We start from the raw sequence: 55,807 nt of genomic DNA on the forward strand, positions 1-55,807 counted from the left end.
GCACGTAGTGTTCATGGATTTCTAGGAGGGATTTACGCGTCCTTGTGTGCATATCAACTGATCCATAAAAATAAGCCAACAATTCAAATTATGAAGTCATCGGCTTAAGCAGGATTCGGGTTAATTAAGCGACATCCATGTCATCAAATATTAAGTAAATTAATATTATTAAATCCTTTAAATACTACTTTTAAACTCAAACCTTCTGAATAAACAGCTCACGATCAAAACGATACTGCGGGAAGAACACGCCATCTTTGGCACGTTCACCAGCACCAATCACCATCACCGGATATTGCTGATCATTCAGGTCCAGAATTTCACGAACCATTGGTTCATCAAAGCCTTCCATCATACAGCTATCAAAACCATAAGCACGTAAAGCCAGTACCAGGTTTTCACAGGCTAATGCTGTGGTTTTACTTGCCCAAAGTTTCGCATCAGCAGGGCTAAATGCAGACACTGGCATTTGTTTATCGAGTGTACGTGCTACTTTGAAAGCAACTTTCTTAAAGTTACCAAAGGCATTTAAATAACCGGTTTTGTAGTTGTATGGAATGTACTTATAGTACTTTTTAATGGCTGGTGGAGCCTCAGGAAATGGAAACTCGCTGATATTCAGTTTTGCCATTTCATCTACACGGTCAGTACGTGCCACACAGACAATCAGTTCTGAAGCTGTTTTAGCAGCAAGCTGGCTCATACATGCTTTAACCAGACGTTTTTTCTTGGATGGGTTCTGCACCACATAAAATGTCCACGGCTGCAGGTTTGAAGAGTTTGGTGCCAGCAAGGCCAAATCCAGACAGGCATCGAGGACCTCGGCAGGAATTGGCTTTTTAGTGAATTTACGTACAGAACGTCGGCTTTCGATGACCTTTCGGAAATTGTCTACATCAATATCCTGAGGTGCAGGTTCGTAGTAACGTTTCTTTTCAGGATTTGAACTATCGGTTGTTTGAGAAGTCGTTTGGGAGTTTTCATTAGTCATAAGCTAGATTCTTTCAAAAAAATAAAAGATTGAGGCAGTCTAAACTGCCTCAATTAAAAGATAAGTTTCAGAATTAGTTGAATTGTGTGAAATCAGGTTTCCGTTTTTGCATAAACGCCTGAATGGCTTCCGTCATTTCAGGTGAACCCACACGTTTCATAAAGATCTCCGCTTCATCATCAATACACTCGATAATTTCAGCCAGATTATGCTTCATCAGTGCTTTGGTCTGCTTAATGGAAGCAAGTGGTAAAGCAGCCAAAGTTTGTGCCTGTTTTTCAGCAGCAGCATAGACATCTTCCTCAATGCTATTTACCAGACCTGCGCCCAATGCTTTTTCACTATTAAACCGTTGTGCCGTAAGCAATAGCTCAGCCGCTTTATGATAGCCAGCTTGTTGTACTAACAGCTTACTTGAAGCACCTTCAGGAGACAGGCCAAGACTAACAAATGGAATCTGGAACAGGGCAGTATTGTCACTATAAACCAGATCAGCATGCAGCAGAATCGTTACCCCGATACCAATCGCAACGCCACGAACGGCTGCAATTAAAGGCTTGGAAAATTTTGCAGCAGACTTCAACAGGACAAAAGGAGGGGTATCGCCAGCCTTAGCTTGCAGAGGTGTCTGAATAAACTTCATGAAGTCCTGCATGTCATTGCCGGCACTAAAGTCTGCATCCTGACCACGTAGAATCACGACACGCACACTACTATCCTGATCTGCTTCATCCAGCGCCTGTGCGATCCATAGATATAGTTCGCCGTAAAGCGCATTTTTTGCCTCAGGGCGGTGAATGGCTAAGGTCAATACGCCATGGTCTAAATTCGCATTTAAATGCTGATGCGGTTGTTGAATACAGCTCAGTGTCATCGTACTATCCTTGCTTTATTAATATGAATTTATTGGCGCTTATTATGTCGCAAAAAATTCCCTGCGGCATAACTGATGCGTTCATAAAAGTAAGATGTGCTATGAAGTATAAATTTGATTACCTGGTGTTTATTGGTCGTTTTCAACCTTTCCATCTGGCCCATATGCAAACGATTAAAATTGCCTTGCAGCAGAGCCAGCAGGTGATTCTGGCATTAGGCTCAGCACAGCAAGAACGCAATATTAAAAATCCATTTCTGGCCACTGAACGTGAAGAAATGATCCTGTCGAATTTTTCTGAAGCAGATCAGAAGCGCATTAAATTTGTCCATGTCATTGATGTCTATAATGATGAAAAATGGCAAAAACTGGTGAAATCGTTGGTGTCTGAAGTAGTTGAAGCAGAAGCAAAAGTTGGTCTAATTGGACACTTTAAAGATGAATCTTCTTATTATTTAAGTTTGTTCCCGGAATGGGAAATGGTGGAACTCGATAGCTTGGTCGGCGCTATATCCGCCACTCCTTTACGTGAAGCGTATTATCGCGGTGAAGTGGTGGAATCGGCTTTTCCTTTAGGCACCAGTGAGTTTTTACATAAATTTAAAAATAATGAGATTTATCAACAATTGGTCAACAAGTTTGAACTAAATGATAAAACAAATCTGGGCTAAAACCGTTTTAAGGTAGTGAGTTCATTTGATTGTTAAGGATGAACACAATGAATCTATTCCTGAAAAATATAGCTTATGCGGGTGCTCTATCTGCTATGTGTATATCGGCTGCGTATGCTAAAAGCTGGACATTGACGCCTCAAAGTAGTGTCGGCTTTAGCATTAACTCCTTGGGTTTGAATGTGGTAAAGGGAAATTTTCAAGAGTTCAAGGCAACCATGCAGTTTGATCCTGATCAGCCACAACAGTCATCTACTGAGTTCACTATGCAGGTGGATAGCCTGGAGGTTTCCAAACCTAGCCTTAAAAATATGATTATGGGTGAGGACCTGTTTCATGCATCGCGCTATAAAACGGTCAATTTCAAAAGTACCCAGTTTAAGCCAAATGGTACGAATCGCTATCAGGTCATGGGTCAACTCACTCTAAGAGGGGCTACTCGACCAGTGGTATTCGATACCACGCTGACACCGAACAAGGGTAATCCTAATCTACTCGATGTGAAATCAACCACGGTAATTAATCGCTCAGATTTTGGGATGAAGAAAGCCACTGCAGGCGTGGGTGAAAAAGTTAATATTCACCTAATGGGACAGTGGAAAACCCAATAATCTGATATTCAATTTCTGTGAATTCGGCAGGACATCATAGAACTGCTTATTGAATTGGATTATTCATACATTGTTCTGCCTGTTCCAGAATGACTTTGGTTAACTGTTTTAGAGCGGGAGACTGCTGTTTCCAGTGATGCCAATATAAAGGTACATCACAACAGCATTCAGGCAGTATTTCGATCAGTGTCCCATTTTGAATCCGGTCCGCAATTTGATAATCCGGCACCAAACCATATCCTAATCCAGAAAAAATAGCGTCCGCAAAGGCGGTCGAGGAGGGAATATAGTGAAAAGGAAAACATTGCTGGTTTAAGCCAAATTGAGCTAACAGTAGATGGCTATGTAAATGATCCTGATCATTATAAATCACAGCGGGTGCCTTACGCAGTGATTCCCGGTGAATGCCTTGTTTAAACCAGGAATGCACAAAAGCAGGTGTTGCGACCATTCTATAATGCATCTGCCCGATAAAATAAGCCTTACAGCCCGGCATGGCTTCACTCTCACTGCTAATACAGGCATTGACTTGACCCTGCTCTAGAAGCTTATGAGTTTCACTTTGAACAGCAACCTGAAGATTCAAAGTGATTTTCTCTGCAAGCAGGGTAGTGTTCAGACAGGGAAATAACCAGGTTGCGAGTGAATCTGCATTTACCGCAATATGAATCGAGCTAAATTCTGCTTTATTTTGACCATTTAATTGCTGGATCAATTGCTGCTGCAACAGGCGTTGATGCTGCAAATAATTCAGTAAGGTTTGACCGGCATTAGTCACTTTACAAGGACGCTCACGTAGTACCAGAACTTGCCCCAGATCTCTTTCCAGATTTTGCACTCTTAAAGTGACTGCCGAAGCCGTTATATTTAATACTTTTGCGGCAGCATCAAAACTTTGGGTTTCTGCAACAGCCAGAAAAGCATCACAGTTTTTAGAATTAAGTGGCATAGCTTACCTAAATAAAATTTAGTCTGAATGATATTTTCTTAATTATATTTAATTGAAAAGAATAACATAGATAATGATCCCCATCTTTATAATTCCATGATATTCCAATGTTAAATGCATATATACAAGGTCTTGCAGTAGGCTTTAGCCTGATTATTGCCATTGGTGCACAAAATGCTTTTGTATTAAAACAGGGCTTGAAACAGCAGTATGTCTTTGCAATCTGTATGTGTTGTGCATTGTCTGATGCAATATTGATTTTTGCCGGTGTTCTGGGATTTTCACAATTAATGCTGGTTAATCCACACTGGATCAATATGGCGAAATATCTGGGTGCAACTTTTCTGGCGATCTATGGCGCTCAGCATTTTTATCAGGCCTGGAAGAATGAGCAGCGTCTGGACACAGATCAAAAAGATGTGCCTTCTTTATATAAGGTTTTGCTGATCTGTTTGATGCTGACCTGGCTCAATCCGCATGTCTATCTGGATGCTTTGGTCTTGATTGGTTCCATCTCCACCCAATATTCCAATGCACAGATACAATTTGCCTTAGGAGCGATTAGTGCGTCCTTTGTATTCTTTTTTGGACTGGGCTATGCAGCACGTTATTTGCAACCTATTTTTCAGCGTCCAAAAGCCTGGAAAATACTGGATGTACTCATTGGCTGTGTAATGTGGTCAATTGCAGTTTCTTTAGTGAACTGAATTATTCTTTGTAGTACCTCTAAAGAAAAAGGCATGATATTTCTATTCATGCCTTTTTTTGATTTTATGAAAGATCTTAAGCAGCTTGTAATGCTTTCAAATCTTCTAAAACCTGTTCAGCATGGCCAGCAGCTTTTACCTTGCGGTATTCTTTGACCAGCTTGCCATTATGGAAAATGAAGGTAGAGCGTTCAATGCCCATGACTTTCTTGCCATACATATTCTTTTCTTTAATGACATCAAAGTGTTTGCATAACACTTCCTCTTTATCACTGATCAGATTGATAGTCAGATTCTGTTTTTCAGTAAAGTTCTGGTGCGCTTTAACCGAATCACGTGATACGCCCAGAATAGTCGTATTGAGTGCATCGAACTGATCTTTTAAACAAGAGAAACCGACTGCCTGAGTAGTACAGCCAGGTGTCGAATCTTTAGGATAAAAATAGATAACCAGCCATTCTGCATCCAGTTGGGCCAGATTAATTTCACCTGTAGTGGTTGAAAAAGTGTGCTCAGGTAAGCTGATCTCAGACATGGTCTCTCCAATTTTTCTAAATTTTTTCAAAAAAATAAGCCACATTATAGTGGCTTATTCTAGAAAAACATCCGTCAGGATTATTTCTTTTGAGCGGCTTTATTGGCTTCTGCAGCAAGTGAATTTAATTTACCTGCGAGCTGTGGGCCTACACAAGACTGCACATTCTGGCTTTGTTTTTTAACAAAGTCTAAAGTTGCAGGGTTTTTCTTCTGGTTAATGGTGCTTTGAATCTGCCATTTCTGAGCTTGAGTCAATTTACCTTCTGCATCTACTTCACATGTACAAAGCTTATTCACATCAGACTGAGTCAGTTTTTTGTACTTCACTGCCTGTTTGTATGGAATAGCACAGGCTTTAATTAAACCGTCACGTACATTTGAACTGCTTCCAGCATTTTTCATGGCAGTTGTGTATTCTTTTTTCATTGCCTCAAATTCTGCTTTTGCCTTAGCTTGATCATTATTTGCAAAAGATGCAGTTGAAAATAGGGCAGACAAAGAGAGTAGGCTAGTCGCAAGTAATTTGGCTTTAATATTCATAATATGGATTTATAACCTTGATCGATTTTAAAGGTAATAACGTGTCGGGTCTTCAACACCTGCATCAGCAAAACCTTGCTTGCGTAAACGACAACTGTCACATGTTCCACACGCACGTCCTTGGTCATCTGCTTGGTAGCAAGATACCGTTTGACTGTAGTCTACGCCATGTTCTAGGCCTAAGCGAATGATATTTGCTTTGGATAAATGTAACAAAGGTGTTTCAAATTTCAGGGCCTGACCTTCGACACCAACCTTGGTTGCAAGGCGTGCCATGTTGGCAAAAGCTTCGATAAATTCCGGGCGGCAGTCTGGATAACCTGAATAATCCACCGCATTAATCCCGATCACAATTGCCTCAGCACCGAACACTTCTGCAGCAGCCAAAGCATAAGATAAGAAGATGGTATTTCGTGCAGGTACATAGGTTACCGGAATACCTTCCTGCAATTGGTCTGGTACCTCAATGCTATGATCAGTAAGGGCTGAGCCGCCTAGGTTACCTAAATCAATATTAATGACACGATGTTCTACACCCGAGCGTTGAGCCAGTGCACGAGCTGCATCAAGTTCTGTAGTAGAGCGTTGGCCATACATAAAACTCAGTGCGATACATTCATAGCGTGCCTGCGCCCAAGCCAGACAGGTTGTTGAATCTAATCCGCCAGATAACAATACAATGGCACGAGGGCGCATAACAAATACTCCAATATAGTAAATTTACAAAAATTAACGACCAGTTTCATCATTCCATAACAACTTGTGCAGCTGCAGCTGGAAACGAACAGGGAGATGGTCTTCTAAAATCCATTGAGCCAGATCACGTGCCAATTGTGGCAAGCGTGCAGCTCCTTTTTCAACTGCAAATGCAGGGGAGAACCAGACTGTACTGACTTTTTCATTCAACTGGTACTGTTCTACCTGCTGTTTTGACCATTCATAATCTTCACGATTACAGATCACAAACTTAATCTGGTCATGCTGAGTCAAATGATCCAGATTTGTAAGCAAATTTCGTGCAACTTCACCTGAAGTTGGCGTTTTTAAATCCAGTACTTTGGATACCCGTGCATCCACTTTAGAAACATCTAATGCACCACTGGTTTCTAAAGAGACTTCACAGCCTAAATCTGCAAGTCGCTGTATCAGAGGTAGGGCGTTCGGTTGCGCCAATGGTTCACCACCGGTCACACAGACATAAGGCGTTTTAAAATCAAGCGTGGTCTGGATGATGTCATCTAAAGATTTGCGCTCGCCACCTTCAAAAGAATAGGTAGTATCACAATAGGTACAGCGCAGTGGACAGCCGGTTAAGCGGATAAATACGGTAGGTAAACCTGCAGTATTGGCTTCACCTTGTAATGAATAGAAGATCTCAGTAATGCGTAAGCCCGCAGACGGATCAGAAACTGGAATTGCGGAAGATCGAAGCGTATTCATAACAACATTAACCACTGAAAAATAAATAACAATGTATAAAAATAAAAATCCCTACGATCATTGCTGACCGTAGAGACGAGGAGCGGTTGAAGCTCCGGGGAACACAAATGTGTCCTCTAGGTTAAGACATCTTAGTCTTCGCGAAGCAGATCGTTCAGGCTAGTTTTAGCACGAGTTTTCGCATCTACTTTTTTCACGATTACAGCTGCATATAAGCTGTATTTACCGCATTTAGATGGCAGGCTGCCTGATACCACAACAGAACCAGCAGGTACGCGGCCATAATGGATTTCGCCAGTTTCACGGTCATAAATCTTGGTAGATTGACCAATGAATACGCCCATTGAAATGACAGAACCTTCTTCAACGATTACGCCTTCAACGATTTCAGAACGTGCACCGATGAAACAGTTGTCTTCAATAATAGTTGGATTAGCTTGAAGCGGTTCAAGAACACCACCGATCCCTACACCACCAGACAAGTGAACATTTTTACCAATTTGAGCACATGAACCTACAGTTGCCCAAGTATCAACCATCGTACCTTCATCTACATAAGCACCGATGTTCACATAAGAAGGCATCAGTACCACGTTTTTCGCCTGGAAAGAACCTTTACGCGCTACCGCCGGAGGAACAACACGTACGCCAGCAGCTTTAAACTGCTCGTCAGTCCAGTCAGAGAATTTAGTATCTACTTTGTCGTAGAAGCGAAGATCACAAGCTTCCATTGGTTTGTTATCGTTTAATTTAAATGATAACAATACCGCTTTCTTAATCCATTGATGAACAACCCATTCACCTTCGATTTTTTCAGCAACACGTAAAGTACCATTGTCCAGGCCAGCAATTACTTCCTCAACTGCTTGACGGATTTCAGCAGGACAGTCTGCTGCTGTGAAATTCGCACGGTCTTCAAACGCTTGTTCAATGATTGTTGAAAGCTGAGACATGATCTTCCTTCCAGAAAAAAATTTCCGATATTTTACACTATATTGCTCTAAAAAGATGGAAAACTAGGAAGGGTGCTGAATTAAATTCGCAAGTAAAGTGATTAGTATCCTTTTCGTATTTTAGATATGTACAAACATTGTTTAAAAAAGGCTTATCATTCAACAAGAAAAATTAATATGTATCAAAAAATAACAAAAGCTCAGCAAAACACGAATAAAAAATATTCATTGGCTCCTTTATATTGAGCTCATCACAAATAACTAATGATGAAAAAAAAGTTCTTTTGAGGAGAGAAATAATGAAAGCTTTATATCAACTTTTAGCAGTATCCGTTCTAGCTGCCACAGCTGGATCTGTCATGGCTGCTGATGAAACAATCGTAACAGATGAAGGCGTAGCTGAATTCTCTTTCTTTAAACCTGCAGCTGTTCGTGCTGAAGTGGGTACTACCGGTTACGGTGGTGCAATCTCATGGAGTGCTAACCCTTATGTAGGCGTTACTCTAGGTTATAACGGCGGTGATATTTCTTGGACTGATGATTTATCAATCAATGGTACAAAATATGACCTAGATATGGACAATAACCTGACTTATTTGAACGCTGAAATTCGTCCTTGGGCGAACTGGTTCTATATGGCTGCCGGTGTAGCATATATTGATAATGATTACGATCTATCTCGCCGTATTGGTGGTGGTGAAACTTTAAGCATTGATAACAATGACTATCAACTTGCTGCTGGTGCTACAGAAGGTCGTGTAAATGGTAAGTTATCTTACAAAAATAATATTGCTCCGTATGTAGGTCTTGGTTTCTCTCCAGCAATCACTAACCGTTGGGGTGTATTTGGTGAAATCGGCGCATACTACAATGGTAACCCAACTGTGGATTTAACTGCTACAGGTCTTGCACCAGTAGAAGGTTCTCCTAGCGTAGGTACAGCGATTGAAAATGAAGAACGTAAAATTCGCGAAGATAATAAATATGAATGGTTCCCAGTGGCAAAACTGGGTGTAAGCTTCCGCTTCTAAGCTGTAGCTGCTAAGCCTAATAAAAAAACGAGCTTCGGCTCGTTTTTTTTATTTATTAGAAGCTATTGAAAATGATAGCCCAACTTCATACCGACGACCCAAACATCGTTATCATCTACTGCAGATAAGCCTACAAACTGGGGTATAACAGCGTTTGTATCTGTTTTAGGCTTCTGGAATTTTAAATAATACAGTCCTGTAGCAATATCCCAGTGTTTTAGAAAATTCTGAAAATAGCCCAAACCCACTCCCCAAGAACCATCACTCGGATTCAAGGTAGAAGCTGGATTTCCCGTACCTGAGTCCCATAGAATTTCAAAAGAATGAATAACAGAAGAAGGCCATTGATGGGCGATTCCAAATTTAGCAGACCATTGATCCTCCTGATAATCGATCATCTTGATATCTTTCGCTTCAGGAAACTCCAAAGCGGCATAATCAATCACTGCACCGAATTTTGGTGGTTGAATGACAAAATCTTGCCAGTTTACCCAGCGTAATCCTGCATAAAAAATATTCTGGGAGGGAAGTCCGGTCTGAATATCTAAATTAATAGACTGAGGTGTTTGTATTTTCGTAAAGCTGGGCGTAGTTGTGCCGACTATAAGTGATTCTGTGATTTGCAGTTGATGATTTATGGCTGAACGATAAGTCAGCGAACTTCTAAAGAAATACTCAGGAGTTTGATAGCTCATTCCAGCGAGCCAACCCCAGTCAGCATTTTGTTCAAGCTGAACGTGATAACCATTAAAGACTGAAAAAGATTCACCTACCAAACTTAAATTACCTTCTAAGGTCTGATAACTCAGTCCTGCATAGAGATTCCAGTTTGGATCAGGCTGATATCCAAGAATGGAAGTCAGATTATGACTATCAAACTCAATATCGGCTGCCTCAATCTCTGTAAGTTCACCTGCAAAAATTGGACTATATTGATAGGCAACATCCACATGGAAGGGCTGATCGTAAATGATACCCCAAGAGATCTGTGGGTGAAGTTGTAATTTTAATGCAGCATTCGCAACCAGCTGATTATTCGCAAGCTGACCCGTGGAAAAATCCTGAATACCTAATTGTTCTAATACTTCGGTATGCTGCACCTGACCGCTGACATTGGGATTTGTCCAGGCAAATGAAACTTCGACATAATGCTCCTTTTCAAAAAAGGACTGGATAGTTTGATTGGATTGCTCAAAAGCGGCAGCAAAACTTGTCCCGGAAAAAATCAGTCCATATCCCAAGAGGGAAAATCTATAGCTCATCATTAATATAATTTATTTATTGAATTATACTGTAATTATGCTTGATTTATAATGAAATAATCTACGGTTAAAATTAAAAAAAGAGGCAATACGCCTCTTCAATTCAGAAAGTACAATCCATATTATTCATCTGGATAAGCCACTTTTTTCAGTGCCTTGATGTCCGCATCTGGTGAGCATAAAGAAATAAACTCATAACCATAACCACGTAATAAGTGGCCTTTACGTACTGCGATCCAGGTAGTATTTACCCCAAAAATATCAGTTTTAATTTGTTTCAAACGATAGTCACGTTCTGGATCATAAGCCAGATCATTGACAATACCGACACCCATGTTGAGCTCGACATAAGTTTTAATCACATCAGCATCCAGAGCTGACATTACAATATCCACATCTACACCGGCTTCTTCAAAGGCTGAGTCGATTTTAGAACGGCCTGTGAAACCACCATGATAAGTAATAATCGGATAGCCAGCGAGGTCTTCAATACGTATCTGTTCTTTGCTATTTAGCGGGTGATTTTGCGGCGTAATAATACTGTGCTGCCAGTTATAATAAGGCACACTCGCCAGATTTTCTTCAGTCGTTAAGGCTTCAGTCGCAATCCCGATATCTGCTTCACCCTGAAGTAGCATTTCAGTAATTTCCATTGGACTGGCTTGTTGCAAAATCAGATGAACTTTCGGAAATTCTTTTTTGAACTGATTCACGATCGGCGGTAATACATAACGTGCTTGGGTATGCGTCGTTGCAATCGTTAATGTACCTTCATCGACCTTGTTAAAGTCATCTGCAAGACGTTTAATATTGTCTGCATCAACCAGCATACGTTCTACAATACCAAGAAGTGCCTGACCTGGTTCAGTCAGTCCTAATAGGCGTTTACCTTTACGGATAAATAGCTGTACACCAAGCTCATCTTCTAAATCTTTAATATGCTTACTGACACCTGACTGCGAAGTGTAAAGCGCGGCTGAAGCTTCAGTTAAGTTAAAATTCTGTCTAACAGTTTCTCGAATAATTCTTAATTGTTGGAAATTCATAATTCTTTACCCTATAAGAGGATGGGGCATTTTAAAGCCCCATCTTGCAGTCTTACGCGACCTGGTTTTCAAATAAATGCAGATTTAATGCACTCAACCAAACAGTTTGATCCGGACGGAATTGATGAGCGCGGGCTTCTTCTGGTGTCAGTGAAATTTCAATCAGATTGCCTTGGCGGTCATTCAATTCTGCAACGACTTTTCCTGCAATCCAGAGTTCACGAATAAACGTGGCCTGAATCGCATTCTCTTGTGGTTGGGCATGAATACGCAGTTCATCCGGGCGAGCGAAGACAATGACATTACCCTGAGCTGCCTGTTTGGCGGCATCGAACTGGATACGGTCTTCACCTAGCTGAAGTATGCCGCCATTATTCTGGCCTTCGAAGCGGTTGGCTTGTCCCAGGAAGTCAAACACGAATGGTGTTTTCGGTGTTTCATACACTTCACGTGGTGAACCGATCTGTTCCACATTACCTTTGTTCATCACCACGATCTGATCAGCAACTTCTAAGGCTTCTTCCTGGTCGTGAGTGACGAAAATTGAAGTAATGTGCAGTTCATCATGCAGGGTACGTAACCAGCGACGTAGTTCTTTACGGACTTTGGCATCTAGTGCACCGAACGGTTCATCCAGTAACAGTACACGTGGCTCAACGGCTAGTGCACGAGCCAAAGCAATACGTTGACGCTGACCACCAGAAAGCTGAGCCGGATAACGGTCTGCCAGGAAGCCAAGTTGTACCAGATCAAGCAAGCGGGTCACACGTTTTTTAATTTCTGCTTCCGATGGACGAGTAGAGCGTGGACGGACACGCAGACCAAAAGCCACGTTATCGAATACGGTCATATGACGGAACAGGGCATAGTGCTGGAATACAAAACCCACTTCACGTTCACGAACGTGAACATTGGTTGCATCCTGTCCTTCCAGAATCACCTGACCACCGTCAGCAGATTCCAGACCAGCAATGATACGCAATAGAGTCGTTTTACCGCAGCCTGAAGGGCCGAGCAGGGCAACCAGCTGACCATCCGGGAAATCCAGTGAAATGTTTTTCAGTGCATGGAATGCACCAAAGTGTTTTTCAATATTTTTAACTTGAATACTCATGTGGGCATTCCTTAAGAAACTGTTGAATCGTCATTACGTTTGTCTTGTTTTTCCTGGCGCAGTTCGACCCAGGTTTTCAGAACCAGAGTCACAATTGCGAGGAGAGCCAGGAGTGATGACACGGCAAACGCAGCACTAAAGGTATATTCGTTATAAAGAATCTCGACGTGTAGCGGCAAAGTATTGGTTTCACCACGGATATGGCCAGAAACCACTGATACTGCACCGAACTCACCCATGGCGCGGGCATTACACAGAATTACGCCGTAAATCAGACCCCATTTGATATTTGGCAGGGTCACTTTCCAGAAGGTTTGCCAGCCAGATGCACCGAGTACAATCGCAGCTTCTTCTTCTTCAGTACCTTGCGCTTCCATTAAAGGGATCAGCTCACGTGCTACAAAAGGTACGGTAATGAAGATCGTTGCTAGAACAATCGCAGGAACGGCGTAAAGGATCTTGATGTCATTATCCATCAACCAGCCACCCATCCAGCCTTGAGTACCGAAAATCAGTACCAGCATCAAACCTGCAATAACAGGTGATACTGAGAAAGGCATATCGATAATGGTGGTTAAAATTGACTTACCAGGGAAGTTAAACTTCGCTACTGACCAGGCTGCAGCTATGCCGAATATTACATTCATTGGTACCGCGATCACAGCCGTTAGTAAAGTCAGTTTGACCGCAGATAAAGTATCTGGATGAACAAGGGCTTGCGTATATACGCCAACCCCTTGTTTAAATGCTTCAACAAAGACCAGAACCAAAGGCAGAATCAGGCAGCTTAAAAAGAAGATCAGTGCAATCGCAATCAGGGTATAACGTACCCAGGTCGGCTCACGAGTCGCATCGCGGGATTGCAGCTTTTCAGCCAGCGCATTGCTGTTGGTATTTAAACTCATCGTGCAGTTCTCCCGGTACGGCGGCTCGCCCAAGCTTGCAATAAGTTAATCAAAAAGAGCATCACAAACGAAATGAGCAGCATTACTACAGCAATTGTGGTCGCACCGGCATAGTCATATTCTTCCAGACGGGAAATAATCATTAATGGCGCAATTTCAGTTTCAAAGGGCTGATTACCGGCAATGAAAATGACCGAGCCATATTCACCGACACCACGTGCAAAGGCCAAAGCAAAACCTGTGATCAGTGCTGGCAGCAGAATCGGGAAAATGACTTTGGTGACAATCTGAAAACGGTTTGCACCGAGTGCAGAAGCCGCTTCTTCCAGTTCAGTTTCTAAATCAGAAAGAACCGGCTGTACCGTACGGACCACAAAAGGAATACCGATAAAGATCAAGGCCAGGGTAATACCGATCGGGGTATAAGCCACCTTGATGCCAATTGGATCTAAATACTGACCAATCCAGCCCGTCGGTGCATATAAAGAAGTCAGAGCAATACCGGCAACTGCGGTTGGCAGGGCAAAAGGCAGATCGACCAGTGCATCGACAATACGTTTGCCCGGAAAGCTATAACGCACCAGACACCATGCCAGTAACAGGCCAAAAACTACATTAATCAAAGCAGCAATAATGGCTGAACTAAAGCTTAGCTGTAATGATTTCAAGATACGTTCAGAGCTCAGGATTTCCCATAAGCCTTCCCAGCCAATGCCGAGTGATTTAATAAAAACGGCAGATAGCGGGATCAGAACGATTAATGACAAATACGCTAGGGTAAAGCCTAGAGAAAGACCAAATCCTGGCAGCACTCGGGATCGCTGCGACATGATTACTCCTCAAAAGAGAGAATGCTGGTTAAAGTTAACCAGCGAAAATTAGAAAATAGAATCGGCACAAGCATAATTTGCAGGGACTAAAATGCAAATTTAAAATAATACTTGCTCTCATCAACTTTGCTGATATGGTGCATAGCCTTTTCTGAAATCAAATATTGTTCAATTTCAGGGAAAGGACCAAAACCGGAAGCAACATTGACATGGCCTACAGCTCCCAGATTAATTGGTTTGATCTTCCAGGCTTTCGCCAGAACCTGAGCATCTTCAAAACTCAGCCAAGGATCATTTTCACTGATCAGCAAAGTCGTTGGAGCCTGAATCTTGAGCTGCTGAAAATAGGCGCTGTAATCCATCTGGCTATCACGGGCAAAACCATTTTCCCCAAAACGTGCCGGATTGGCAGGTGCAACCAGCACCAGATTTTTGACTTTAGTATTCAGTTCAGGATACTGGGCCAGTGCTGCCACGCTGGTCAAACAGCCAAAGCTATGTGCCACAATTTGTACATCATCTGGAATGGCTTGCAGGGTTTTAACAAATTCTGCGACCCATACATCCAGTACCGGATGATTCCAGTCTTTTTGCTGCACCCGGGAGCAACGCATGAGCCGGTGTTGCAGGCAGGTTTGCCAGTGATTGTATTCACTGCCACCTACACCGGGAACAATAAGCGTATGAGTCATGTCGATGCTCCTGTATGAAATCAGCTTAAATTATTTTTTGCGCTGTTAGCTTTAACGATCTGGTCAAAAACACCACCATTTTCAAAGTGGGCTTTCTGTACTTTATCCCAGCCACCAAACTCCTGATCAATAGTCACCAGTTTTAATGGCTTAAAGACTTGGCTATATTTCGCCAGTACTTTTTCATTACGTGGGCGATAGAAGTTACGTGCTGAGATTTCCTGACCCAATGGTGAGTACAGGAAGTTCAGATAGCCTTGTGCCAGATATTTGTTGCCTTTTTTATTGGCATTCTTCTCAACAATCGCGACGGGTGGCTCAGCCAGAATTGACAGGGAGGGAGTCACAATTTCAAACTTGCCCGGTTGTTCACGAAGGGCTAAATGTGCTTCATTTTCCCAAGCCAGCAATACGTCACCGATGCCACGTTCAGCAAAAGTGGTGGTTGAACCACGCGCACCTGAATCAAGTACTTTGGTTTGTTTATAGATTTTACGAACAAATTCTTGTGCAGTTTTGTCGTTACCACCCGGTAAGTGTTTGGCATATGCCCAAGCTGCTAAATAGTTCCAGCGTGCACCGCCTGAAGTTTTAGGATTTGGTGTGATAATCGCTACACCTGGTTTTACCAGATCACCCCAATCCTTGATACCCTTTGGATTGCCTTTACGTACCAGGAATACGATGGTAGAAGTATATGGTGTTGAGTTCTGTGGTAATTTTTTCTGCCAGTCTGCAGGTAACAGTTTGGCTTTTTCGACCAGTACATCAATGTCAGCGGCTAATGCCAAAGTTACGACATCGGCATCCAGACCATCAATCACGGCACGCGCCTGTTTACCTGAACCACCATGTGACTGTTTAAAGTTAATACTTTGGCCAGTACGGCTTTTCCAGTATTTACCAAATTCTTTGTTGACGTCTTCATAGAGTTCACGCGTCGGATCATAAGAGACATTCAAAAAGTCGCGTGCTGCAGCAGAAAACGAAGTTGCTGAAATAACAGCAGCAAGAACCCCTAGTTTTAGTTTTGTTGAAATGCTCATGTGAACCTCAAACTCTTACACGTTTTGTAACATGAGTGAAGAATAAACCTATTCTTTATGCATAAAAAATAATTAAAAATGAATTTTATATGAAAATATAAGATAAAAGATTTTATAAGTATTTGAAACAACAATAGCCTTATTCAATAAGGCCATTGCATAGACATTTATTATTACGATTTTGTGCTATTTGCCTTTACGATCTGATCAAAGATACCGCCATTGGCAAAGTGTTTTTTCTGTACCTTGTCCCAACCGCCAAACTCTTTATCAATAGTCACCAGCTTCAGCGATTTAAAGATATTGCTGTATTGTTTTAATACTGCCGCATTACGTGGGCGGTAGAAATTCTTTGCAGCAACCGTTTGACCTGCAGGTGAGTACAGGTAGTTCAAATAAGCTTTAGCCAGATTTTCATTGCCATCTTTTTTAGCATTCTTTTCAACGATTGCCACTGGTGGCTCAGCCAGAATCGACAAAGAAGGGGTGATGATTTCAAACTTGCCAGGCTGTTCACGAATCGCCAGATGTGCTTCATTTTCCCAAGCCAGCAATACATCACCGATACCACGTTCAGCAAAAGTGGTGGTTGAACCACGTGCACCTGAGTCGAGTACTTTAGTTTGTTTGTAGATCTGGCGAACAAAGTCTTGAGCTTTAGTATCATTGCCGCCTGGCTGATGTTTCGCCCAAGCCCAAGCTGCTAAATAGTTCCAGCGCGCGCCACCAGAGGTTTTCGGGTTTGGTGTAATGATTTCTACGCCAGGTTTCACCAGATCGCCCCAGTCTTTAATGCCTTTAGGGTTGCCTTTTTTCACCAGGAAAACGATGGTTGAGGTATAAGGTGTTGAGTTTTGTGGGAATTTCTTTTGCCAGTCTTTAGGTAGCAGGCCACGAGCAGCGATTTCATCAATGTCTGCAGCTAGGGCCAAAGTCACGACGTCCGCATCCAGACCATCAATGACAGCACGTGCCTGTTTACCTGAACCGCCATGTGACTGTTTAAAGTTCACATCCTGACCAGTAGATTTTTTCCAGTAAGCACTGAATTCTTTATTAAAGTTATCGTACAATTCGCGAGTTGGGTCATAAGACACGTTCAGGAAGTCTTTTGCAGATACGCTAAAAGCGGTTGCTGAAATAAGTGCTGCCAATACCCCAATTTTTAATTTACGGATGTTCATATTTGCCTCAAATGTTTCTTTGTTTTGTTGGATGGGGCAAGAATAGCTGGAGATTTTTTGCATAAAAAATAATTAAAAACGAATTTTATGTGAGTAAAACAGATATATAGACAGAGCTTATATTTCATCGCTCTATCCGTCACCAGAGAGGCCTTAAAAGCATGCTGTATTTAAAAAATGCTCAACCCGTCAAAGATATAGATGTGCTGGATCGTGCCTTTCATTATGGTGATGGTTGCTTTACTACTGCGCGCATCCGTCGAAACCGGATCGAGTTAGCAGACCGTCATCTAGCCCGTTTAAGAATGAGCCAGCAAAAATTAAGTTTGCAGGCTGATCTGGACCTGATTGAAAAAAGTTTGCAAGCGTTATTAAAATCAGAAGCTGAACTGAACGGCACCTTAAAGATTGTACTGAGTCGTGGTATAGGACAGCGTGGTTATAGCCTGCCAGACCATCCGGCAGATCTTTGGGTGTTCTATTATCCGAAAACTGTACAGGACTTCAGTTATGAGCAGATTCAGACAGGTGTATTGCAACAGGCTATTGGTCTCAATATGCCAAATCTGGTGGGGCTGAAAACCTTAAACCGTCTGGAACAGGTGTTGCTTAAACAGGAAGCGGATCAGCATGGCTGGCCGGAAGCACTGGTAACTGATGTGCAGGGTACAATTGTTGAAGGGGTGAGCAGTAATTGCTTCATTCGTATAAACAATACATGGATTACACCAGAACTTCGTTATAATGGCGTCTTCGGTGTGATGCGTGCAGAAATTTTGCAACGTATGCAGGATCAGGGCATTATCTGTCAGCAGCGTGATGTGGAAATGGATGAAATTCCCCATATCGACAGTCTGTTTTTCTGCAATGCGCTCAGTCCGATGAAAATTGCCACTCAATTTGAGCAGCGTGCTTTAAATGTAGATGCTTGTATTGAACTTTTTAACCGTCTTCGATTGAATCAGATGCCTTATTAATATGTCAGCTTCCAAGTCTAAAACCAAAAAGAAAAATAATGCCAAACGCCCTGGTTTCATGAAAGGGATAGTTTTATTTCTAATCGGGATACTCTTGGTTCTAGGGTTGATCCTGAAAGCTAGCCTATGGAAAGATTATCCTGTAGAAGGTCAAAAACAGTTACTGGCAATTAGTAACGGTGAAACCTATTCTGGATTTATTGATCGGCTGGCCAAAGAAAATTATGTCAGCTTTCCGATTATTTTAAAGCTGTATCAGCGCATCATGATTCATGACACCATGAAGGCAGGGGTTTATGAAATTCCTCAAGGTATGAGTATCCGTGCAGTGCTGGACATGATTTCCAATGCAGAAAATGCTCAGATGAACCGGATTCTGGTCATCGAAGGCACGACCTTTAAACAGCTGATTGATGCCTTAAAGAAAGATGATCTGGTGACTAAAGAAGTGGTGAATTTGCCAACCGATCAATTGCTCAAAGAACTTAATATTCCATTCAATCATCCTGAAGGTCTGTTTGCTCCGGATACCTATTTCTTTGCCAAAGGTGAAACGGATCGCAAGATCCTAACCGATCTTTATCAGCGCCAGATGAAGTCTCTGGATCAGGCTTGGGAAAAACGTGCTTCAGATCTGCCATATCAGAATAAATATGAAGCGCTGATCATGGCATCGATCATTGAAAAAGAAACCAGTCTGGATAGCGAGTTACAACAGGTGTCTGGCGTATTTGTGCGCCGTTTGAAAATTGGCATGCGTCTACAGACAGATCCAACCGTGATTTATGGTATGGGTGAGAATTACAAAGGTAATATTACTCGTCAGGATTTACGCACTCCAACACCCTATAACACCTATACCATGGCTGGCTTACCACCGACACCGATTGCCTTGCCAAGCAAGAAAGCCATTGAAGCAGCGATGCATCCGGACAATTCACAAAATATTTATTTTGTTGCAACGGGTAATGGTGGGCATAAATTCAGCAGCAGTCTGCAAGACCACAATAGAGCAGTGCAAGAGTATCTTTCTGTTTTACGTTCAAAAAATAAGGAATGAGCATGTTTATCAGCTTTGAAGGCACTGAGGGTGTAGGGAAAACCACACTCATTCGTCGTATCTATGATGATTTTATTGCTCAAGGTAAAGAGGTCGTGTTGACCCGCGAGCCGGGTGGCACACCAATGGCAGAACAGATTCGTTCGCTGTTATTGGCCGTAAACCACGAAGAAGCGATGTGCCATGATACAGAGTTATTGCTGATGTATGCGGCACGTGCCCAGCATCTGGCACAAGTGATTTTACCCGCTTTAAATGCTGGAAAAATTGTCTTATGTGATCGCTTCAGTGATGCCAGTTTTGCCTATCAATGTGCAGGACGTGGACTCAGTGAAGACAAGCTGAATCTGTTAAATCAAAATTTTGTGGAACGTATGCCAGATATTACGTTCTGGCTGGATGCACCGATTGAACTGGGTATGAATCGCGCTCGTGCCCGAGGTGCGCTGGATCGGTTTGAGCAAGAGAAAGTTACTTTCTTTGAGAAAGTTCGCGCTGGATATGCAACACTATGCCAGCGTCATCCAGAGCGGATTAAATGTCTGGATGCAACTCAAACACCGGATCAGGTGTTTGAACAGGCGCTGTCTTATTTAAAATAATTTTATTCTAAAGATATTTTTGGCATACTTTTCTCTAGTTATTTCAAGGAAGAATCTTCTATATTGGAATAAATCAGGAAGATAAGACATGATGAAAAGTACAAGAGAAGAAATCATCCAGTTTTTACAGCAGGAATTTCCGCAGAGCCTGGAAAAGTGTCAGATCGAAGCTGTAGTGCCTCAGGGTGCAACCATACTGTATCGAGTCAGTGAACAGGAACTGCGCCCCGGCGGCACGGTATCTGGGCCCACCATGATGACCTTGGCCGATCTGGCTTTATATATTGCCATTCTCGGTGAGATTGGACTGGTTGGTCTGGCAGTGACAACGAACTTAAATATCAATTTTCTGCGTAAGCCTTCAGGCGGGGTCGATCTGCGAGGGGAAAGTAAATTGATGAAAGTGGGGAAGGCGCTTATTGTGGGAGAAGTCTGGATTTATTCGATTGATCAGGAAGAGCCGGTTGCCCATGTGACAGCGACCTATTCGGTTCCACCACGTAAAGAACCCATACACTCCTTAAAATGCTGATTAACTCATACAAATCATATGCTTTATTTAAATAACCTGATTATTCTAAAAACTTAAAAAAATCACAGCCAAAGAAAAGGCAGATAACATTTAAAAATATGATCTGCCTTATTTATATCTTTAAGCATTCACCAAAGGAGTTTCTACTTCAAAACTTGGTGGAATTAGTACAGTTTTACGTAGTTCAGGCAGCAATTCTGGATAATCTAGGGTGAAATGCAGGCCACGGGATTCTTTACGTTGCATGGCACAACGCACAATCATCTCTGAAACGAGTACCAGATTACGCAGCTCGATCAAGTTTTTGCTCACCTGATAATCCTGATAGTATTCGGTAATTTCTTTCTTTAACATCTCAATCCGGTGCAGGGCACGTTCTAGACGTTTAGTCGTGCGGACGATACCCACATAGTTCCACATGGTCTGACGCAGCTCGTCCCAGTTTTGCAGAATAACTACATCTTCATCAGGATTGGTCACCTGAGAATCATCCCATTCTGGTACTTCAGGGATAGCTTGATCTGCCTTGAAATTTTCCTGAATATGTTTGGCAGCACTCATGCCATATACAAAACATTCTAAAAGTGAGTTGCTGGCCATGCGGTTAGCACCATGTAAGCCAGTATAGGACGTTTCACCAATGGCATAGAGTCCGACAATATCAGTCTGGCTATTTTCATCTACGACCACACCACCACAGGTATAATGCGCAGCAGGAACCACAGGAATCATTTCCTTGGTGATGTCGATGCCAAGCTCTAGCAGACGTGCATACAGGGTCGGGAAATGTTCCTTGATGAAGCCTTCATCTTTATGGGTAATGTCCAGCCAGACATGACGAATGCCCAGACGTTTAATCTCATAGTCAATTGCACGCGCCACAATATCACGTGGTGCCAGTTCTGCTCGCTCATCAAAGCGCAGCATAAAGCGCTCACCATCAGGAAGGCGTAAATAGGCGCCTTCACCACGCATAGCTTCTGTAATCAGGAATGAACGGGCTTGTGGATGATATAAACAGGTCGGATGGAACTGGTTGAATTCCATATTGGCAACCCGGCAACCGGCACGATAAGCCATCGCAATCCCATCACCGGTCGCGATATCAGGGTTCGAGGTATAAAGATAGGCTTTCATCGCACCGCCACAAGCCAGAGCAGTAAATGGAGCTAAGAAAGTGTGGACTTGTGCACTTGCTTCATTGAGTGCATATAAACCTAAAGCGCGATTTTCACCATCTAAGCCCAGTTTTTGTGAGCAGATCAGGTCGATCGCAATGTAATTTTCAAAGATGGTAATATTTTCTTTTTCCTGAGCGCGCTGTACCAACGTGGTAGAAATGGCACGCCCAGTCGCATCAGCTGCGTGAATGATTCGGCGCTGTGAATGGCCGCCTTCACGGGTCAAATGTAATTGTTCCTGCTCATCCAAGGTAAATTGGACGCCGTGTTTCAGCAGAAAATCCACCGAAGGCTTACCACCTTCAACTGTCTGCTTCACCGCATCCATTTCACACAGATGTACACCTGCAATCATGGTGTCATCAATATGCTGTTCAATCGAGTCTGTCTCATCCAGTACGGCTGCAACGCCGCCTTGTGCATAATAGGTACTGGCATCGGTCAGGGTGGATTTGGCAAGAACTGCAATATTAAAATGTTCAGGCAAAGAAAGTGCTAGACTAAGACCGGCACCACCACTGCCCACAATGATCACGTCAAAATGATGGGTAAGGGGAAAATTAGACATGTCCATCAGCTAATTGAAAAAAGTCCGTTAATCAGAGCGCTTTTTTGTACAAAAGGCAAGCGTTTAAGTGCTCATTTATTGATGAAAAAAATTAATAAAAGCTTTAACTTAATGCTTTAGAAAAATTAAAGGTTGCCAACATTCAAGCTTTCGAACATATTGTTACTTAAAATATATGAAGTTTGTGATAAAACCTATTTACATAAATTTATCAACAATTTGGGTGAATAATTTATATGAAAATTCTGGATTTAAAAAAAGGATTATTTGCAGCGACTGTTACCATGAGTGCTGCTCAGTTACAGGCAGTAACACCCGTCGATTTTTCTAACCTGGTTGATCAGGTCAGTCCGGCAGTTGTCAGTGTGAGTGTTGTCAAGAAAATGAGCGAAGAAGAGCTCTTGCAACAACAGGTTCCTGAAATTTTACGCCGTTTCTTTGGTAATCAGGTGATTATTCCGCAGCCACGTGTACCGCAGGAAAAAACCGGATATGGGAGTGCCTTCTTCATTAGTAAGGATGGCTATCTGCTGACCAACCACCACGTAGTTGAAGATGCGTCTAAAGTGACAATTACCTTGAATGATCGTCGGGAAATTGATGCGACAGTCGTGGGAAGCGACGAGCGTACCGACGTCGCTTTGTTGAAAGTCAATGGTTCAGGTTTCCCGGAACTGCGTACTGGTGATGTCGATAAATTACGTGTAGGTGAACCCGTATTAGCAATCGGTTCACCTTTTGGTTTTGACTACTCCGCTTCTGCCGGGATTGTCAGTGCCAAGATGCGTAATATGATGGGCGAAACAGCCGTACCATTTATTCAAACTGACGTTGCCCTTAACCCGGGGAACTCGGGTGGACCACTATTTAACCAGCGCGGTGAAGTGGTTGGGGTGAACTCACGAATCTTCAGTGGTACTGGCGGTTATATGGGGCTGTCATTTTCGATTCCGATTGATGTTGCTATGGAAGTCGCTGACCAGCTGAAACGCGATGGTAAGGTGACTCGTTCTTATCTGGGTGTAAGCCTGCAAGATATCGACCGTACTTTGGCTGAATCTTATAAATTATCTAAGCCGGAAGGTTCTTTAATTACTCAGGTGGCACCAAACTCGCCAGCGGCTAAAGCGGGTCTGCAAGCCGGTGATGTGATTTTAAAATACAATGGTACTGATATTTCACGCACTAGCCAGTTGCTGAACTATTTAAACCGTTCTGCGCCTAAACAGCAGATTCAGTTAGAAGTATTACGTGATGATAAACGTCGTAATATCAATGCAACACTTACGACTGCGCCAGATGAAACGCCAGCCAAAGCAGGCAACCAGGCTCAGCCAAATAAAGGTCCGGTATTAGGCGTTACTATTCGTGAATTAAGCCCGGCTGAAAAAGAACGTTTAGAGATTAAAGGCGGGGTAGTGATTCAGGACGTTCGTAGAGACGGGATCGCAGCTCAGGCACGGATTATGCCAAATGATGTCGTGACTCAAATCAATGGTAAAGCAATCTTGAACAGTAACCAGTTTGTGGAAGCTGTGGCAGATCTGAAAAAAGGCAGTGTTGCCCGTGTCGGTCTGATTCGTCAGGGTCAACGTGCCATTGTCGGGATGCGCATTTCATAAAATAAATGAATCTTCAATAAAAGACCGCTTGTATAGGCGGTTTTTTATTTTTCGCAATTTACCCGAGGCATAATTTCTGTAGACTCTGTACATAGAAAAAATTGCGATAAAGGATTAGAGAAAAGTGACCGGTATTTTTGACCAAGTTTTAAAGGTACAACCTGAACATATTGATCGTTTAGGACATGTAAATAACGTAGTTTATGTGCAGTGGATGCAGGATGTGGCCTCGGCCCATATCGAGCAATTAGGACTCGGTTTAAATGAGTATCTACAACTTAAACATGCCATGGTTGCAGTTGAACATCATGTCCAGTATCGCAAGGCAGCATTTGAAGGGGATGAGCTGATTCTACGAACCTGGTTAAGTGATCTGAATGCCTTGTATTCATTCAGACAGTATGCTTTTTATCGTCCAAAGGATCAGAATGTCCTATTTACCGGTAGCACGCAGTGGGCCTGTATCGAAATTGCGTCGGGTCGTCCGAAGCGTATGTCGCCAAGTTTTACCCAAGCTTATCAGCCTCTCTCAGACAGTATTAACCCTTATGATTTTTCTACTTTATATTTGAGTGAAGAAGCAAAGGCGATAAGAGAAGAATCAATCTAATAAGGTGATGATATCGAGATTGAATAGAGAGTAGCTACCAAATAGGAGGCAACCCATTTAACAAGCTGTTTTCTTGAAAAAAAGCTGAGGAAAAGAAAATAAAACATAAAGCGGTTACGTATTTAAGATAGGCGAGAGAGAAGAAAGATAATTCTTTTTCTGTATCTCCATTCTGCTATAATCCTCGGCAATTTCTATTCGGCTTTTGTTATGCAATGACTTTTTAAATTGCATAGCGCGTTTTTTTCTCAAGGTAGCCCATGGCGCAAGCTAAAAAATCTGTTGATATTAAAAACATTCGTAACTTCTCGATTATTGCGCATATTGACCACGGTAAATCGACTCTGGCAGATCGTTTTATTCAAACTTGTGGTGGTTTGCAGGATCGTGAAATGCAGGCTCAAGTTCTTGATTCTATGGAACTTGAACGCGAACGTGGGATTACCATCAAAGCGACTTCGGTCACCTTGTACTATACCCATCCCAATGGCCAAGAGTATCAGTTGAACTTCATTGATACCCCGGGACACGTGGATTTCTCTTATGAAGTTTCACGTTCTTTGGCGGCCTGTGAAGGTGCACTTCTCGTTGTAGATGCAGCGCAAGGGGTAGAAGCGCAGTCTGTTGCAAACTGCTATACCGCGATTGAGCAGGGTCTGGAAGTTTTACCAGTACTGAACAAGATTGACTTGCCACAAGCTGAACCCGAACGTGTAATTCAGGAAATTGAAGATATTATCGGGATTGAAGCGACTGAAGCACCGACCTGTTCAGCAAAAACTGGCCTAGGTATTGAAGGTGTACTTGAAACGCTGGTGAATGTCATTCCTGCACCAACAGGTGAACGTGATGCACCGCTGCAAGCGTTGATTATTGACTCATGGTTCGATAACTACCTGGGTGTAGTATCTCTGGTTCGTGTGAAACAGGGTCGTGTTCGCAAGGGCGACAAGATGCTGGTGAAATCGACTGGTCAGACACATATCATCACTTCAGTCGGTATTTTCAATCCGAAGCATACTGAAACCGATATCCTTGAAGCGGGTGAAGTTGGTTTCGTGATTGCCGGTATTAAAGACATTTTTGGCGCACCAGTGGGTGATACCATTACACTGGCAACTACTCCAGAAGTTCCAACACTACCTGGTTTCAAAAAAGTAAAACCACAGGTATATGCGGGCCTGTTCCCAATCGATTCCAGTGATTTTGAACCTTTCCGTGAAGCATTGCATAAACTGCAAATCAATGACTCTGCGCTGTTCTTTGAACCAGAAAGTTCTGATGCTCTAGGCTTCGGTTTCCGTTGTGGCTTCTTAGGTATGCTGCACATGGAGATCGTACAGGAGCGTCTAGAACGTGAATACGATCTGGATTTGATCTCTTCAGCACCAACGGTAATTTATGAAGCAGTGATGAAGAATGGTAATACCATTTACATCGACAGCCCATCAAAAATGCCAGATGGCTCAACTGTTGAAGACCTGCGTGAACCAATTGCAGAGTGTCATATCCTGGTACCACAGGAATACCTGGGTAATGTTATGACCCTATGTATTGAGCGCCGTGGTGTACAAAAAGACATGAAGTTCATGGCGAATCAGGTATCCGTTACTTTTGAAATTCCAATGGCTGAAGTGGTGATGGATTTCTTTGATAAATTGAAATCTTGTTCACGTGGTTTTGCGTCACTAGATTACAACTTTGTGCGTTTTGAAAGTTCATCACTGGTGAAAGTGGATGTCCTGATCAATGGTGAAAAAGTCGATGCACTCGCAATGATCTGCCACCGTCAGGATGCACGTCACCGTGGGATCGCACTGGTTGAAAAAATGAAAGACCTGATTCCTCGTCAGATGTTTGATGTGGCAATTCAGGCGGCCATTGGTGCGCAAATTATTGCCCGTTCTACTGTAAAAGCAATGCGTAAAAACGTATTGGCAAAATGTTATGGTGGTGACGTATCACGTAAGAAGAAACTTCTTGCAAAACAGAAAGAAGGTAAGAAACGTATGAAACAGGTGGGTAGTGTTGAAATTCCACAAGAAGCGTTCTTAGCTGTACTGAAAGTCGAACGCTAATACTATAAGGATAATAAGCCCATGGATTTTGATTTTAATTTGATTCTTGTTCCTGCGACCTTATTTTTCGTCGCGGTCTGGTTGCTGGATAAATTTGTTCTGAAACAACGACAGACCAAAGGCAAGGGCAATGAAAACTTCATTATTACTTGGGCTTATGATTTCTGGCCGGTTTTGGCCGTCGTTTTAGTATTGCGTTCTTTCCTGTACGAACCTTTCAATATTCCATCAGATTCTATGGTTCCAACACTGGAAACCGGTGATTTTATCCTGGTCAATAAATTTGACTATGGTGTGAAATTACCGATTGTAAATACAAAAATTCTGGATACAGGTAGTCCGGAACGTGGCGATGTCGTGGTCTTCCGTTATCCGCCACAACCAACGATTAGCTATATTAAACGTGTAATTGGTTTGCCAGGTGATCATATTGTTTATGATCATGGTCAGTTAACCATTAATGGTGAGAAAGTAGCAAAAGTTCCAGTAGAATTCAGTCGTGAAAAAGATCGCCTGGATACGCCAAATTCGATTTATCATAAAGAAACCATTGGCGAACATACTTTCACTATGCGTGAGCTGGAAGGAGTCAATGTAGCTCGTCAGGCTCCATTCCTTAACTATATAGAAAATGGTAAGTTTTCAACTGAAAATGGTTTATATTGGGAAGTGAAAGTTCCAGAAGGTCATTACTTTGCGATGGGGGATAATCGCGATCAAAGTGCTGACAGTCGTTTCTGGGGCTTTGTTCCGGAAGAAAACTTAACAGGTCGCGCATTCTATATCTGGATGCATAAAGAACCTGGCTTTAAACTGCCATCGTTTAGTCGAAACGGAATAATCGATTAATTATTTCAGTCAGGAAAATAAAAAATGAAACATCAACAAGGTGCTTCGTATATTGGAATTTTGTTTGCAATCGTGGGGTTTGCTTTTCTTGCCAAAGTGGCGATTGCAGTTTGGGGGCCATACTTTGATGATCGTATGGTGGACAATCAGATTGAGGAACTTTTAAAGAGTTCTCCGGCAAATATTGCGCCAGAAAAATTTCGTCAACAGATGGGGCAGCGTTTAGAAATGAACAATATTCGCGATCTGAAGTTTGATGAAATTGCCAAAGTAACCAACACTGATGGTTTACAGGTGCACAAGAATTATGAAATTCGCAAGAATTTTATAATGAATATCGATTTAGTGATGAAGTTTGAGAAAGATTTTGATCAAAGCACAGTCAAAACTAAATGATGAGCGTCTTGCCAAACGGATCGGCTATCAGTTTAAACAAGCTGATCTGTTAAAACTGGCACTGACCCATCGTTCAGTTAGTCATAAACACAACTATGAACGCCTAGAATTTCTAGGCGATTCTCTTTTAGGGATGATCATAGCCAATTATCTCTTTACTGCTTATCCACAGGAAAATGAGGGCCGTCTGACGCGTATGCGTGCGACCCTTGTCCGACAGGAAGCGTTAGGGAAAATTGCCAATGATCTAAAATTGAGTCAGAACCTGATTCTCAGTACGGGTGAGCTGAAATCGGGGGGGCATCATCGTGAGTCTATACTTGCGGATACGGTCGAAGCCATCATTGGTGCGATCTATGTGGATTGCGGTGATCTCACTGTACTACAGGCGATTGTGCTAAAATGGTACGAGCCGTATTTAGACAATATAGAACCAACTGACCAGCTGAAAGACCCTAAATCACGCCTACAGGAATATTTACAAGCACGTAAAAAACCTCTCCCAGTTTACGAGGTTGTAGATATTCAGGGTGATGCCCCGAACCAGCATTTCAAAGTGGAATGCCAGGTAGAAGGCTTGCCGGTCATGGCCGGTGAAGGTTCAAGCCGACGATTCGCTGAACAGGCGGTTGCGGCAGATATTTTAAAACATTTGGAGCATAAGTCTTAATGACTACTCATTCCGATCACATTGATGCTGATCACGAGTCGCAAAGCGACAGCAATGACTTGATTAGTCAATTTTTCAGTGCACAGGGTACTGAAATTCCTTCTGATTATCGTAGCGGTTTCGTAGCGATTGTCGGACGTCCAAACGTGGGTAAATCAACCTTGATGAACCACTTACTGGGCCAGAAACTTTCAATTACTTCACGTAAGCCACAAACCACACGTCATAAAATCGTAGGGATTGATTCACGTGAAAAGTCTCAGGCGGTATTTGTTGATACACCGGGGATGCATAAGAAAGAAGTGCGTGCCATCAATAAAATGATGAACCGTGCTGCGCACTCTGCATTGCGTGATGTGAATCTGGTGCTGTTTGTCGTTGACGCACAGAAATGGACCCAGAACGATGAGCTTGTTCTGGAGAAATTAAAAAATGCGGATATGCCAGTGATTCTAGTGATCAACAAGCTGGACACGTTCGAGAACAAGAATGAGGCCTTACCGCTGATTCGTGAACGTGCCAAACTGATGAACTTTGCTGAAATCGTACCGGTGTCTGCACTCCGTGGTGCAAACCTCGAACACTTACGCGATACGATTGCTAAGTATCTGCCATTCCAGCCACCACTGTATTCACTGGATCAGCTTACCGATCGTTCAGAACGTTTCCTAGCCTCTGAAATTATCCGTGAAAAGATCATGCGTCAGTTAGGTGAAGAACTGCCATACGATTTAACTGTGCAGATTGAATCTTTCAAAACTGAAGAGCCGACCCTGAACGAAAAAACAGGCCGTATGAAGCCGGCATGTACTTATATTGATGCCACCATTTTCGTTGATCGTGCTGGCCAGAAAGCCATTGTGATTGGTGAAAAAGGTTCCAAGCTGAAAAAAATCGGCATGGATGCACGTGTCGACATGGAAAAAATGTTCGAGCAGAAAATCATGCTAACGCTTTGGGTGAAAGTCAAAGGCGGCTGGTCTGATGATGAGCGAGCACTGAAAAGTCTAGGTTATAGCGACATTTAAATTGGACGGGAACGGATCATGATGAAATTTCTGGCAGTCATTGCATGTGTTTTATTCTTGCAAGGCTGTATTCATAAAGTAGTGACCGTTCCTGTCAAAGTTGCCTATAAAACCACAAAGTACGCGGTCAAAGGGACCGCAGCTGTTGTGGGTGCCGCCATTCCTGATGGGGATGACGAAGAAGACGAGAAAAAATCAAAAAAGAATAAAGATTAAAGAAGCGGCCTATGCGTAATGAAGTGCTGCATGGATACTTGATTCATCATCGTAAATATCGCGATCGCAGTCATATTGTGCATTTATTTACCCAAGAGTATGGCCGTATCGACGGGATACTGAGACAAAATCCTCCACCACAATATCAACCCATCAGCCTGCTGACTTCGGGCAAATCTGAACTGAAAAACTTCACCAAATTAGAAATTGTTAATCAGCCGATCTTTTTTTTCGGTGATGCCTTCTTTTCTGGCTTTTATCTGAATGAAATCCTGTTGCGTTTATGTCCGCTTGAAGTGCAAATGCCGCTGACCTTTGCCAAATATGGCGAAACGTTGACCGCCTTGCAAAAACTCTCCGATCAGGAAAATCCCAATACTTATTTAAAACAGGTTCTGCGCCAGTTTGAACATATCTTATTAGAAGAACTTGGCTATGAACTGGATTTTTCAGTCGATGCCAATCAGGCACAAATCAATCCCTTGCAACATTACTATTTTCAGTTGAATGAAGGTTTTATGCCTTCGGCCAAGGCCCTGCGCTCAACCATGTCAGGCCAGCAGATTTTAACAATGCAGCACTATGAAAATGGTAGGGATTTTAATCCAGAACAGTTACAATTACTGACGAAGCTATATCGACAGGTGATCACTGCTTTGCTTGGTGACCGACCACTGAAAAGTCGACAATTGTGGATCCAAAATTCTCAATCTCAATCGTAGTTAGGAAAATATTATGGCTGCATTACTTGGTGTCAATATTGACCATGTCGCAACTTTAAGACAAGCACGTGGTACGACGTACCCAGACCCAGTCAATGCTGCATTGATCTGTGAGCAGGCCGGTGCAGAGGGAATTACCCTGCATTTGCGCGAAGACCGTCGACATATTCAGGATGAAGATGTACGTCGTATGCGTCCGGTATTAACTACCCATATGAATCTGGAAATGGCCGTAACTGATGAAATGGTGGCGATTGCTAAAGAAATCCAGCCGCAGCATGTCTGCTTTGTACCAGAAAAACGTCAGGAAGTGACGACTGAAGGTGGTCTGGATGTGGTTGGTCATTTTGAAGATGTAAAAAAAGCCACCCAGGAATTGTCTGCAATTGGCTGTGATGTGTCGCTATTTATTGATGCAGACATTGCCCAGATTGATGCAGCAGTGGCTTGTGGTGCACCTACAATTGAGCTGCATACAGGTGCTTATGCCGATGCAGCAACACCTGAAGCACAGCAGGCTGAACTAGAGCGTATTATCAAAGGGGCAGAGTATGCGGCTTCTAAAGGTCTGGTGGTCAATGCAGGTCATGGTCTGAACCTAGATAATGTCACTCCAATTGCTGCAATTCCTCAAATTCATGAATTAAATATTGGTCACTCGATTATTGCAGATGCAGTTTTTGTTGGTCTGGCGCAAGCTGTGCAACAAATGAAGGCTGCAATTAAAGCTGCGCGTTAAGATTGCAAAAAATATATGTCAAATATTGATTATGATGAACTGATGAAGCCTGTCATCGGCTTCTTAGGTTGTGAAACTCCAAAAGCCTGGCTCGATGAGGCATTACAGAATCTGGAGATCCTGATGCAGGATCATGCCAACTGTGAGAAGAAAGCAGCCAGTACAGCAATGAACTTGATGTTCCGCTATAGCTTCTTTGTAGATTTACAGGTGAAACTGGCGCAGCTGGTACGTGAAGAAATGCTGCACTATGAGCAGGTGCTGGAATTCATGAATAAGCGTGGCCAGCAATGGATTGGACTCAGTGCAGGGCGTTATGCGGGTGGTTTGCGTAAGGAAATCCGGACCTATGAACCAGAAGCATTAATTGATGTGCTGGTGATAGGTGCTTTTGTAGAAGCACGTTCTTGTGAGCGTTTTTATGCGCTTGCACCGCTGGTGGATGACGAGTTAGGGCGTTACTACCGTTATCTACTAAAATCTGAATCTCGTCATTTTGAGGACTACTTGGCCTTAGCTTTAGATGTAGCCAAAACTGCAAAACTGAAAAATCCGCAAGAAGATATTCAGAGTCGTATTGATCATATTCGGGAAGTGGAAAAGAATCTGATTCTCAGTCCAGATGAAATGTTCCGTTTCCATAGTGGTGTGCCTGCAAAAGCAGCTTAAAAAGCTACTCAATTAAGACATCAAAAAAGATCCTCCAAATCGGGGGATTTTTTATAAATATAAGAGTCTCTGCCTAGCTTATTAATCTATTGAAAGAATTTGAAATAGCCTAAGCATATTATAATTTGATTAGAAGGAAAAACTTGAAGTGCAAGATAGCAAAAGCTGTCGTCAATTTTAGAATAACGACTTATAACAACACATTTGATCAAACGAAAATATAAGCTAATCTAACCAGATAAATAAAAGGGCAGGGTGAGAATATATATGAGATAAGAAGAATTGAATCATTTTATAAATGAAATTTCAGGCAATAAAAAAGCCCGCTTTAATGCTGCGGGCTTTCTTGAATCTGGCTCTCCCACCTGGGCTCGAACCAGGGACCTGCGGATTAACAGTCCGTCGCTCTACCGACTGAGCTATGGGAGAATCTGAATGCGATTATAGAGAGATTTTACCAAGGGTCAAGCAAAAACTGTCATATTTATTACAAATTGCACTTATCTGATTTTAATTTAAACGATTGCATTAAATTCTTAAAAAATGCTTGTCAGAATAAATTTCACTTGCTAGATTGAAAACATAAAGTCGTTTGACCAAATGGTCAAACAGTGTGGATTTAAACCTACTTGCCAGCACAAAAATGGCTAAACCGGAGAAAGCGAATGAATACGCTCACTATCCCTCAAATTTTCTCTCAATTGTCTTTTTATCAAGATCATTATCTCGATATTATTCAAGATTCAGCTCAATACTTTACCCCTGTGGCTGGTGCAGAAATCCGTTTATGGCCCTTGGCGACCAAACAATTGTATCTGGGCGACTTGTTGCAATTATGGTTTGCAGAAAAGTGGCTGGTCGAACAAGAACGCCAATTTAGTTTTGAAATATTCCTAAATACGCCTGAAACTCAGCAAAAAGATTTTTATATTTATGCGCTTGCTGGTAATCTTCTGACCGGATCGAACCAGTCTAAAGTGTGGCAAGCTTCTGCTAAAGAAACTCAGGTACTGAGTGTAGCGAATGTTTCTAAGCATTATTTCGAATATCGGGCATTGACCCAACCAAAACTGGTAAAAGCACCGCAAGGGAAATGGGGCGTACTTTAAGCCTTAAACACCTTAATGATCAGAATTGCGAAAAATCATGCAGGTTGCTGTGGCATGGGCATAAATACGACCTTCGTCATCCAGAATTCGACCTTCGGAAATACCTAGGTTTTTACTGAGATTAATTGATTTTCCGATCGCTTTTAGCTCTTGGTTGTGAGGAATTGGACGGCACATTTTTACATTCAGATCAATTGTGCCATAACCGACACCGGCTTCAAGTAAAGTATGAATCGCGCAGCCTGTTACCGTATCTAAAACAGTTGCGGCAAAACCGCCATGTACACCTCCCATAGGATTCAGATGGCGTTCATCAGCTCTTACAAGAAAGGTCACTTGTCCCGGTTCGACTTCGTTTGCAGACATGGGAATGGTGGTTGCCATAGAAGGCATAGGCAGGTTGCTCTTAAGCATCTCTTGCATAATCTGCAAACCGGAAAGATTCTTGAGATCCATAGTTTGTCCTTATTATTTTAAATACTGAATTTGAATGACAAGTTTAGGCAGATGGTGCTTCGATCAGCAATAAAAAATTGTATAAGGAAATGTACAAAGCCTTTTACTTATAATGAATCCGGTAAAATGATTAAAAATAATAATACCGAGGAAGAATAATCATGAAAGCGAGATGTTTATGCGGTGCAACTCGATTTGAAGTGCAGCTTAGAAATCATGAAGTGGCCGCCTGTCATTGCTCAATGTGTCGCCGCCAGACAAGTGGGCCTCTCATGTCTATTGATATAGAAAATATTCACTTTATTGATCAGCAGCATTTATCTGTCGCGAGCACTTCTGAATGGGCTGAGCGTGGTTTTTGCAATGCTTGCGGTACTTTTATTTTCTGGCGGACCAAAGATCATTCCTTTGCCAATATTAATGTATTTACTTTGGAGCAACTTCCAGAGGATCTGGATTTCAATTTAGAGATTTATGTAGATCATCAGCCAGCTTTTTATTCATTCAATAATCAAACCAAAAAAATGACAGAAAAAGAGGTTATTGCGATGTTTAAGCAACCTGATTCCTGAAAATGAGCATAATGTCTGGTTCCTCTTATTTAATTAAAGAATCCTATATGTTTAAAGCAAAGGTATTATCAGTATGCTTTTCATGCAATAGAAATACTATTCCTGTCATTATCATTTTTTCTTTTTTATATCATTATTAAAAAACTTAAGGAGGGAATTTCAATTTTTGGACTGGTAAATAGTCTGAAAATTGAAAGCATGTGAGTAATTTTTTTATAAAGGATAATAAATATAATGATTTATGGCACAAGGATTGTATGTAATTTTCATTGTATGTCGAAGCCTCAAATAATTCAGTTTGAAAATAAATTTCGAGAAAAGAATTAATAATAGAGTGATCTTGCAATGAAACAGTTTTTGCATCTTTGGGTGCCTATTTTTCTGAGTAATGCCATTATTATGCTGGGTGGTTTATTCGATGTGATCTTCCTGTCACATTTTTCACCCCAGCATGTTGCTGCTATGGCTGTGTGTGTTTCAATTTATTCATTGTGTTTTGTTTCAGGGGTCGGAGTTCTGCAAGGCATGATGCAAGAACTGGCTGAAGCCAATGGGCGTCAGGCTTTTTCTGAAATACAGCAGATTGTGAAACAAAGTATTTTGATTGTACTTACACTATCTGTTTTGGCAGCTTGGTTATTTACCCATGCCACACCCTTATTGAATCTTTTAAAAGCTGATGCTGAACTGCAAGCCCTGATTACACCCTGTTTGTGGTTAATGGCATGGGTAATTCCAGGACATCTTTTATTACGTATTCTATATATTCTGACGCAAACTTGTGGGCAGGCTAAACGTGTATTTTATGCCAATATTTTGTATTTAATCATCAAGGGGTTATTAGGGTATTGCCTGATTTTTGGTGTTGAAGGTTATATCGCTGCTTATGGTGTGCAAGGTGCTTTCATTTCAAGTTTGGTTGCACAGTGGTTATTGTTATTTGTTTATTATTTTGTATTTCTAGAGAAGAAATTACAAATACAGTGGTCAGGCACATTTTTACATTGGGCTACCTTGCTCAAAATTCTCAGAATTGGTGTGCCTAATGGTGTTGTCACGTTTGTGGATGTATTTGCCATAAGTGCGATTGCATTGCTGATTTTACCCTTGGGGGACATCGTTATAAATTCTCATCAAATTATGCTGGGCTTGACGGGATTGATGTTTATGGTGCCGATGTCAATGGGGTCTGCTTTTAGTATTTTGGTATCGACAAAAATTGGCGCAGAACATATTGATTCAGCATGGCAATTAAGCAAAAAAGCAGTTGTAGTTGTTGTGTCGATTGGATTCTGCCTCGCTAGTTTTGTATGGATTTTTCAGAGTGGGATTATTACTTTATTTAGTGGTGATCAGCAGGTATTGGCTGTGGCATTCAGTTTGATGATGCTCGTGTGTTGGATGCATATCTTTGATGCCATTCTGGTAATTAGTGTCAATATGCTGCGCTGCTGGAAAGAAGTGGTATTGCCCATGTTTATTTTTACAGGTGCAGTTTTGGTACTTGGTTTAGGTGGAGGTTGGTATGTTGCCTATCATCCTATTTCATTTATGAATATTGGTTTCAATGCCTTGGGAATTCATGGCTTTTGGTGGATGCTGGCTATTTCATATACCTTCGCTGCATTGATGTGCTTGCTGTGCTTGGCACTTAAATACCGTAAGCATATACAAACTGCATAAAAAAACCCGCGATCATCGCGGGTTTTTTCATCTAATCAATTAGATTATTTTGCAGCTTTTTCAGCTTCAATCGAAGCAATTGCTTCGTCTACGCCTTCGATAGAATCAGCAGCTTTTTTGATACGTGCAAGTGCATCAACTAATACTTCGTCAGCAGTTGCGTAAGAGATACGCATGAAGCCGCCTAGACCGAATGCATCACCAGGAACAACTGCAACACCAGTTTCTTCCAGTAACCAAGCAGAGAATTCTGTGCAAGAGTTCAGACCTTTTGCACGAATCAATGGTTTGATGTTTGCGTATGCATAGAATGCACCGTCAGCAGGTAGGCAAGAAATACCTTTAATGTCATTCAAGCCATTCACAACCAGGTCATGACGACGTTTAAACGCTTCAACCATTGGTACAAGAACATCTTGAGGACCATTCAATGCAGCTTCTGCAGCAACTTGTGAAATAGAAGTTGGGTTAGAAGTTGATTGAGACTGGATTTTTTTCATCGCACCGATCAGTTTAGCAGGGCCCGCTGCGTAGCCGATACGCCAGCCAGTCATTGCATAGGCTTTAGACACACCGTTTAATACGATAGTGCGGTCGTACAGGTCTGGGGCAACAGTTGCGATGTTGTAGAATTCATCTTCCCAACGGATTGGTTCGTACATGTCATCAGATGCGATGAATACTTCTGGGTATTTACGCAGTACTGCTGCTAAAGCTTCTAATTCAGCTTTAGTGTAGATCATGCCAGTCGGGTTAGAAGGGCTGTTTAATACCACTAAACGAGTTTTGTCAGTGATCGCAGCTTCTAATTGCTCAGGAGTAATTTTAAAACGTTGTTCTTCACCACATTTCACGATTACTGGTGTACCTTCAGCAATGATCACCATATCTGGATAGCTTACCCAGAATGGAGCAGGGATGATCACTTCATCACCTTTGTTTAACAAAGCAAGTGCCAAGTTAAAGAAAGACTGTTTACCACCACAAGAAACCAGGATTTGGTTCGCTTGATAATCAAGGTTATTGTCACGTTTTAATTTAGCAATAATTGCTTTTTTAAGACCTGGCGTACCATCAACAGCGGTGTATTTGGTGAAACCGTTGTTAATTGCTGCAATTGCTGCATCTTTGATGTGTTGAGGGGTATCAAAATCTGGCTCACCTGCGCCCAAACCAATAACGTTGTGACCAGCAGCTTTCAGTTCAGCAGCCTTGTTTGTCACAGCAAGCGTAGGGGACGGTTTGATGGCATTCACACGATCAGAGAGACGTACGTCCACGGCAGTATTCCTTCTTATAGGGATTAAAAAATAAAAAGCACATTATCTTAGCCTAAAATGGTGCACATTGGGCAAAAGAATTTGGAAAAATATACGAAAAAAATGCTGAATCAGTGCAACCTTATCTTGAACATCGATAGGCAGTTTAGAGAGACATGAACTAAGAATGTACTTTGAGGATGAGAATAATAGGTGAAATTTAAACTAAAAATGGCCACTTTAAAGTGACCATTTATATGAGGAAGTGTTGTTGTTATGCACTAAAACGTGACAAATCTTCTTCAGGACGAGCAGTCAGCACTTCAATGCCATTTTTTGTTACTAAAAGAGTGTGCTCATATTGAGCCGATAATTTATGGTCTTTAGTGACCACAGTCCATTTATCACCCAACAGTTTAGTTTGCCAAACACCGGCATTCACCATAGGTTCAATCGTAAAAGTCATACCTTCTTCAAGCACCATACCGGTATCTGGCTGACCATAGTGCAGAACTTGTGGTTCATCATGGAAAGTCGTACCGATGCCATGGCCACAGTATTCACGAACAACGCTAAAACGTTCAGATTCAACATATTTTTGAATCGCATGGCCGATGTCACCAATGGTAGCACCTGGTTTCACCACAGCCATACCACGATACATGGCTTCTTGAGCGACTTTGCATAGACGGTTGGCCAGAATTGAAGTTTCACCACCCACGATGTACATCATATTGGTATCCCCATGGAAACCATCTTTGATGACAGTGACATCAATATTTAAAATATCGCCTTTTTTTAGGATCTTGTTTTCAGATGGGATCCCGTGACAGACCACATGGTTTACAGATGTACAGATTGTATGCTGGAAAGCAGGGCGGCCAGGCGCTGCACCATAACCTAAACATGCAGGAATGGCATTCTGCACATTTACAATATAGTCATGACAAATCGTATCCAATTCCAGTGTCGTTACGCCGGGTTTGATATGCGGTTTGATCATATCCAACACTTCTGCAGCCAGTCGTCCAGCGATACGCATCTTTTCGATATCTTCAGCGGATTTGATTAAACGACGGGGAGCTTGATAAGTTGTGTTCATGATCTCTAAAAACTTTTGGAAATTTGTATGTGACTATGGTATAAATAGCCGCCCATTTTATCAAATGCTTTTTCGTGAATATATTTGCGACGCTGATTGAATGGTGTATTAAAAATCCGCACATATATCGTCACATTACTCTGGGTGCCCGCAAGGGTGGAGAATGCGGATATATGGAGGCCTAACCCAAACTTTAAGGTAAAGAAAATGGCAGATTACAACGTAAGCATGCGCGACCTTCTACAAGCTGGCGCGCACTTTGGTCACCAAACTCGTTTCTGGAACCCAAAAATGCGTCAATACATCTTTGGCGCGCGTAACAAAATTCACATCATCAACCTTGAGCACACTGTTCCTGCGTTAAATGATGCTTTGAACTTCGCTAACCAATTGGCTAGCAAAAAGAACAAAGTTTTGTTCGTTGGTACTAAACGTGCTGCTTCTGCAATCATCCGTGAACAAGCTCAACGCGCTGGTCAACCATATGTAGATCACCGTTGGTTAGGTGGTATGTTGACGAACTGGAAAACTCTTCGCCAATCTATCAACCGTTTAAAAGACCTTCAAACTCAATCTCAAGACGGTACTTTCGCTAAACTTACTAAACGTGAAGCTTTAGAACGTAGCCGTGAGATGGAAAAACTTGAACGTGCTTTAGGCGGCGTTAAAAACATGGGTGGTTTACCTGACGCATTATTCGTAATCGACGTTGATCACGAAGCGATTGCAATTAAAGAAGCTAAAAACCTTGGTATTCCTGTAATCGGTATCGTTGATACTAACTCTAACCCAGACAACGTAGACTACGTTATTCCGGGTAACGACGATGCGATCCGTGCAGTAACACTTTATGCTTCTGCTATGGCTGATGCTATTCTTGCTGGTAAAGAATATGCTCAATCACAAGCAAATGCACAAGCTAAAGCAGAAGAAGCTCCTGCTTCTGAGGCTTAATGCGTTAGACGCTAGCTTGTCATTTTTGCGACACGTGATGGTGGCAAAGTAAGCGTTATGTATGCAGGCGGCCCATGAGAATCCTCTGGGCCGTTTCTGTTCTAAAAAGAATTCATTTTCTACCGAATTTAGGAGATAAACATGACTGCAGTTACAGCAAGCATGGTTAAAGAACTGCGTGATCGTACTGGTCTAGCAATGATGGAATGTAAAAAAGCTTTGACAGAAGCTGGTGGTGACATCGAATTAGCGATCGACAACCTTCGTAAATCTGGTCAAGCAAAAGCAGCTAAAAAAGCTGGTAACATTGCTGCTGACGGCGCGATCACAATTGCTCAAGAAGGTAACAAAGCAATCCTTCTAGAAGTAAACTGCCAAACTGACTTCGTTGCTAAAGACGAAAACTTTGCTGGTTTCTCTGCGAAAGTTGCTGCTGCTGCACTTGCTGCAAACGAAACTGACGCTGCTAAAATCGCTGAACTTAAACTTGAAGATGGCGCTACTGTAGAAGAAGCTCGTATTGCGCTAGTTCAAAAAATCGGTGAAAACATTCAAGTACGTCGTGCGAAAATTGTTGAAGGTGAAAACCTTGCTGTTTACAAACACGGTCTTCGTATCGGTGTTGTTGTATCTTACTCAGGTGATGCTGAAACTGGTAAAGGCTTGGCAATGCACATTGCTGCATTCAACCCGGTTGCTGTAAATGCTGAACAAGTTCCTGCTGACCTTATCGCGAAAGAAAAAGAAATCGCTGAAGCAAAAGCACTTGAATCTGGCAAACCAGCAAACATCGTTGAGAAAATGGTTGTAGGTTCTGTTGAGAAATACCTGAACGAAGTTGTTCTTGAGCGTCAACAATACGTAATCGACAACGACAAGAAAGTTGCTGAAGTTCTTAAAGCGACTGGTACTACTGTTGCTAACTTCGTTCGTTTCGAAGTGGGTGAAGGTATCGAGAAGAAAGCTGAGCTTTCTTTCGCTGAAGAAGTTGCTGCTGCTCAGGCTGCTGCAAAATAATTTGGTAACGAATTAGAAAAAAGCCCCGAATGGGGCTTTTTTTATGACTAAATAAAGAATGATCAAGGGGGAATTATGGCAAATAAAACCCATATGGGGATCGGGGCTGTCATTGCACTTTTGGTGGCTGCTTATTTAGGTCTGGATTTATCAGAATCTAAACAACAGACCAATACTTTTGTACCTTCAGCAGAAGTTGCGATTCAACAGCAGACTCATGTTCAAAAAAGTACGCATAAGCTTTCTGATGATACCCAGCGTATAGAGCAAGCTTACCAGCAAAGACAAAGTGATCTTCAGGTTCAGGCAAGCGGTAAGGTGATAGCATTATTAAAAGATGATAATGAAGGTTCCCGTCATCAGAAATTTATTCTGGAGTTATCCACTGGTCAAACTGTATTGGTTGCGCACAATATTGATCTGGCACCACGCATCCAGAATATTCAAAAAGGGGATCAGGTTGTGTTTTTTGGTGAGTATGAATATAGCGAAAAAGGCGGGGTGATTCATTGGACCCATCATGATCCATCCAATAAGCACATCATTGGTTGGTTAAAACACCAAGGAAAAACCTATCAATAAGGGAATTTTCCTTGGTTTTATAAATGTAATGATATTACATACACTTTAAGCGCACTGTATTGCCTCAGATTGACGAGATTTCCATTTAGGTAGGACTTTGCCTAAATAGGCATCCATGCACCATAACGGGCCAATGAGAAGGAATTGAAGGTCTTTGAAGAAAGAAGGCTTTTTACCTTCGACTTTGTGTCCATAAAATTGCCCAATCCAGGCAAAAACAAACAAGGCTATAAAGAAGCCCACACCTATAGGTAAAACCCAGATGAACCAGGCCATCATCAGTGTTAGAGCTGCCATTGCCACAGCCAGTACGATATCTAAACGTGCATAAAACACAAAAGCCAGAACCAGGAGCAGGGCAGTTAGTAAAGCGCTAAAGTGCGCCATGATGCCAATAATGGAAAAATAGATGGTAGGCACGCAGACCCAATGGATCAGTTTGTTGGTTTTGTTTTGATGACTTTCACTATATTCATCTAACCATTCGGATATTGTTTTCATTCTATCGCTCCCATCCATGAACGTACTGTCAGTTTTTAAAATATAAAACAGTTTGGAGGTATGGTCAAAATGAAATCGATAGCGGGTGAGTAAAAGCTCATGAAGGCTCATACCTGAATGGAATAACATCGACAGTATTAAGGATAAAAGTAGTTCGAATTCTTACTCTACATCACCAAATAAAAAAGCCACATGACTGTGGCTTTTGAGTTAAACGTAGAGCGGTCAAATCTTATGAGTTTGGCCCATCTACACGCTCAATATTGACATGTGCAGTACCAGCATTGGTAATACCAAGCTGTTTAGCAGCACCGTAAGATAAATCTAGAACACGGTTGCCATGGAATGGACCACGGTCATTAACCTTCACGACAACACTCTTACCATTGTTTTTGTTAGTCACGCGGATAAAGCAGTTTAATGGCAGGCTACGGTGTGCAGCAGTCATTGCATTCATATCGAATGTTTCACCACTAGCAGTTTTACGGCCATGGAACTGACGGCCATACCAAGATGCTGTACCTGTCTGACTGAATTTACGAACTGTGTTTGAAGCAACATTGTTCAGTTTCTCAATCACTGAAGGCTCTTCTGCAGGAATTGCAATTTTTGCTGCAATGGTTTGACGACGAACTTTATCGCCAGAACGCTCAGTGATTGAAAGGCTGTTCAAATTTGTGAAATTTGAATTGAAGCTTTGAGCTTCTTTATTTAATACACGCGCTGCAAGACGCGAATTGTCATGATCATTATTGAATGATGACGACTGAACCATATCTGCTTGCGATTGCGTTAGGGTAACGGTCGCGGCAATGGCCATAAAATACTTCAGAAAAGAAGAATGCATTGAATCAACTCCTAACAGCATGTTTCATTAGATTGGGCCTAAGTAGCTGATAACCCTATAAACATGCCTGATATTTAACTTATGCAACTACATTTAACGAATTGGATAATATTCATGCTGGCAACTGGCTGTCTAGTATTTAATTAAAATAGTTAAAAAAAGTACGCAAAATAAACAATGAGTGATTAAAAAATAATCAATATTGTAACAAGGCGTAAAAAATGCCTAAAATTTAGGCATTTTGTTTAATAAAAATCTTGACTTTAATAGTATGTAGTAATTTTTACTGTTATCGGCTCGTAATTTCTGTACCTAAAAGCCACAATGCAGTGGCATACATACGACTACGATTGTACGTGGTAATCACTTGAAAATTCGGATAAGTAATATAGTAAATCGGTCCGTAATTTTCTTGTAATTGAATGACATTGACCATATCAAGATCATCAATACGAACAATCGGATTCATCGGACTGATTCCTTGGGTTTTGATTACTCCATAAGGTGTTGGCTGAGTCAGATCTTTGGCGATGACAGAATCAGGATTCGAACCGCTATAACGGGCAGGGAAGGCAATTGGCTGATCACGTTGCCAGCCATTTTGAGCCAGATAGTTTGCAATTGAACCAATCGCATCTACCGCAGAATTGCGCAGATCGATATGGCCATTGCCATCATAGTCGACCCCATACTTTGGAATATTACTTGGCATAAACTGCGGATAGCCCACAGCACCTGCATAAGAACCCACGATCGAGGATGCTGACACACCATCTTTATATGACCATGCGATCAATGCCGCCAGTTCATCCTGGAAGTATTGCGCACGACGTTCATAACCAAAGCCAAGAGTTGCCAGTGCATCACGGGTCACAAATGAACCCTTGTTGCTGCCAAAACCGGTCTCTACCCCCAAAATACCCAAAATGATCGATTGTGGTACACCAAACTGCTGCTCAGCGCGATTTAGTGTTGCAGCATATTGCTGCTTGAAACGTACACCACGTTGAATCGTACCTTCAGACAGAAAATTGGTCTTATAGGCATACCAAGGCTTACTTTCACCTGGACGATTCATGATATTGATAATATTTGGAAGATTTTTTGCTCCCGTCATTGCACTGTCTACTTGCTGGGCACTTAGACCATAGGTCTGCATAGTGTTTTGCTTGAAACTGGCATAAGAGGGATGATATTGAAAATCGTTGGCCAGGCTTAAACTACTGAGTCCGAATGCACTGACAAGGATCGAAAGCTGCTTCAATTTTTTATAAAAATTCGATTTCAACATCTTGGTATGATTTCCAATTTTTTGATAGGTTTGTGGCTATGTCATTTGAATCGTGCCATGAAAAAGATCAATTCACTTTTCTCAATTTTCTGGCATTAGAGGCAATATTAAAGATAACATTCTGATGAATAGGAGTCATATAAACTCCCTTAAAAATAGGAAAGGGTTGGTTGTTTTTTCAGCATTTTGTATTTTAGTTCACAATAACTGTAACAAGCTATTTCTTAAGCCACAAAAAAGCCTGACCGAAGTCAGGCTTAATCTGCATTATTTGAATAAATATGCGGCTTTATTCAGTAAAGAATAGGGTGTCGTGATATTCTGCCATTGCCTGAAGTTCATCCTTATTTAAATTCAGGATGATTTTATCTGCTGCAATATTAATCGCTTTGATTACCGCTGAAGCACCAATATCAGCAGCCTTGCGTTTAATCATGCCTAAATCTAAGGTTTTATTAAAGTCGACCATGAAATGACGTACAGTCGCTTCACCAAACTGTTTGTACAGATTGCTGAGACTCTGCTTATCGACACTTTGGCCAGCTTTTAATTCTGCATAATGGTGTTTTAGATTGGTGACCAGATTGGCATCCAGTGATTCACCAATACGGAAATTTCCTTCCGGATCTTTAAACAGGCTGCGTTCAGAAAAAGCAATCGACTCCTTGACGACTTCATTTGGTGCTTTACTCAGTAACTGTTTCAGTAACACTGCCACAGTAGACTTGATATAGCCTGCCAGTTTTTCTGCCGTATCGCGTTTTTCGCTTGCAGGAAAACGGCGTACCAGTTCCGTGAGAATTGCATCAATAATTTCATCATTAATCATTAATGCAGTTTTATCCCGCAGTGGATAAAGCGGTTCACTCGAGTTTTTATTTTTCTGTGCAGTCTGAATTGTATTTAATAGTTCTGCAGAAGGAATAAAACCAAAAAAAGGCATTCTTAAACCTCAATGTTTTTTATTGTCGCGCTAAACGAATAGGGCGAGGCATCCATGTGGAATCCGATACACGACAAGGGTTGATATCCAATCCACCACGGCGTGTATAGGTCGCATATACCATCAGCTTTTCCGGTTTCAGATTTTGCCAGATATCGGCAAACATCTGTTCCACACATTGTTCGTGAAAACCGTTGTGCTGACGATACGAAATAATATAAGCCAAAATACTCTTATAACAAGGTCTTTTGCCCTGATAGCGTATAAATACTGTACCCCAGTCCGGTTGTCCAGTGACTGGGCAGTTACTTCTTAATAAATGTGAATAGAGTTGTACTTCGATATTTTCATCGCTGTACTGATCTAAAGACAATAAAGAAGCATCTGGATGATTTTCCAGGCGTTCCGGAGTCAGGTCATCAATACAGATACCTTCAGGCTTGGAAATTTCAAGTTCATCAACATGGAAAAGATCCAGTGTGATTTCAGCACCGGCAGCTTTTGAGAGGTCCTTTTCTACAGTTGCAATAAAGGCCTCTTTTGAATCAAACTTGGCAAAGTTCAGGCTATTGAAATAGAGCTTTAAAGACTTTGATTCAATGAGATTTGGGGAAGATGCTGGCAGGGTAATTCGACCAATAGCCACTTGAGGTATGCCGGCAGAATTTAACCATGAAATTTCAAAAACATGCCACCAGTCTTTGCCTTGCTGAATAGCTTCAATATGGGCATATTTTTCACGGGCAGGCGCACGAGAAATCGGGAACAAAATATCGGGTTGATACTCTGTTGGGTAGTTGGTGTCTTTACCAAGGAGAGAATGTTCTACACTCATTATTCACGCATTCCTGAACCACGAGACAATAAATAGTAAGCAATACCGTAAAGCACGGCACACCAGAAAGTAATCACGACCAATGAAACGGAAACATTGACATCACTATGACCTAAAATGCCGAAACGGAACGCATTGACCATATACACGATCGGGTTAACTAAAGAGAGATTTTGCCAGAACGGACTTAAGGCTGAAATCGCATAAAATACACCGCCTAAATAGGTCAGTGGTGTAAGTACAAAAGTCGGGATGATCGAGATATCATCAAAAGATTTGGCATAGACAGCATTAATAAAACCGCCTAGAGAGAATAATAGCGAGGTAATGAGTACTGTATATATAGTCACAAACCAGTTAGTAATATAAAGGTCTGCAAAAAACAGGCTCATGGCACTGACAATAATGGCAACAAACAGACCACGAATTACACCACCCAATACATAGCCCCATAAAATGGCATGTAAAGGTACCGGGCTCATAATTAGCTCTTCAATGCTTTTCTGAAATTTTGAGCTAAAGAAGCTGGAAGAAACGTTGGCATAACTATTAGTAATCACCGCCATCATAATCAGACCAGGGACAATAAACTCCATATAACTATAGCCGCCCATTTCCCCAATACGTGAACCGACCAGATTACCGAAGATCACGAAATATAGACTCATGGTAATTGCTGGTGGCAGCAGAGTTTGTGGCCAGATCCGCATAAAACGGCGAACTTCTTTATGAACGATGGTATATAAGGCGACGCCGAGCTGATTTATATTCATTGTACAGCTCCATCCAGATTTTTCTCGACCATTTTCACAAATAGTTCTTCTAAGCGGTTTGACTTGTTACGCATACTGCGTACCTGAATGTTTTGTGATTCCAGTAACTGGAACAGATCATTCATACTGTGTGCTTTATCCAGTGTCACTTCTAGGGTCATTGGATCAACTAAATTAAATTTCACACCAATAATTTCAATATTTAATGGCTCAATAGGCGCAGCCAGATCGAAGATAAAGGATTCTTCATTAAGCTGATTCAGGAAGTTCTTCATAGTGGTATCTTCTTTGATCACACCACGGTCGATAATCGCAATCCGACGACACAACATCTCTGCTTCTTCCAGATAATGAGTCGTTAAAATAATAGAAGTACCATTACCGTTCATTTCATTAAGAAAATCCCACATGGAACGACGCAATTCGATATCTACACCGGCGGTCGGTTCATCCAGAATCAATAATTTTGGTTCATGCATCATCGCACGGGCAATCATCAAGCGGCGTTTCATACCACCTGAAAGCATACGAGCTTGAGTAGAGCGTTTTTCCCAAAGACCCAGTTTATTTAAATATTCTTCAGCACGCGCTTGGGCAATTTTTTTAGGAATACCGTAATAACCGGCTTGAGTGACCAGAATATCAAAGGTTTTTTCAAACTGGGCGAAGTTAAATTCTTGGGGTACCACGCCTAAACATTGTTTGGCTTCAGAAGGGTGGGTATCCAGATTGTGACCAAAAATTTCAACGGTTCCAGAAGTTTTTCTTGTTAATGAACTGATAATACCAATAGTAGTGGACTTGCCCGCGCCATTAGGTCCTAACAGGGCATAGAATTCACCTTCAGGTACAGTTAAGTTAATTCCTTTAAGTGCCTGAAAACCATTTCCATAGGTCTTCGACAAATCCCTTAATGTCAGCGCATCAGTCATAGAGATCTCAAATGGTGAAAAGTTGAGATATTGTGAGTGATCTTGCAGAATAAACCAAGTCATTCACATGGAATTCTCTGTTGCTGTTTTGGCACACTGTATAAAGGATAGGCATAAAAATAACGAAGTTATAGATAGTTGCTTTACCTTATGCGAATTTTTGTTATGATGTGCGCATTCCAAAAAGCTGCGGCCATAGCTCAACTGGATAGAGTACAGGTCTCCGAAGCCTGTGGCGTGGGTTCGAGTCCCGCTGGCCGCACCATCATTTTATAAGTTCACTTTCCTCATTAGATTAAAAAATCAATTTCAGATCTATAAAATAAATTATGGATTCTCTTCCTCTTCATCCTGATGTTTTTGACGTATTTGATCTCTTTTAACCTGAGGGTCTTGATTCACCCCTAACTGACCGCGTTGAATCTCTCGATCCTGTTTCTCTTGTGGATCTAATTCTTCTTCTGGAAACTCTTCATTCAGTTCTTCATCTGGTTTAGCCATCGGGAATTACCTCTTGTTGAGAATATATATATGTATAAGTCGCCCTAGTCCTTTAATTCTATACCCTAGTCCGTTAATTCTAATAAAAGTGGATGAATTACATTGTTGTATTTAGAAATGATTTGATTCTAGGTATTGTTGCGAATGTAAGATTACTTTTGTAATTGAAAAATTCTTCAAGGTAGATAGAAGTAAATGAAGATTTAAGTAAAAATATAAGTTTTATAAATTAATTTATTCTAAGTTCATAGTTCATGTAATTCATCATGCTATAAATATATATGCCACTATTTTCATCATTTAACACAACGGTTAGAAATAAGTCGTTATATGATGAAGCCTTTGTTACGACCCAATCATAATTATCCTAAATTTTTTGCATGCTTAAATGATGTATTTTGCCAATTTTTTAAAGCTAAAAATTGGAATTTTTCATAAGAATTGATACACATTTGAGAATTCTAACTTTATATATCTCATTTGAGAAAATGAAAAGAAAAAATCCTTAAATAAAAAAATGATATGTTGATTTAAGTTGTTGAAAATAATAATTTAATATTGAAAATTTTATTTTTGGAAAGAAAGTTAGATAGCTAAAATTTTAGAAGGAATATCCTCAGCAGAAAATTTTTATCAAATAATAATTTATAAAATTTTAAAAATATTATTTACAAATTGCATACAAAGTGGAATGATTATACAATTAATTAGGGGATTTTTTATGCAAATTCTACAAATTGGGCTGTTGTTAATTCTTCTTATATGTGCTCTCACATCCATTATTGTAGGTGTAATCCTCAGTGATTTTATATTTGGAATAATCGGTCTATTGTCCATTGTGGCTGCAAGCCTAGTCTTACAAGCGTGTAAAAACAGCTTAAAAGATCCTTTCAGGACGAAGGAAAGATGATCTATTTCATGTAAAGATAAAAATACTAGGGAGGGGGAAAGAGGCTTCTTAAAATCAGTAATGCATCATTTAATAAGATGAAGAAAATAAATCTAAAAAATAGAAATAATAAGGGGTTAATAATGAACATACTAAAAATGGGATTAGTTGGTGTTTTCATCCTTCTTGCTGTAATTGCCTTGATTACAGGATTTATTCATCAAGAAGTGCGTTTAGTAATTATTGGAATTTTATTAATTGTAGCATCACTACTCATGTCAATCTTGGCTAAAGAAAATGCAAAACAATTATTCATGATTAAAGGTCAATAGCATATATTGACCAAAAGCACTTATCTTCTCATGTATACTTAAGTACAGGAGAAAGAATAGGAACCTAGTCATATAGAGTAGTTTTTCTCTTAAAAATTAGTATCTTATTCTCACAATAAAAATGAGACATAGATATGAAAAAATTATTATTCATTGGGTTGATGATTGGGGCTTCTTCAGTTGCTGGAGCGAATACACCTTTAGCTATTCAATATGGTAATCCTGCTCCAAAAGATAAAGCAGTGATTACAACTACACCTTATCATGCTCAAGAAAACCTAATAAGTCAGTACTCTTTAGCTTTCGGCTACGCTGGTTCAAAAATAGGGTCGGACAGTTTTTTGGGTACCGAATCATTCGATGGGCTGTTTATTAAGGGTGAATATCAATCCCATCCAACGGCCAGCTTATGGGCCGAATATAAATTTTAAAGTTCAGATATTGATTACAATCAAGTTGCAGTTGGGATAAAAAATAAATTTCTGGAAAATGATCAGCTTTATTCAGCAGTTTCTATAGGCTTAGGAATGAGCTGGGTAGATGAAAGTGAAACGGATGCAGATCTTGGTCGAATCGATCTTGAATTGGATTATTTTACAATTCCCGTTGCATTGGAGGTCGGTTATAAAGTTGCTCCTGAAGCAGATTTAATTGGATCTTTTGGTTATCAATGGATGTTTAACCGTGATGCCAAGATTTGCATGAATGGCGCATGTGTCTCTGGCAAGAGTGATGATCTGGATTTGAATGGGGTTACTTATCAATTTAGTTTTCGCTATTACTTTTAGTGGCTAATCAATCGCCTTAATAGCGAACTCTTTTACTTAAGACTTGAAATTATATTTAGATAAAATTATTCATTTTTCACATAAATAAAGAATATTTTTATTAAAATTTAAATAGATAGGATGTAGGGATAGAAAAGAATAGAGTTTTTTTATAGTGCTTTATTGATCCAGCCAAAATATTCTAATCTGCTTTTGAAAAAGTACAATTTAAATATTGTATAAGTCTTCTTTTAGAAGTGTAAAAGCGTATTGTTGGTAAAAAAAATCCTGCTATATTGAACTCATGGTAGGTCATAAAACGAAACGACGCTACCAATAAGTTGGACGGATCAATGACAGTTAGTTGAGCTCGAACTTAGGTTCAGGCAATAAATCTAGCACTAGCCATCCAACACAGAGCCCGCAGTGATGCGGGCTTTTTAATACAAAATTCTAAGCGAGAGTTATTAATAATTTTGACTCTTTTATTCGTATGGCACATTCTTCATTAGCGGCAATATATAGTCGATAAAAAGTGCTCGCTAAAAAATCTTACATATTCGTTTGAAAGCCTTTCAAATAACTATGTTATAAGAATTCAGACAAGCAAATTTAATAATGCCAATAAAGGGAGGTATGACGATGACAAAAGATTTAATTGAAGTGCAAGTCAAAAACCAGTATGGCAAAATTCTGAATGTAAAAGCATTACTACGTGCTGGCGCTCAGCATAGTGATCCGTCCCAGCGTTTGGAACAGCAAGTCGAATATATTGTCGTGGATGATGAAATTATCCGGCCAACGATTGAACTGTTATTTGCCAGTGAGCAGACCGACTGTATCTATCGTGTTTTAGAACCTAAATAAGGATCCGGGATTCATTATGCTGCTTTGCGACCCTTAAAAAAAGATATAGCTCATCCAATGATGAGCTTGATTTTGATATCTTAGTTCAGCTTCTTTATAAATAGTTTGATGCAGAATAAAAACTGATAAATTTAATTCAAAGAGATTGGATAAATTCCTATCATTTCTCAGTTTCTTAATTTTTTATGTTATATAGCATCAAGCTATCTACATAGATGATCTAAATGAACTTCTTCAAAAATACGCTCTGAGAAAAGCATTATTTCAGAAAACTTTTAATGTGACATTTACATCATAACGGTCAAACTCGTCCAGAATCTGATGAAGTGTTTGCTGTCCGAGTTCATCTGCAGGCCTAATATGTACTTCCTGATTGGTCGCGCTGTCAAAACATTCAATTGTTTGAATTAGCCAATGATGTTCGATTGAACTCTTTTGAATTAATACCCGTCGTGGCTGTAATGCGTCACTGATCTGGCGGGGCAGTACATAAGTAATCGCAAGTTGTATAGTGTCCAATTCTTCAGCTGGACTCAAAAAAGTGATTACCCAATTGCCCACTTTACTGAGCTGCATGGGATTATCAAAGGCATCGAATTCGAGATAATATTGCATGGGAAGAAAGAGGATTAATTTATATTATTTCCTATATGCACCTGTTTAGAGGGGGTGTTCTATCACGCTAAAGTATAAGAACAGCTAGATGCAAGAAGTGATTAAATATTAAATTATTAAAAATCAATAAATTAATATTGATTTGTATCTGTTTTTATTCTGGATATCGATTAGTTAAGAGCTTTAAAGACTAAGATAGTCATCTATAAAATACTTTATTTCACTTACTGAATAAAACAAAACATGATTATTTAAAAATCCCTCTCCATATTTAGAGAGGGAAGAAAAGATTTCATTTATAGCGTAAGGATCGCGGTATTTTCCAATGCTTTGCGTAGATAAGGATCTAAGTCGTCCTGGCGAAGTAACCACTGAACATAGTCAGCAGGAAGATCGGCAATCGCAGTGCCACGGTGCTTACCAAAATTGATGGTCCGTGGAATACGCGCATCTTCAGATGCCTCATAGAGTTCTTCAATACTGCTGATTTTCAGGTGATGCACAATATGCATCAGGATATTTGCAGTCAAAATGATATCCATATCGGCGCGATGGGCTTTACGGATCATTTCCCGGGCGCGTTCGCTGCCTTTGGTAATCATATAGATTAATGCAGAGATATTATGCGCTTCAGCCTCTGGCCAAACTCGGCGGGCGAGAGCAAGGGTGCAAATTGCTTTAATATTCGATGAATCGACGCCACATTTTTCTAAGGCACGAATATCATAATCAATATTATGGCCAATGATATAAGTGGTTTCTTGCGGGAGTTCAAAGCTGCTGTAATGCGGTTGTCCTTCCAAATCGGACTGCAGAATATGATGTACGGCCATTGCGGCAAAGGAAATCGGTTCGTCGCATGAATAAAGCTGATCAAACAAGCGACTTTTATCCAGACTGATTTTATGGTCTATGATCTCTACAGGCGCATAGGCAATTTCAATGGGTTGACCATTCAAGGTATGGGTTTCAGTATCGAGAATGATAGCCTGCATGACGAGAATATGCCTGAAAAAAAGTGGATATCAAAATCTAACATTATTGTTTCGATCCTGACAATTGAAATGCCGGATTTCAACTTTAATTGCAGACTTTTTGACTGATATAGAATATTTGTAATCTACACTTATAAATAAAAGTTTTCAAAGTTTCTGTAAATATTTCCAAAACTTAAATTTATCGTGTTGGAATGGTCATAAATTAAATCGCTATTTATTAGAAAAATAACAAAATAATCTCTTGTATTTAATGAAATAACTTGGGAAATTATTGTCTAGTTTTATCAATGGATAAAGATAAAACTATAAAAATCATGAGAGATAATAATTAAGACAAGGATAAGATCGATGAAACGTCATGTATTGACTGGTTCTCTACTCGCGCTGAGCGTAGCTTTAACTGCCTGTAATGATAGCGATGATGATCGTTATTATGAATCCAAACCCGCTATTCCCGTAAATAATATCGACAATCCAGTCGTAACCACACCTGTAGCCTATACCAAAACAGATCTGACTGCTGTTGCCGATGAGAGCGTGGTCATGACCTATAAGATGTTAGGTATTAATAATAAGGAAACCCAAGCGACGGCACTGCTTTTTACTCCAAAAGGAACGCCTCCTGCAAAAGGTTGGCCGATAGTGGCATGGGCACATGGTACGACGGGTGTGGCCGATCAGTGTGCACCAAGTCGCAATGAAATAAATTCTTATATCAAAAATATGATTGCCGGATTCCTTCAAGCGGGATATGTGGTCGTTGCGCCTGATTATGAAGGTTTGGGTGAGCCGGGTGGAAAAGAACTTCATCCTTTCCTTAACCTTAAGAGTGAAGCTTATTCGATTACCGATGCTGTCGTCGCAGCAAAAGACTATTTAGGTTCGGATGCCTCTAATCAGTGGATGGCAGTCGGTCATTCTCAAGGTGGTCAAGCGGCTTTAGGCGCTGCCCAATATGCAGCACGTGCTTCTCAAATGACTTATAAAGGTACGGTAGCTTTAGCTCCTGCTTCTAATTTCAGTCTGATTCTGGCAGGTGGAGAGGCTCAAGCTGGACAAGAACCAGATCTGAATAAAAAGATTCAAACTCTAGCCTCTTTAGATACTTTTACCGCGCTGATTGTCGCGGGATTGCGTAATCCGAATCCAAATCTGCAATATATTCAGGTCTTTAAAACACCAACAGACGAGATTGCCAAGAATGCCGAAACAGATTGTTATGATGTATTAGGCAACAAATTCGGTACGGCAATGGGAGCTTATGCCCAAACCAATGGGAATCTGGAAGAATATCCGCGTACTCAAGCTAATTTTATGAGTATTCCAGTAGTGAAGAATTTCCTGGATAAAGACTCTCAGCCTTTACAGGTTAAAGTGTCTACACCTGTGATTATTTATCAGGGAGAGGCGGATTCTACTGTTCCAAAGGCTGCAACAGATGTTTTAGTGAGCTTAGCGAATCAGAAACAAACCTCGGTACGATATATTACGGACGGTTCATGGGATCATGGTAGCGTCTATGTACTGAATATCGCTAATATTATTTCAGATGTAAAATCTCTAATGCCAATTCAATAACTTATTTTTATCTCTATAGCTCATGTTTTTTTAAGCATGAGCTATTTTTATTGCAAACTGAATAAAGTTCATGATCGAAATTGGCAAAGTTCATGTTACAATACGCGCCAATCTTAGCACGGCTTAAAAGCCCTAATTTAATAGGACCTCGCTAATGTTTGCCAATATCTCTATTGCTGAATTTGATCCAGAAATCGCTCAAGCAATCTCTAACGAAGATGCTCGCCAAGAAGCGCACATCGAGTTGATCGCTTCTGAAAACTATTGTTCACCAGCAGTAATGGAAGCTCAAGGATCAAAACTCACTAACAAATATGCAGAAGGCTACCCAGGCAAACGCTACTATGGCGGTTGTGAATATGTAGATGTCATTGAACAATTGGCAATTGACCGTGCTAAAGAATTATTTGGTGCTGATTATGCTAACGTTCAGCCACATGCTGGTTCTCAAGCAAACTCTGCAGTTTATTTAGCGCTGCTTAACCCAGGCGACACAGTATTGGGTATGAGCTTGGCTCACGGTGGTCACTTGACTCACGGTGCGAAAGTAAGCTTCTCAGGTAAAACTTATAATGCAATTCAATACGGTCTGAATCCAGAAACTGGTGAGATCGATTATGAAGAAGTTGAACGTCTAGCTGTAGAACACAAACCACGTATGATCGTAGCTGGTTTCTCTGCATACAGCCAAATCGTAGATTGGCAACGTTTCCGTGACATCGCGGATAAAGTTGGTGCTTACCTGTTTGTAGATATGGCTCACGTTGCTGGTCTGGTTGCTGCTGGCGTTTACCCAAGCCCAGTTCAAATTGCTGACGTAACAACAACGACTACTCACAAAACTCTTCGTGGTCCACGTTCAGGCCTGATCCTTGCAAAAGCAAACGAAGAAATCGAGAAAAAACTTCAATCAGCTGTATTCCCGGGTAACCAAGGTGGTCCTCTGGTTCACGCGGTTGCTGCTAAAGCAATCTGCTTCAAAGAAGCAATGGCACCTGAATACAAAGCATACCAACAACAAGTGGTTAAGAATGCTCAAGCAATGGCTGAAGTTCTAATCGAACGCGGTTACGACGTTGTATCTGGCGGCACTAAAAACCACCTGTTCTTGTTGTCTCTGATCAAACAAGACATCACTGGTAAAGATGCTGACGCTTGGTTAGGTGCTGCTCACATCACTGTGAACAAAAACTCTGTACCAAACGACCCACGTTCTCCATTCGTGACTTCAGGTATCCGTATCGGTACACCTGCTGTAACGACTCGTGGTTTTGGTGAATCAGAAGTTCGTGAACTTGCTGGTTGGATCGCTGACATCCTTGATGCTAAAGGCGATGAAGCTGTAATCGCTGCGGTTAAAGAAAAAGTTGCTGCTGTTTGTGCTAAATTCCCTGTTTACGCAAAATAAGCCTAACTTGAGAAAAGCCCCCTCAAGGGGGCTTTTTTATTGGGTGATATTTTTTCTGACTCATCTTCTGCTGCTAGCTTTTACGATGAGTTAAAAGGGAAGATAAGATCAAAGCTTAATCAATCCTATATAGAAAATACTTATCCTTTTATAAAACAAAGTTGAGAAATACAGATCCTATAAATCTGATTTCGAAAAGAGTATTGAGTTTTTCTAAAACTGGTTACATTCTTTGAAAAACAGCTTTATAAGTTGAGTTAAGACACAATTTTTTTAGCAGCTAAAAATAGATTTTTTATATTTGAACTTAATTTAATCTGATTAACCACTTAGAACCTAGATTCATTCGCTTTTTAAAGACTATTCAATCATTCATTAAACAAGGTAGTAAGAATGGCTAAACCAAAAATTATTTTATCTGAACAGGATGTGGAGCGTCTCGAAACCATGCTTGAAAATCAAGACAAGCTCAGTGAGACCATGCTTCAACTGGAAGATGAACTGGCTCGTGCTGAAGTGGTCAAGCCAGAGGACATGCCAAGCAATGTGGTGACCATGCATGCGCGTGCATTGCTGACGATTGCACCATCAACGGAGCCTGTAGAAATCACCTTAGTCTACCCGCATGAGTTTAAAGGTGAAAAAGGGCAAGTGAATGTCGTAGCACCGATTGGAACTGCAATCTTGGGCTTGGCAGAAGGACAGACCATTGAATGGCCACAACCTGATGGTCAGTTGATGAAAGTCACGATTGAAAAAGTGCTGTATCAGCCGGAACGAGAAGGTGACTATCTATAATTTTTTAGTTAATTCGCCAATATAAAAAGGCCCCTATAATCGGGGCTTTTTAATATCCATGTTTTAATGCTTTGTGAGTTTATCCAGATAACCCATAATAAATGCAGAAATCACAAAAGTCAGATGCATAATGATGTACCACATGATTTTGTCATTCTCGACGTTGCGGGCATCCATAAAAATACGTAGTAAATGAATCGAAGAAATAGCTACGATGGAAGCCGCAACTTTGAGTTTAAGCGAATTGGCATCCATAGTGCCGAGCCAGTTCAGGCGGGTTTTATTTTCATCGATTT

Annotated in this window: 64 protein-coding genes, 2 tRNA genes and 1 pseudogene (1 of these 67 cut by a window edge); 35 read left to right on the forward strand and 32 right to left on the reverse strand. The window is 41.1% G+C overall.

The window, feature by feature from the left end:
* Positions 1–108: pseudogene (locus FTV25_RS07915) on the forward strand (IS982 family transposase); the annotation flags it as partial.
* Between the two features lie 88 nt (positions 109–196).
* On the opposite strand, the gene FTV25_RS07920 reads toward FTV25_RS07915, so the two are convergent.
* Complete coding sequence (locus FTV25_RS07920) at positions 197–991, reverse strand: nitroreductase family protein (RefSeq protein WP_166138362.1); 795 nt, start codon at positions 989–991, stop codon at positions 197–199.
* Positions 992–1,064: 73 nt separating this feature from the next.
* A complete protein-coding gene (locus FTV25_RS07925) occupies positions 1,065–1,865 on the reverse strand; it encodes an enoyl-CoA hydratase (protein ID WP_180002796.1) in 801 nt (266 codons plus the stop codon).
* A 101-nt stretch (positions 1,866–1,966) separates the two neighbouring features.
* On the opposite strand from FTV25_RS07925, the gene FTV25_RS07930 reads away from it, so the two are divergent.
* On the forward strand, positions 1,967–2,536 hold the full coding sequence (locus FTV25_RS07930) for a nicotinate-nicotinamide nucleotide adenylyltransferase (protein WP_004784571.1): 570 nt from the start codon (positions 1,967–1,969) through the stop codon (positions 2,534–2,536).
* Between the two features lie 47 nt (positions 2,537–2,583).
* The gene (locus tag FTV25_RS07935) at positions 2,584–3,147 is read left to right on the forward strand and encodes a YceI family protein (protein ID WP_180002799.1); all 564 of its coding nucleotides are present in this window, start codon (positions 2,584–2,586) and stop codon (positions 3,145–3,147) included.
* Positions 3,148–3,193: 46 nt separating this feature from the next.
* On the opposite strand, the gene FTV25_RS07940 is transcribed toward FTV25_RS07935, so the two are convergent.
* Positions 3,194–4,096, reverse strand: coding sequence for a LysR family transcriptional regulator ArgP (locus tag FTV25_RS07940; RefSeq protein ID WP_180002801.1), 903 nt, complete (start codon positions 4,094–4,096; stop codon positions 3,194–3,196).
* Between the two features lie 107 nt (positions 4,097–4,203).
* Here FTV25_RS07940 and FTV25_RS07945 point away from each other — a divergent pair, with 107 nt between their 5' ends.
* Positions 4,204–4,803 (forward strand): LysE/ArgO family amino acid transporter, encoded by a 600-nt coding sequence (locus FTV25_RS07945; RefSeq protein WP_166138351.1) that lies wholly within the window; start codon positions 4,204–4,206, stop codon positions 4,801–4,803.
* A 76-nt stretch (positions 4,804–4,879) separates the two neighbouring features.
* Here FTV25_RS07945 and FTV25_RS07950 read toward each other — a convergent pair whose 3' ends face one another.
* The 5 genes from FTV25_RS07950 to dapD all read right to left on the reverse strand — a co-directional run bounded on the left by FTV25_RS07950 (position 4,880) and on the right by dapD (position 8,273).
* A complete protein-coding gene (locus FTV25_RS07950) occupies positions 4,880–5,338 on the reverse strand; it encodes a peroxiredoxin (RefSeq protein WP_159124055.1) in 459 nt (152 codons plus the stop codon).
* An 80-nt stretch (positions 5,339–5,418) separates the two neighbouring features.
* Positions 5,419–5,880 (reverse strand): hypothetical protein, encoded by a 462-nt coding sequence (locus FTV25_RS07955; protein ID WP_034171206.1) that lies wholly within the window; start codon positions 5,878–5,880, stop codon positions 5,419–5,421.
* A 27-nt stretch (positions 5,881–5,907) separates the two neighbouring features.
* Positions 5,908–6,576, reverse strand: a complete 669-nt coding sequence (gene queC / locus FTV25_RS07960) for a 7-cyano-7-deazaguanine synthase QueC (RefSeq protein WP_034704975.1) — start codon at positions 6,574–6,576, stop codon at positions 5,908–5,910.
* 33 nt (positions 6,577–6,609) lie between these two features.
* Positions 6,610–7,320, reverse strand: coding sequence for a 7-carboxy-7-deazaguanine synthase QueE (gene queE, locus FTV25_RS07965; protein WP_159124056.1), 711 nt, complete (start codon positions 7,318–7,320; stop codon positions 6,610–6,612).
* A gap of 131 nt (positions 7,321–7,451) precedes the next feature.
* Positions 7,452–8,273 carry a 2,3,4,5-tetrahydropyridine-2,6-dicarboxylate N-succinyltransferase gene (gene dapD / locus FTV25_RS07970; protein ID WP_004784553.1) on the reverse strand — a complete coding sequence of 274 codons (822 nt, stop codon included), beginning with the start codon at positions 8,271–8,273 and terminating at the stop codon, positions 7,452–7,454.
* Positions 8,274–8,572: 299 nt separating this feature from the next.
* Between dapD and carO the strand changes: the two genes are divergently transcribed.
* A complete protein-coding gene (gene carO, locus FTV25_RS07975) occupies positions 8,573–9,304 on the forward strand; it encodes an ornithine uptake porin CarO type 6 (protein ID WP_180002803.1) in 732 nt (243 codons plus the stop codon).
* Positions 9,305–9,366: 62 nt separating this feature from the next.
* On the opposite strand, the gene FTV25_RS07980 is transcribed toward carO, so the two are convergent.
* The 8 genes from FTV25_RS07980 to FTV25_RS08015 all read right to left on the reverse strand — a co-directional run bounded on the left by FTV25_RS07980 (position 9,367) and on the right by FTV25_RS08015 (position 17,383).
* Positions 9,367–10,569 carry an outer membrane protein transport protein gene (locus FTV25_RS07980; protein WP_180002805.1) on the reverse strand — a complete coding sequence of 401 codons (1,203 nt, stop codon included), beginning with the start codon at positions 10,567–10,569 and terminating at the stop codon, positions 9,367–9,369.
* 119 nt (positions 10,570–10,688) lie between these two features.
* A complete protein-coding gene (locus FTV25_RS07985) occupies positions 10,689–11,612 on the reverse strand; it encodes a CysB family HTH-type transcriptional regulator (protein WP_179992692.1) in 924 nt (307 codons plus the stop codon).
* Between the two features lie 52 nt (positions 11,613–11,664).
* Complete coding sequence (locus tag FTV25_RS07990; RefSeq protein WP_004784543.1) at positions 11,665–12,726, reverse strand: sulfate/molybdate ABC transporter ATP-binding protein; 1,062 nt, start codon at positions 12,724–12,726, stop codon at positions 11,665–11,667.
* Between the two features lie 11 nt (positions 12,727–12,737).
* Positions 12,738–13,631: a sulfate ABC transporter permease subunit CysW gene (gene cysW / locus FTV25_RS07995; protein WP_180002807.1), complete on the reverse strand. Its 894-nt coding sequence runs from the start codon at positions 13,629–13,631 to the stop codon at positions 12,738–12,740.
* A complete protein-coding gene (cysT, locus tag FTV25_RS08000) occupies positions 13,628–14,461 on the reverse strand; it encodes a sulfate ABC transporter permease subunit CysT (RefSeq protein ID WP_004784537.1) in 834 nt (277 codons plus the stop codon). The genes cysW and cysT overlap by 4 nt, the downstream gene beginning before the upstream one ends.
* 86 nt (positions 14,462–14,547) lie before the next feature.
* On the reverse strand, positions 14,548–15,153 hold the full coding sequence (locus tag FTV25_RS08005) for an alpha/beta hydrolase (RefSeq protein WP_179992693.1): 606 nt from the start codon (positions 15,151–15,153) through the stop codon (positions 14,548–14,550).
* Between the two features lie 20 nt (positions 15,154–15,173).
* Positions 15,174–16,199, reverse strand: coding sequence for a sulfate ABC transporter substrate-binding protein (locus FTV25_RS08010; protein WP_180002809.1), 1,026 nt, complete (start codon positions 16,197–16,199; stop codon positions 15,174–15,176).
* Positions 16,200–16,372: 173 nt separating this feature from the next.
* Entirely contained in the window at positions 16,373–17,383 is a 1,011-nt protein-coding gene (locus tag FTV25_RS08015; RefSeq protein WP_180002810.1) for a sulfate ABC transporter substrate-binding protein, read from the reverse strand.
* Positions 17,384–17,544: 161 nt separating this feature from the next.
* Here FTV25_RS08015 and pabC point away from each other — a divergent pair, with 161 nt between their 5' ends.
* The 4 genes from pabC to FTV25_RS08035 all read left to right on the forward strand — a co-directional run bounded on the left by pabC (position 17,545) and on the right by FTV25_RS08035 (position 20,554).
* On the forward strand, positions 17,545–18,360 hold the full coding sequence (gene pabC, locus FTV25_RS08020; RefSeq protein ID WP_180002812.1) for an aminodeoxychorismate lyase: 816 nt from the start codon (positions 17,545–17,547) through the stop codon (positions 18,358–18,360).
* A 1-nt stretch (position 18,361) separates the two neighbouring features.
* Entirely contained in the window at positions 18,362–19,420 is a 1,059-nt protein-coding gene (gene mltG / locus FTV25_RS08025) for an endolytic transglycosylase MltG (protein WP_166138328.1), read from the forward strand.
* A gap of 2 nt (positions 19,421–19,422) precedes the next feature.
* Positions 19,423–20,022, forward strand: a complete 600-nt coding sequence (gene tmk / locus FTV25_RS08030; protein WP_125279347.1) for a dTMP kinase — start codon at positions 19,423–19,425, stop codon at positions 20,020–20,022.
* A 91-nt stretch (positions 20,023–20,113) separates the two neighbouring features.
* Positions 20,114–20,554: a PaaI family thioesterase gene (locus FTV25_RS08035; RefSeq protein WP_180002873.1), complete on the forward strand. Its 441-nt coding sequence runs from the start codon at positions 20,114–20,116 to the stop codon at positions 20,552–20,554.
* A 120-nt stretch (positions 20,555–20,674) separates the two neighbouring features.
* Here the strand turns inward: FTV25_RS08035 and nadB are convergent, their stop codons facing one another.
* Positions 20,675–22,303 (reverse strand): L-aspartate oxidase, encoded by a 1,629-nt coding sequence (nadB, locus tag FTV25_RS08040; protein WP_159124067.1) that lies wholly within the window; start codon positions 22,301–22,303, stop codon positions 20,675–20,677.
* Between the two features lie 236 nt (positions 22,304–22,539).
* On the opposite strand from nadB, the gene FTV25_RS08045 reads away from it, so the two are divergent.
* From FTV25_RS08045 to FTV25_RS08095, 11 genes are all read left to right on the forward strand, one after another.
* A complete protein-coding gene (locus tag FTV25_RS08045) occupies positions 22,540–23,925 on the forward strand; it encodes a Do family serine endopeptidase (RefSeq protein ID WP_034171221.1) in 1,386 nt (461 codons plus the stop codon).
* Positions 23,926–24,049: 124 nt separating this feature from the next.
* Positions 24,050–24,535, forward strand: coding sequence for a thioesterase family protein (locus FTV25_RS08050; protein WP_180002814.1), 486 nt, complete (start codon positions 24,050–24,052; stop codon positions 24,533–24,535).
* A 260-nt stretch (positions 24,536–24,795) separates the two neighbouring features.
* A complete protein-coding gene (gene lepA, locus FTV25_RS08055; protein WP_180002815.1) occupies positions 24,796–26,613 on the forward strand; it encodes a translation elongation factor 4 in 1,818 nt (605 codons plus the stop codon).
* 21 nt (positions 26,614–26,634) lie between these two features.
* Entirely contained in the window at positions 26,635–27,462 is an 828-nt protein-coding gene (gene lepB / locus FTV25_RS08060) for a signal peptidase I (protein ID WP_159124070.1), read from the forward strand.
* A 24-nt stretch (positions 27,463–27,486) separates the two neighbouring features.
* Positions 27,487–27,858: a DUF4845 domain-containing protein gene (locus FTV25_RS08065; RefSeq protein WP_034171224.1), complete on the forward strand. Its 372-nt coding sequence runs from the start codon at positions 27,487–27,489 to the stop codon at positions 27,856–27,858.
* Positions 27,830–28,528: a ribonuclease III gene (gene rnc / locus FTV25_RS08070; RefSeq protein ID WP_004784515.1), complete on the forward strand. Its 699-nt coding sequence runs from the start codon at positions 27,830–27,832 to the stop codon at positions 28,526–28,528. Before FTV25_RS08065 ends, rnc begins: the two co-directional genes overlap by 29 nt.
* Complete coding sequence (gene era, locus FTV25_RS08075; protein WP_004784513.1) at positions 28,528–29,556, forward strand: GTPase Era; 1,029 nt, start codon at positions 28,528–28,530, stop codon at positions 29,554–29,556. The genes rnc and era overlap by 1 nt, the downstream gene beginning before the upstream one ends.
* An 18-nt stretch (positions 29,557–29,574) precedes the next feature.
* On the forward strand, positions 29,575–29,772 hold the full coding sequence (locus FTV25_RS08080; RefSeq protein WP_180002817.1) for an NF038104 family lipoprotein: 198 nt from the start codon (positions 29,575–29,577) through the stop codon (positions 29,770–29,772).
* 11 nt (positions 29,773–29,783) lie between these two features.
* The gene (locus tag FTV25_RS08085; protein WP_180002819.1) at positions 29,784–30,494 is read left to right on the forward strand and encodes a DNA repair protein RecO; all 711 of its coding nucleotides are present in this window, start codon (positions 29,784–29,786) and stop codon (positions 30,492–30,494) included.
* Between the two features lie 13 nt (positions 30,495–30,507).
* Positions 30,508–31,233: a pyridoxine 5'-phosphate synthase gene (pdxJ, locus tag FTV25_RS08090; RefSeq protein WP_180002821.1), complete on the forward strand. Its 726-nt coding sequence runs from the start codon at positions 30,508–30,510 to the stop codon at positions 31,231–31,233.
* 15 nt (positions 31,234–31,248) lie between these two features.
* The gene (locus tag FTV25_RS08095; protein ID WP_180002823.1) at positions 31,249–31,902 is read left to right on the forward strand and encodes a tRNA-(ms[2]io[6]A)-hydroxylase; all 654 of its coding nucleotides are present in this window, start codon (positions 31,249–31,251) and stop codon (positions 31,900–31,902) included.
* Between the two features lie 353 nt (positions 31,903–32,255).
* Here the strand turns inward: FTV25_RS08095 and FTV25_RS08100 are convergent.
* Positions 32,256–32,331, reverse strand: a tRNA-Asn gene (locus FTV25_RS08100).
* A gap of 236 nt (positions 32,332–32,567) precedes the next feature.
* Between FTV25_RS08100 and FTV25_RS08105 the strand changes: the two genes are divergently transcribed.
* Positions 32,568–33,011 (forward strand): hypothetical protein, encoded by a 444-nt coding sequence (locus FTV25_RS08105; protein ID WP_180002825.1) that lies wholly within the window; start codon positions 32,568–32,570, stop codon positions 33,009–33,011.
* A gap of 12 nt (positions 33,012–33,023) precedes the next feature.
* On the opposite strand, the gene FTV25_RS08110 is transcribed toward FTV25_RS08105, so the two are convergent.
* On the reverse strand, positions 33,024–33,467 hold the full coding sequence (locus FTV25_RS08110; RefSeq protein WP_180002827.1) for a PaaI family thioesterase: 444 nt from the start codon (positions 33,465–33,467) through the stop codon (positions 33,024–33,026).
* Between the two features lie 161 nt (positions 33,468–33,628).
* Between FTV25_RS08110 and FTV25_RS08115 the strand changes: the two genes are divergently transcribed.
* Together FTV25_RS08115 and FTV25_RS08120 are read left to right on the forward strand one after the other, a co-directional pair.
* Entirely contained in the window at positions 33,629–34,039 is a 411-nt protein-coding gene (locus FTV25_RS08115) for a GFA family protein (protein ID WP_180002829.1), read from the forward strand.
* Between the two features lie 345 nt (positions 34,040–34,384).
* Positions 34,385–35,722, forward strand: coding sequence for an MATE family efflux transporter (locus tag FTV25_RS08120; RefSeq protein WP_180002831.1), 1,338 nt, complete (start codon positions 34,385–34,387; stop codon positions 35,720–35,722).
* 44 nt (positions 35,723–35,766) lie between these two features.
* On the opposite strand, the gene FTV25_RS08125 is transcribed toward FTV25_RS08120, so the two are convergent.
* Positions 35,767–37,002: a pyridoxal phosphate-dependent aminotransferase gene (locus FTV25_RS08125; protein WP_005236666.1), complete on the reverse strand. Its 1,236-nt coding sequence runs from the start codon at positions 37,000–37,002 to the stop codon at positions 35,767–35,769.
* A gap of 253 nt (positions 37,003–37,255) precedes the next feature.
* Positions 37,256–38,083: a type I methionyl aminopeptidase gene (gene map, locus FTV25_RS08130; RefSeq protein WP_004784494.1), complete on the reverse strand. Its 828-nt coding sequence runs from the start codon at positions 38,081–38,083 to the stop codon at positions 37,256–37,258.
* A 207-nt stretch (positions 38,084–38,290) separates the two neighbouring features.
* Between map and rpsB the strand changes: the two genes are divergently transcribed.
* From rpsB to FTV25_RS08145, 3 genes are all read left to right on the forward strand, one after another.
* The gene (gene rpsB / locus FTV25_RS08135; RefSeq protein ID WP_004784492.1) at positions 38,291–39,037 is read left to right on the forward strand and encodes a 30S ribosomal protein S2; all 747 of its coding nucleotides are present in this window, start codon (positions 38,291–38,293) and stop codon (positions 39,035–39,037) included.
* Between the two features lie 141 nt (positions 39,038–39,178).
* The gene (gene tsf, locus FTV25_RS08140; protein WP_004784491.1) at positions 39,179–40,054 is read left to right on the forward strand and encodes a translation elongation factor Ts; all 876 of its coding nucleotides are present in this window, start codon (positions 39,179–39,181) and stop codon (positions 40,052–40,054) included.
* 75 nt (positions 40,055–40,129) lie between these two features.
* On the forward strand, positions 40,130–40,636 hold the full coding sequence (locus FTV25_RS08145; RefSeq protein ID WP_180002833.1) for a DUF3465 domain-containing protein: 507 nt from the start codon (positions 40,130–40,132) through the stop codon (positions 40,634–40,636).
* A 45-nt stretch (positions 40,637–40,681) separates the two neighbouring features.
* Here FTV25_RS08145 and FTV25_RS08150 read toward each other — a convergent pair whose 3' ends face one another.
* The 7 genes from FTV25_RS08150 to FTV25_RS08180 form a co-directional block, all read right to left on the reverse strand.
* On the reverse strand, positions 40,682–41,137 hold the full coding sequence (locus FTV25_RS08150) for a DUF962 domain-containing protein (RefSeq protein ID WP_180002835.1): 456 nt from the start codon (positions 41,135–41,137) through the stop codon (positions 40,682–40,684).
* A gap of 232 nt (positions 41,138–41,369) precedes the next feature.
* On the reverse strand, positions 41,370–41,984 hold the full coding sequence (locus FTV25_RS08155; protein ID WP_004784482.1) for a septal ring lytic transglycosylase RlpA family protein: 615 nt from the start codon (positions 41,982–41,984) through the stop codon (positions 41,370–41,372).
* A gap of 289 nt (positions 41,985–42,273) precedes the next feature.
* Complete coding sequence (gene mltB, locus FTV25_RS08160; protein ID WP_159124080.1) at positions 42,274–43,275, reverse strand: lytic murein transglycosylase B; 1,002 nt, start codon at positions 43,273–43,275, stop codon at positions 42,274–42,276.
* A gap of 289 nt (positions 43,276–43,564) precedes the next feature.
* Entirely contained in the window at positions 43,565–44,218 is a 654-nt protein-coding gene (locus FTV25_RS08165) for a hypothetical protein (protein WP_180002837.1), read from the reverse strand.
* Positions 44,219–44,237: 19 nt separating this feature from the next.
* Positions 44,238–45,053, reverse strand: a complete 816-nt coding sequence (gene queF, locus FTV25_RS08170) for an NADPH-dependent 7-cyano-7-deazaguanine reductase QueF (RefSeq protein ID WP_180002839.1) — start codon at positions 45,051–45,053, stop codon at positions 44,238–44,240.
* The gene (locus FTV25_RS08175) at positions 45,053–45,826 is read right to left on the reverse strand and encodes an ABC transporter permease (protein WP_159124083.1); all 774 of its coding nucleotides are present in this window, start codon (positions 45,824–45,826) and stop codon (positions 45,053–45,055) included. The genes queF and FTV25_RS08175 overlap by 1 nt, the downstream gene beginning before the upstream one ends.
* Positions 45,823–46,758: an ABC transporter ATP-binding protein gene (locus FTV25_RS08180; RefSeq protein WP_180002841.1), complete on the reverse strand. Its 936-nt coding sequence runs from the start codon at positions 46,756–46,758 to the stop codon at positions 45,823–45,825. The genes FTV25_RS08175 and FTV25_RS08180 overlap by 4 nt, the downstream gene beginning before the upstream one ends.
* A gap of 189 nt (positions 46,759–46,947) precedes the next feature.
* Between FTV25_RS08180 and FTV25_RS08185 the strand changes: the two genes are divergently transcribed.
* Positions 46,948–47,023, forward strand: a tRNA-Arg gene (locus tag FTV25_RS08185).
* 62 nt (positions 47,024–47,085) lie between these two features.
* Here the strand turns inward: FTV25_RS08185 and FTV25_RS08190 are convergent.
* The gene (locus FTV25_RS08190) at positions 47,086–47,259 is read right to left on the reverse strand and encodes a hypothetical protein (RefSeq protein ID WP_179993406.1); all 174 of its coding nucleotides are present in this window, start codon (positions 47,257–47,259) and stop codon (positions 47,086–47,088) included.
* A gap of 1,032 nt (positions 47,260–48,291) precedes the next feature.
* Between FTV25_RS08190 and FTV25_RS08195 the strand changes: the two genes are divergently transcribed.
* The 4 genes from FTV25_RS08195 to FTV25_RS08205 all read left to right on the forward strand — a co-directional run bounded on the left by FTV25_RS08195 (position 48,292) and on the right by FTV25_RS08205 (position 50,114).
* Positions 48,292–48,480 carry a hypothetical protein gene (locus tag FTV25_RS08195; RefSeq protein ID WP_180002843.1) on the forward strand — a complete coding sequence of 63 codons (189 nt, stop codon included), beginning with the start codon at positions 48,292–48,294 and terminating at the stop codon, positions 48,478–48,480.
* A gap of 134 nt (positions 48,481–48,614) precedes the next feature.
* The gene (locus tag FTV25_RS16095; RefSeq protein WP_257218932.1) at positions 48,615–48,911 is read left to right on the forward strand and encodes a hypothetical protein; all 297 of its coding nucleotides are present in this window, start codon (positions 48,615–48,617) and stop codon (positions 48,909–48,911) included.
* Positions 48,912–49,007: 96 nt separating this feature from the next.
* The gene (locus tag FTV25_RS16100; protein ID WP_257218383.1) at positions 49,008–49,268 is read left to right on the forward strand and encodes a hypothetical protein; all 261 of its coding nucleotides are present in this window, start codon (positions 49,008–49,010) and stop codon (positions 49,266–49,268) included.
* 621 nt (positions 49,269–49,889) lie between these two features.
* Positions 49,890–50,114, forward strand: a complete 225-nt coding sequence (locus tag FTV25_RS08205; protein WP_159124508.1) for a hypothetical protein — start codon at positions 49,890–49,892, stop codon at positions 50,112–50,114.
* Positions 50,115–50,378: 264 nt separating this feature from the next.
* Here the strand turns inward: FTV25_RS08205 and FTV25_RS08210 are convergent, their stop codons facing one another.
* A complete protein-coding gene (locus FTV25_RS08210; RefSeq protein WP_354667256.1) occupies positions 50,379–50,675 on the reverse strand; it encodes a hypothetical protein in 297 nt (98 codons plus the stop codon).
* On the opposite strand from FTV25_RS08210, the gene FTV25_RS16215 reads away from it, so the two are divergent.
* Complete coding sequence (locus FTV25_RS16215; protein WP_354667255.1) at positions 50,619–50,747, forward strand: hypothetical protein; 129 nt, start codon at positions 50,619–50,621, stop codon at positions 50,745–50,747. The two genes, FTV25_RS08210 and FTV25_RS16215, sit on opposite strands and share 57 nt — an antisense overlap.
* 278 nt (positions 50,748–51,025) lie before the next feature.
* Here the strand turns inward: FTV25_RS16215 and FTV25_RS08215 are convergent, their stop codons facing one another.
* The gene (locus FTV25_RS08215; RefSeq protein ID WP_179993419.1) at positions 51,026–51,724 is read right to left on the reverse strand and encodes a putative quorum-sensing-regulated virulence factor; all 699 of its coding nucleotides are present in this window, start codon (positions 51,722–51,724) and stop codon (positions 51,026–51,028) included.
* Positions 51,725–52,075: 351 nt separating this feature from the next.
* Between FTV25_RS08215 and FTV25_RS08220 the strand changes: the two genes are divergently transcribed.
* The 3 genes from FTV25_RS08220 (at position 52,076) to rnk (ending at position 55,511) form a co-directional block, all read left to right on the forward strand.
* On the forward strand, positions 52,076–53,305 hold the full coding sequence (locus FTV25_RS08220) for an alpha/beta fold hydrolase (protein WP_180002845.1): 1,230 nt from the start codon (positions 52,076–52,078) through the stop codon (positions 53,303–53,305).
* A gap of 154 nt (positions 53,306–53,459) precedes the next feature.
* Complete coding sequence (gene glyA, locus FTV25_RS08225) at positions 53,460–54,713, forward strand: serine hydroxymethyltransferase (protein ID WP_004784306.1); 1,254 nt, start codon at positions 53,460–53,462, stop codon at positions 54,711–54,713.
* A 393-nt stretch (positions 54,714–55,106) separates the two neighbouring features.
* On the forward strand, positions 55,107–55,511 hold the full coding sequence (rnk, locus tag FTV25_RS08230) for a nucleoside diphosphate kinase regulator (RefSeq protein ID WP_034171243.1): 405 nt from the start codon (positions 55,107–55,109) through the stop codon (positions 55,509–55,511).
* A gap of 63 nt (positions 55,512–55,574) precedes the next feature.
* On the opposite strand, the gene FTV25_RS08235 is transcribed toward rnk, so the two are convergent.
* Positions 55,575–55,807, reverse strand: the 3' end of a protein-coding gene (locus tag FTV25_RS08235; RefSeq protein ID WP_005236522.1) for a TIGR00645 family protein. 256 nt of this gene lie beyond the right edge of the window; only the last 233 of its 489 coding nucleotides appear in the window; its start codon lies beyond the right edge, outside the window — the gene reads right to left on this strand; the stop codon is at positions 55,575–55,577.

Origin of the sequence: Acinetobacter sp. YH12249, assembly GCF_013417475.1 — a bacterium.
Classification (GTDB): domain Bacteria; phylum Pseudomonadota; class Gammaproteobacteria; order Pseudomonadales; family Moraxellaceae; genus Acinetobacter.

What these genes read in the sequence shown, in the direction of transcription:
- FTV25_RS07920 (WP_166138362.1), bottom strand. Translation starts at nt 991, where the DNA reads ATGACTAATGAAAACTCCCAAACGACTTCTCAAACAACCGATAGTTCA.
- FTV25_RS07925 (WP_180002796.1), bottom strand. Translation starts at nt 1,865, where the DNA reads ATGACACTGAGCTGTATTCAACAACCGCATCAGCATTTAAATGCGAAT.
- FTV25_RS07930 (WP_004784571.1), top strand. Translation starts at nt 1,967, where the DNA reads ATGAAGTATAAATTTGATTACCTGGTGTTTATTGGTCGTTTTCAACCT.
- FTV25_RS07935 (WP_180002799.1), top strand. Translation starts at nt 2,584, where the DNA reads ATGAATCTATTCCTGAAAAATATAGCTTATGCGGGTGCTCTATCTGCT.
- FTV25_RS07940 (WP_180002801.1), bottom strand. Translation starts at nt 4,096, where the DNA reads ATGCCACTTAATTCTAAAAACTGTGATGCTTTTCTGGCTGTTGCAGAA.
- FTV25_RS07945 (WP_166138351.1), top strand. Translation starts at nt 4,204, where the DNA reads ATGTTAAATGCATATATACAAGGTCTTGCAGTAGGCTTTAGCCTGATT.
- FTV25_RS07950 (WP_159124055.1), bottom strand. Translation starts at nt 5,338, where the DNA reads ATGTCTGAGATCAGCTTACCTGAGCACACTTTTTCAACCACTACAGGT.
- FTV25_RS07955 (WP_034171206.1), bottom strand. Translation starts at nt 5,880, where the DNA reads ATGAATATTAAAGCCAAATTACTTGCGACTAGCCTACTCTCTTTGTCT.
- queC (WP_034704975.1), bottom strand. Translation starts at nt 6,576, where the DNA reads ATGCGCCCTCGTGCCATTGTATTGTTATCTGGCGGATTAGATTCAACA.
- queE (WP_159124056.1), bottom strand. Translation starts at nt 7,320, where the DNA reads ATGAATACGCTTCGATCTTCCGCAATTCCAGTTTCTGATCCGTCTGCG.
- dapD (WP_004784553.1), bottom strand. Translation starts at nt 8,273, where the DNA reads ATGTCTCAGCTTTCAACAATCATTGAACAAGCGTTTGAAGACCGTGCG.
- carO (WP_180002803.1), top strand. Translation starts at nt 8,573, where the DNA reads ATGAAAGCTTTATATCAACTTTTAGCAGTATCCGTTCTAGCTGCCACA.
- FTV25_RS07980 (WP_180002805.1), bottom strand. Translation starts at nt 10,569, where the DNA reads ATGATGAGCTATAGATTTTCCCTCTTGGGATATGGACTGATTTTTTCC.
- FTV25_RS07985 (WP_179992692.1), bottom strand. Translation starts at nt 11,612, where the DNA reads ATGAATTTCCAACAATTAAGAATTATTCGAGAAACTGTTAGACAGAAT.
- FTV25_RS07990 (WP_004784543.1), bottom strand. Translation starts at nt 12,726, where the DNA reads ATGAGTATTCAAGTTAAAAATATTGAAAAACACTTTGGTGCATTCCAT.
- cysW (WP_180002807.1), bottom strand. Translation starts at nt 13,631, where the DNA reads ATGAGTTTAAATACCAACAGCAATGCGCTGGCTGAAAAGCTGCAATCC.
- cysT (WP_004784537.1), bottom strand. Translation starts at nt 14,461, where the DNA reads ATGTCGCAGCGATCCCGAGTGCTGCCAGGATTTGGTCTTTCTCTAGGC.
- FTV25_RS08005 (WP_179992693.1), bottom strand. Translation starts at nt 15,153, where the DNA reads ATGACTCATACGCTTATTGTTCCCGGTGTAGGTGGCAGTGAATACAAT.
- FTV25_RS08010 (WP_180002809.1), bottom strand. Translation starts at nt 16,199, where the DNA reads ATGAGCATTTCAACAAAACTAAAACTAGGGGTTCTTGCTGCTGTTATT.
- FTV25_RS08015 (WP_180002810.1), bottom strand. Translation starts at nt 17,383, where the DNA reads ATGAACATCCGTAAATTAAAAATTGGGGTATTGGCAGCACTTATTTCA.
- pabC (WP_180002812.1), top strand. Translation starts at nt 17,545, where the DNA reads ATGCTGTATTTAAAAAATGCTCAACCCGTCAAAGATATAGATGTGCTG.
- mltG (WP_166138328.1), top strand. Translation starts at nt 18,362, where the DNA reads ATGTCAGCTTCCAAGTCTAAAACCAAAAAGAAAAATAATGCCAAACGC.
- tmk (WP_125279347.1), top strand. Translation starts at nt 19,423, where the DNA reads ATGTTTATCAGCTTTGAAGGCACTGAGGGTGTAGGGAAAACCACACTC.
- FTV25_RS08035 (WP_180002873.1), top strand. Translation starts at nt 20,114, where the DNA reads ATGAAAAGTACAAGAGAAGAAATCATCCAGTTTTTACAGCAGGAATTT.
- nadB (WP_159124067.1), bottom strand. Translation starts at nt 22,303, where the DNA reads ATGTCTAATTTTCCCCTTACCCATCATTTTGACGTGATCATTGTGGGC.
- FTV25_RS08045 (WP_034171221.1), top strand. Translation starts at nt 22,540, where the DNA reads ATGAAAATTCTGGATTTAAAAAAAGGATTATTTGCAGCGACTGTTACC.
- lepA (WP_180002815.1), top strand. Translation starts at nt 24,796, where the DNA reads ATGGCGCAAGCTAAAAAATCTGTTGATATTAAAAACATTCGTAACTTC.
- lepB (WP_159124070.1), top strand. Translation starts at nt 26,635, where the DNA reads ATGGATTTTGATTTTAATTTGATTCTTGTTCCTGCGACCTTATTTTTC.
- FTV25_RS08065 (WP_034171224.1), top strand. Translation starts at nt 27,487, where the DNA reads ATGAAACATCAACAAGGTGCTTCGTATATTGGAATTTTGTTTGCAATC.
- era (WP_004784513.1), top strand. Translation starts at nt 28,528, where the DNA reads ATGACTACTCATTCCGATCACATTGATGCTGATCACGAGTCGCAAAGC.
- FTV25_RS08080 (WP_180002817.1), top strand. Translation starts at nt 29,575, where the DNA reads ATGATGAAATTTCTGGCAGTCATTGCATGTGTTTTATTCTTGCAAGGC.
- FTV25_RS08085 (WP_180002819.1), top strand. Translation starts at nt 29,784, where the DNA reads ATGCGTAATGAAGTGCTGCATGGATACTTGATTCATCATCGTAAATAT.
- pdxJ (WP_180002821.1), top strand. Translation starts at nt 30,508, where the DNA reads ATGGCTGCATTACTTGGTGTCAATATTGACCATGTCGCAACTTTAAGA.
- FTV25_RS08095 (WP_180002823.1), top strand. Translation starts at nt 31,249, where the DNA reads ATGTCAAATATTGATTATGATGAACTGATGAAGCCTGTCATCGGCTTC.
- FTV25_RS08105 (WP_180002825.1), top strand. Translation starts at nt 32,568, where the DNA reads ATGAATACGCTCACTATCCCTCAAATTTTCTCTCAATTGTCTTTTTAT.
- FTV25_RS08110 (WP_180002827.1), bottom strand. Translation starts at nt 33,467, where the DNA reads ATGGATCTCAAGAATCTTTCCGGTTTGCAGATTATGCAAGAGATGCTT.
- FTV25_RS08115 (WP_180002829.1), top strand. Translation starts at nt 33,629, where the DNA reads ATGAAAGCGAGATGTTTATGCGGTGCAACTCGATTTGAAGTGCAGCTT.
- FTV25_RS08120 (WP_180002831.1), top strand. Translation starts at nt 34,385, where the DNA reads ATGAAACAGTTTTTGCATCTTTGGGTGCCTATTTTTCTGAGTAATGCC.
- map (WP_004784494.1), bottom strand. Translation starts at nt 38,083, where the DNA reads ATGAACACAACTTATCAAGCTCCCCGTCGTTTAATCAAATCCGCTGAA.
- rpsB (WP_004784492.1), top strand. Translation starts at nt 38,291, where the DNA reads ATGGCAGATTACAACGTAAGCATGCGCGACCTTCTACAAGCTGGCGCG.
- tsf (WP_004784491.1), top strand. Translation starts at nt 39,179, where the DNA reads ATGACTGCAGTTACAGCAAGCATGGTTAAAGAACTGCGTGATCGTACT.
- FTV25_RS08145 (WP_180002833.1), top strand. Translation starts at nt 40,130, where the DNA reads ATGGCAAATAAAACCCATATGGGGATCGGGGCTGTCATTGCACTTTTG.
- FTV25_RS08150 (WP_180002835.1), bottom strand. Translation starts at nt 41,137, where the DNA reads ATGAAAACAATATCCGAATGGTTAGATGAATATAGTGAAAGTCATCAA.
- FTV25_RS08155 (WP_004784482.1), bottom strand. Translation starts at nt 41,984, where the DNA reads ATGCATTCTTCTTTTCTGAAGTATTTTATGGCCATTGCCGCGACCGTT.
- mltB (WP_159124080.1), bottom strand. Translation starts at nt 43,275, where the DNA reads ATGTTGAAATCGAATTTTTATAAAAAATTGAAGCAGCTTTCGATCCTT.
- FTV25_RS08165 (WP_180002837.1), bottom strand. Translation starts at nt 44,218, where the DNA reads ATGCCTTTTTTTGGTTTTATTCCTTCTGCAGAACTATTAAATACAATT.
- queF (WP_180002839.1), bottom strand. Translation starts at nt 45,053, where the DNA reads ATGAGTGTAGAACATTCTCTCCTTGGTAAAGACACCAACTACCCAACA.
- FTV25_RS08175 (WP_159124083.1), bottom strand. Translation starts at nt 45,826, where the DNA reads ATGAATATAAATCAGCTCGGCGTCGCCTTATATACCATCGTTCATAAA.
- FTV25_RS08180 (WP_180002841.1), bottom strand. Translation starts at nt 46,758, where the DNA reads ATGACTGATGCGCTGACATTAAGGGATTTGTCGAAGACCTATGGAAAT.
- FTV25_RS08190 (WP_179993406.1), bottom strand. Translation starts at nt 47,259, where the DNA reads ATGGCTAAACCAGATGAAGAACTGAATGAAGAGTTTCCAGAAGAAGAA.
- FTV25_RS08195 (WP_180002843.1), top strand. Translation starts at nt 48,292, where the DNA reads ATGAACATACTAAAAATGGGATTAGTTGGTGTTTTCATCCTTCTTGCT.
- FTV25_RS16095 (WP_257218932.1), top strand. Translation starts at nt 48,615, where the DNA reads ATGAAAAAATTATTATTCATTGGGTTGATGATTGGGGCTTCTTCAGTT.
- FTV25_RS16100 (WP_257218383.1), top strand. Translation starts at nt 49,008, where the DNA reads ATGAGCTGGGTAGATGAAAGTGAAACGGATGCAGATCTTGGTCGAATC.
- FTV25_RS08205 (WP_159124508.1), top strand. Translation starts at nt 49,890, where the DNA reads ATGACAAAAGATTTAATTGAAGTGCAAGTCAAAAACCAGTATGGCAAA.
- FTV25_RS08215 (WP_179993419.1), bottom strand. Translation starts at nt 51,724, where the DNA reads ATGCAGGCTATCATTCTCGATACTGAAACCCATACCTTGAATGGTCAA.
- FTV25_RS08220 (WP_180002845.1), top strand. Translation starts at nt 52,076, where the DNA reads ATGAAACGTCATGTATTGACTGGTTCTCTACTCGCGCTGAGCGTAGCT.
- glyA (WP_004784306.1), top strand. Translation starts at nt 53,460, where the DNA reads ATGTTTGCCAATATCTCTATTGCTGAATTTGATCCAGAAATCGCTCAA.
- rnk (WP_034171243.1), top strand. Translation starts at nt 55,107, where the DNA reads ATGGCTAAACCAAAAATTATTTTATCTGAACAGGATGTGGAGCGTCTC.